Consider the following 56,016-nt stretch of genomic DNA (forward strand, 5'->3'; position numbering starts at 1 on the left):
GTGCGCGGCTTCGGCTTCCAGCGGCTGGGGCCGTTCGAGCCGCTGAGCTCGCTCGTTCCGGACGAGGAGGGCAGGGTCAACCTGTCCGACCTGCGCCCGGTCGGCGGACGCAGCATCAACGAATTCTCGCTGGAGGCGCGCTATCGCTTCGGCGATTTCGGCATCGTGCCGTTCATCGATGCGGGCAATGCGTATGAAAGCGTAATGCCGACGGGCAAGGACCTGCGCTTCGGCGCGGGCATCGGCGGGCGCCTCTACACCAATTTCGGGCCGATGCGCGTCGACATCGCCACCCCGCTCAACCGGCGCGCGGGCGATCCGCGCGTCGCGCTCTACCTCTCGATCGGGCAGGCATTCTGATGGTCGGGGCGGATACGGGTGCAGATACGGGTGCGGGCACCGGGGTCGTGGTCGTGAAGCGGCCGCTGTGGCAGCGCGTGCTGAAGTGGATCGGCATCGCGATCGGCGCGGTGGCGCTGCTGCTCGTCGTGATCGTCGTGGGGATCAACACCGATCCCGGCCGTCGTTTCGTCGCGGATCAGATCGGCGGCTACACCACCGCCTCCGGCCTGAACATCAAGGTCGGGCGGATCGACGGCTCGCTCTATGGGAAGATGCGGCTGTCCGACGTGCGGGTCAGCGACCCCAGGGGCGTCTTCCTCACCTCGCCGCGGCTCGACGTCGACTGGCGCCCGTTCGCCTTCGCGCGCAACCATGTCGACGTGCGGAGCGCCGCCGCCGATCTCATCACCTTGCGTCGCAACCCCGAACTGAAGCCGTCGACCGAGCCGACCGATCCCAACGCGCCGATCCTGCCCGATCTGGACATCGACATCGGACGGCTGACCGTCGCGCGCTTCGTGATGGAGCCGCCGGTCGCGGGCGCGCGCTATATCGCGCGGCTGAACGGGGCGGCGCATATCGCGGACCGCCGCGCGCAGCTGACCGTCGATGCCGCGACCTTGCGCGGGCAGGGTGCCGCGGGCGGCGGCGATGTCGCGCGGGTCCGGCTCGACGCGGTGCCGGACGAGGACAAGCTCGACCTCGACGTCCGGCTGCGGGCGCCGGCCGGGGGCGTGGTCGCGCGGCTGGCGGGGCTGAAGGCGCCGCTGCTCGCGACCGTGGCCGGGCGCGGCAGCTGGAGCGCGTGGCAGGGGCGTGCGGTCGCCACGCTGGGCGGCGGACAGCTCGCCGACCTGGCGCTCACCGCGCGCGACGGCCATTTCGAGGTGCGCGGGCCGACGCGCCCCGGCCTGTATCTGGAGGGGCCGGTCGAGCGGCTGACCGCGCCGCAGATGGACGTGGCGCTCGACGCGACGCTGGCGCAGCGGCGGGCGGACACCCGGATCAAGCTGACCTCCGCTGCCTTGGCGGTGGATGCCGGGGGTATCATCGACCTCGCCAACAGCCGGTTCGGCAATTTCGCGATCGATGCGATGCTCAGGACGCCGGGCGCGATCGCCCCCAATCTGCGCGGACGCGACGTGCTGGCGCGCGTGGTGCTGAACGGCGCGATCGCGACGCCGACGGTGGATTACAAGGTGCGCGCCACCTCGCTGGGCTTTGCCGAAACGACGGTCGAGGGGCTGTATGCCGAGGGGCTGGCGCGGGTGAACGCGGACCGCATCCTGGTGCCGGTCCACGCCCGGGCGAAGCGGATCAGCGGGCTGAACCCGGCGCTCGGCGGGCTGACGACAAATGCGCGGGTCGATGGCGATCTGGCGATCCAGATGCCCAATATCCTGTCGGACAATCTGCGCATCCGCTCCGACACGATCGATGCCACCGCGATCACCGCCGCGAACATGCAGACCGGGCGCTATACCGGCGCGCTGCAGGGGCGCGTCAACAACTTCCGCGTCGACAGCGTCGGTATCCTGAACATCCAGACCAATGCCGACCTCGTCACCGCACCGGGCGGCGGCTTCGGGATCACCGGACGGGTCGCGGTGCAGACGAGGCAGCTCTTCAACGAGGGCGTTCGCAACTTCCTGGGCGGCAATGCGGTGCTCAGCACCCGCTTCGGCTATTCGCCGCAGGGCGTGGTGACGTTCCAGCGCCTGACGATGAACGCGCCGCAGTTCCGCATCACCCGCGGGCAGGGGCGTTACGACGTCGCGACGGGCGCGCTGCTGGTCGATGCCGACGCCTATTCGACGCAATACGGCCCGCTGTTCGCCCGGATCGGCGGCAGCGCGGCGGCGCCGGTCGTGCGCCTGCGCGCGCCCCGGCCCGGGGTGGGGATCGGGCTGGCCGACCTCGACGCGCGCATCGTCGGGCGCGGCGGCGCCTATCAGGTCAATGCGACCGGCGGCACCAATTACGGCCCGTTCACCGCGGACGTGCTGGTCACGCCCGGACGGCAGCTCGCGGTCGACATCCGCCGCGTCCTCTTCGCCGGGATCCAGTTCGCGGGTCGCGTGGTGCAGACCGCCGCCGGGCCGTTCGCCGGGCAGGTGCGCTTCGCCGGTTCCGGGTTGACCGGACAGGCGGTGCTGGGCGCGCAGGGCCGCTACCAGCGCGCCAGCATCGACGCGCGCGCCAGCGCCGCGACGATCCCCGGGATGGTCGACTTCACGATCGGCCGCGCGCTGATCGCGGCGGATGTCGTCCTTTACGACACCCCGCAGATCCGCGCCGACGCACAGGTCGCCGACATGCGCTACGGCGCGACGGTGATCCAGTCGGGCCGGGCGAAGGTCAATTACGCCGGGGGATCGGGCACGGCTCAGGCGCTGTTCACCGGCTCCAACGGCGTGCCCTTCCGCGTCGCGGTCAACTCGCAGCTGTCGCCCAGCCTGTATCTCGTCGCACTCAAGGGCGAGGCGAACGGCGTCGGCTTCCGCACGCCGAGCGCGGCACGGATCGTCCCCGCCGCCGGCGGCGGTTATCGCCTGGAGCCGGCGCGGCTGGACTTCGACAAGGGTACCGCGCGGCTCGCCGGTCGTTTCGGTGGCGGAACGACTGAGGCGCAGCTGCGGCTCGACCGGATGGACCTGTCGCTGGTCAGCGCGCTCGTCCCCAATCTGGGCATCGGCGGGCAGGCGACCGGCAGCGTCGACTACATCCAGCGCCGCGGCGAGCCGGCGCCTCAGGCCGACGTGCGTGTCAACATCGCCAACTTCACCCGCTCCAGCCTGTCCGCGGTGTCGGAGCCGGTGGACATCGCGTTCCTCGGCCGGCTGACGGCGGCCGCGGGCGAGGCACGCGCGCTGGTCCGGCGCGGGGGTACGCCGGTCGGGCGGATGGTGGCGACGCTGACCCCCGCGGGCAGCGGCAGCTGGACGACGCGGCTGATGCAGGGGCCGCTGTCCGGCGGCATCCGCTACAACGGGCCGTCGGGTGTGCTGTTCAGCTTCGCGGGCCTGGCGGAGCAGCAGCTGTCCGGTCCGATCGCGGTCGCCGCCGACTTCGGCGGAACGGTCGCGGCGCCGCGGATCAACGGACTGATCCGCGCCGACAATCTGACCTATGACAACGAAACCTACGGCACCCGCCTGTCGCAGATGAGGATCGCGGCGCGCTTCAACAACGACCGGCTGGAGTTGAACCAGCTGCAGGCGCGTGCCGGGCAGGGCAGCGTCCAGGCCCAGGGCAGCGTCAGCCTCGCCGCGGCGCAGGGCTTCCCGATGGATATCCGGGTGGCGTTGCGCAACGCGCAGCTCGCCAGGTCCGACGCGCTCGGCGCGACCGCCAACGGCGACATCCGGATTCAGAGGAACGCGGACGGCGGCGTCATCAGCGGCGACATCCTGATCCCCAATGCGCGCTACCAGATCATCCGCCAGGGCTCGGCCGAGGTGCCCGAGCTGACCGGCGTGCGCCGCAAGAGCGACCTGCGCACCCCGCGGCCGACGGATCGACCCGCGCCCGAGCCGGTGGGGCTCTTCCGCCTCGACCTGCGCCTCCATGCCGACAACCAGCTGTTCGTGTCCGGCATGGGGCTGGAGAGCGAGTGGCAGATGGATCTGCGCGTCGGGGGCACCTCGGCCGCCCCGACGATCAGCGGCGGGCTGGACCTGGTGCGCGGGACCTATTCGTTCGCGGGCAAGAGGTTCGACGTCACGCGCGGGCAGGTGCGCTTCCGCGGCGGCGCGCTGACCGATCCGGACATCAACATCCTGGCGACGACGACCAGCGACGGCGTGACGTTCAATATCGCGATCACCGGCACGGGGCAGCGACCGCAGATCGCGTTCACCTCCACGCCCTCGCTGCCGCAGGACGAGGTGGTCAGCCGGCTGCTGTTCGGCACCAATCCGGAGAATCTGTCCGCGACCGAGGCGATCCAGCTGGCGGCAGCACTCAACTCGCTGCGCGGGTCGGGCGGCGGCGGGCTGAATCCGCTGGGCAAGCTGCGCTCCGCCACCGGGTTCGACCGGCTGCGCGTGCTGGGGGCGGACGATGCGACCGGGCGCGGCACCGCGCTGGCGGCGGGCAAGTATCTGACCAACGACGTCTATATCGAGATCGTCACCGATGCCCGCGGCTTCACCGCAACGCAGCTGACGATCGCGCTGACGAGGGCGATCAGCCTGCTCTCGCAGGCCGGTTCCTTCGGCGGGTCGAACGTGCAGCTGCGCTATTCGAAGGATTTCTGATCCGGCGCCGGCCCACACCCGCACCCGCGTCATCCTCGCCTGCGCGAGGATGACGGCCGCGGGCTCGATGACCGGCAAATCCGTCCTTTTCCGCTACTGACATCTGCGTTAGCATGCCGGCGGGAAGAGGAGATCGCATGACCGATCACGTCGATGTCGTCATCGTGGGCGCCGGGCTGTCCGGCATCGGCGCGGCCTGGCATTTGCAACAGCGCTGCCCGGACCGCCGCTACGTGATCCTGGAGGCGCGACAGGCGATGGGGGGAACGTGGGACCTGTTCCGCTATCCCGGCATCCGTTCCGACTCCGACATGCACACGCTGGGCTACAGCTTTCGTCCGTGGACCGCGGCCAAGTCGATCGCGGACGGCCCCTCCATCCGCGACTATATCGAGGAGACGGCGCGCGACGGCGGGATCGACCGGCATATCCGCTATGGCCACAAGGTGGTCGCCGCGGCCTGGTCCACCGCCGAGGCGTGCTGGCGGGTCGAGGTGGCGCGCGACGACGGCACGCACAAGTCGATGACCTGCACGTGGCTGCACATGTGCTCGGGCTATTACGATTACGAACAGGGACATGCGCCCGACTTCGCGGGGCAGGAGACGTTCGCGGGGCGGGTCGTCCACCCGCAATTCTGGCCGGAGGACATGGATTATGCCGGCAAGAAGGTGGTGGTGATCGGCAGCGGGGCGACCGCGGTCACGCTGGTGCCGTCGATGGCCAGGCAGGCGGAGCACGTCACGATGCTCCAGCGCTCGCCGACCTATGTCGTATCGCGTCCGGCGCAGGACCGGCTGGCGAATTGGCTGCGCAGCAAGCTGCCCGCGAAGACCGCCTACGGCCTGACGCGGTGGAAGAACGTGACGATGGGCATGTTGTTCTACCGCATGACGCGCCGGAGGCCGGAAGCCACGAAGGAGCGGCTGATCGGGATGGTGCGCGAGCATCTGGGCCCCGACTACGACGTCGCGACGCATTTCACCCCGCGCTACAATCCGTGGGACCAGCGCCTGTGCCTGGTGCCGGACGCGGACCTGTTCGACACGATCAAGGCGGGCAAGGCCGATGTCATCACCGACACGATCGAGCGCTTCACCCCGCGCGGCATCCTGCTGACGTCGGGGCGCGAGCTGGAGGCGGACATCATCGTCACCGCCACGGGGCTGAAGATGTCGCTGTTCGACCGTGTCCGGCTGACGCGCGACGGGGACGAGGTGCGGCTGGCCGACTCGCTGCAATACAAGGGGATGATGTTCTCCGACGTGCCGAACCTCAGCTTCACCTTCGGCTACACCAATGCCTCGTGGACGCTGAAGGCGGATCTGGTGGCGATGTATATGTGCCGCGTGCTCAACACGCTGGCCAGGCGCGGCCTGCGACAGGCGACGCCGCGGATCGGGGCGGTCGGCGTGGCCGCGGAGCCGTTCGTCGACTTCACCTCCGGCTATATCCAGCGTGCGCTCGATCAACTGCCCAAGCAGGGCGATCGCAAGCCGTGGCGGCTCAATCAGAATTATGCGCTGGACGTGATGGCGCTGCGGTTCGGATCGGTCGACGACAGCATGGAATTCTCGAACCCCGCAGGGTCGCAGCGCCGCGCCGCCTGATGGCGACCGCCGGGCCGCGTCGCGAAGCGGCCTGACCTATCGAGCATTTACGGCCCGGTTGGGGGTGCGTCGCGGCGTTGGCCGCACGCGCCCTTGGCCGGGCCGTTGATGCTACCCGGTTACCAGGGCTTGATGTTCACGCCGGTCACGAGCGCGATGATGAACGCGAGCATGGCTTTCTCCCTGTTTTTTTAGCCTCGATCGAGGCAGGGGAAAGTTAACGTTGCATCCACCATCACTCAATGTCGTTAACCATCTATTAACCGTGAAGCGTGTCCGATTTAAGCCAATCTTCAGGAATCCACCCTTATTCCGGGAACCCTATGGCCTGCATGACCCATGTCGCCGATGCCGGGCGCCTTCCGCGCCAGGCGATCGCGCATGTCGCGTTGCCGGGCGTGGCAAACCGGATCCGACTGCTGATCGCGATCACGAACTATGCCGCGCTGCGTCGAGCGCTGGGTTGCGCGGCGTCGGCGACGCTGTCGGAGCGGCTGGCGCAGCGGATCGCGCTCGTGCTGCCCGAAGCCCACATAAGCCCGGCCGGTCGCGATCTGGTCGAGGTGACGTTCGACAGCCGCGACGGGGAGGCGCTGGCGACGGCGACCGCTGCCGTCACGGCCGCCTGCGAGGTCGCGTTTCCGGTGGCCGGTCTTGACGTCGCGGTTCGCGTGGTGATCGGCGGCGCGGCGGGCGCGGTGGATGGCGACGAAGTGAGCCTGAGCGAGGCCGCCGAGGCGGCGCTGGTGCGATCGGGGCGTGCGGAGAGCTTCTGCACCGGCGTGACCCCGCTCGACGAGGCGCAGCAGCTGGCCATCGAACTGGACCGGGCGATCGCGTGCGACGAGCTGTTGCTGGTCTATCAGCCCAAGGTCCACGTTCGCCGGCAGGAGGTCACCAGCGTGGAGGCGCTGATCCGCTGGCAGCATCCCGATCGCGGCATGGTGCTGCCGGGCGACTTCATCACGGCGGCGGAGCAGGCGCAGCGGATCGATCGCCTGACGCTCTGGACGATCGCGCGCGCGATCCGCGATCAGCGGACCCTGCGCGAGCGCGGCCACGACCTGCGCGTGTTCATCAACATATCCGGCCAGTTGCTGGCGGACACGGGGTTCGCCAACGAGGTCTGCGCGCTGGTGCAGGCGGCGCCGGACACCAGCATCGGCTTCGAAGTGACCGAGACGTCGGTCATCCGCGACCCGGCCGGCGCGATCGCGAACCTGAACCGTTTCGACGCGATCGGCATCCGCATCTCGATCGACGATTATGGTGCCGGTCTGTCGAGCCTGGCCTATCTGAAGCAGATGCCGGCGCGCGAGCTGAAGATCGACAAATTGTTCGTGACCCAGCTGACCAGCTCGAACCGCGATCCGCTGATCGTGCGCTCGACCATCGACCTGGCGCACGCACTGGACATGGAAGTCGTGGCCGAGGGCGTGGAGACCGCGGCCGCGCTGGCACTGCTGAGCGTGATGGGCTGCGATCAGGTGCAGGGCTATTTCATCAGTCGGCCCATACCGCTCGATGGCCTGATCGACTTTCTGGGCGACGAATCGCGGCGGCATGCCGCCCAGCACACGCGCACCTCCTTCCTGCGGCTGGCGAGCGCGTGGAAGCGCGCATGAGGGCAGCCCTCGCGCTGCTGGCGGTTGTATCGGCGGTGCCCGCGGCGGCGGCGCCCGACACTTTCCAGGCGCGGATCGAGCAAGCCAAGACCGCGATGCTGGCGGCGCCGGAGCGCGCCATCGCGCTTGCCGAATCGGCGCGCCCGCAGGTGGCAAAGGCACCATCCGCGCCGGAGCGACTGGCCCGCCAGGCGACGATCGACTGGTTGATGGGGGAGGGCGCGATCCGTCTGGGGGATCCCCAGCGCGGGCTCGACCTGCTGCATCGCGCGCGGCGCGAGGTGGACGCGAGCCTGCCCGGCACCCAGCTGGAGGCGGATCTGTTGCTGTCGCTGGGCGGTGCGCTGACCGACACGGGCGACATCACCGAGGCGCTGGCCACCCTGCAGCGCGCCCACGTGCTGTTCCAGTCGCTGAACCAGCCCCGCAATCAGGCAAAGGCGCTGATCCTGATCGCGCTCCTGTACGACCGCGCGCGCGATCATGCCGGGGCATTGCGCTATTTCGACCGCGCGTCCGGGGCGACGGGGACGGATCCGGGATTGTCGATGGCGATCCACAGCGGCCGCGGCGTCGCGCTGTGCGCGATGGGGCAGCATGCAGCGGCGGTCGACGAGTTCGCCAGGGCACTGACGATCGCGCGTGCGATGAAGAGCAATGTCGCCAGCGCGCAATTGCTTGCCAACATGGCCGACGCGCAGTTGCGGCTGGGTCAACCGGCAGCGGCGGAGCAGTCGGTGGAACGCGGGCTCGCCCTGGCGACCGATCCGGCGATGACGGTGATCCGCCAGGTCCTGATCGCGACGCGCGCCAACATCGCGTTGCGCCGCGGTGATGTCGGACAGGCGCGGTCGTTGATCGCGGCACGGTTCGACGGCGTCGACCTCCGGCGGACGCTCCTTGCCGATCGCGATGCGCACGAGATCGCCTATCGCGTCTACATGGCGGCGCACGATGACGCGGCGGCCTTGCCGCACCTGATCGCGCTGAAGCGTCTGGACGACCAGGCGACGGAAATCGCGCGGTCCAACAGCGCGGCACTGGCATCGGCGCGGTTCGATTACGCCAATCAGGAACTTCGGATCGCCCAGCTCAAGGCGGACGATCTGTCGCGCACGGTCGCGTTCGAACGGTCCACCGCGCAGACGGAGCGTACGTTCTTCGTCCTGGCGGCGCTCGCGGCGCTGCTGGTGGTGTCGTTGCTGGCGGCAGGGCTGTTGCTGCTCCGCCGCAGCCGCGATGCGGTCCGCGCGGCCAATGACGGGCTGGAGGCGACGAACAGCGAGCTGGCCAAGGCGCTGCGGATCAAGACCGAGTTCCTCGCCACGACCAGCCATGAAATCCGGACGCCGCTGAACGGTATCCTGGGCATGACGCAGGTGATGATCGCCGATGCGACGCTGAACGAGGTGACGCGTGACCGCCTTTCGGTGGTGCACGGGGCCGGGGTGACGATGCGGGCGCTGGTCGACGACATTCTGGACGTCGCCAAGATCGAGACGGGCCGCATGACCATAGAGATGGCGCCGATCGACCTGCGCACCGTCCTGCAGGAGGCGGCGCAGCTGTGGCGCGATCCCGCCGCGGCGAAGGGCCTGTCGTTCCGCGTCGTGATGGACGAGGTGCCCGGCTGGGTGCTGGGCGACGAGGCACGGTTGCGCCAGATCGTGTTCAACCTTTTGTCCAATGCGGTCAAATTCACCGGCGCTGGCCATGTCGCGCTGAGCGTCGCGACGTCCGCCGGGCGGCTGCGGCTGACCGTGGCGGACAGCGGCATCGGCATCGCGCCTGCCGCGCACGAGATGATCTTCGAATCGTTCCGACAGGCCGATGCCGGGACGACGCGCCGGTTCGGCGGCACCGGATTGGGGCTGGCGATCTGTCGAAGCCTGGCGCGGGCCATGGGGGGCGACGTGACGGTGCGCAGCGAAGAGGGCGGGGGTGCGACCTTCATGCTCGACCTGCCGCTGGTGCTCGCGGACGCTCCCGAAGCGATCGTCGCCGCGGCGCCGGTGGCGGTGCTGGTGGTGGAGGACAATCCGATCCGCCGCGCGATGTTCGCGTCGCTGCTCTCGCCGCTCGGCCGCGTCGCCTTCGCCGATCCGGCCGACGCAGCCGCCGATGCGGCACGCATCGCACCGGCGCGGGTGCTGCTCGACCACGGCGCGCATCCGTCGGTCGACGTGGCTGCACTGGTCGCCGCAGCCGGCCCGGCCCCGGTAATGGCGCTGCATGCGCGCGGCGATCACGGCGCCCACGCGCAACTAATTCGCGAAGGTGCCACGCAGGTGGTTGAAAAGCCCGTTGAAAAGAGTGAATTGGTACGCCTGGTCGGCGCCTTGTCTTCGCGACTTGCGCTGGCCGCGGCATAGGCCGATACGGGGGGCATCGTTTCGGCGCCGTTCTGAAGGGGGGGCAAGACCCGAATGACGGCTATGAGCGTTCTGTTCATCGAGGATGACCGGATGAACCGGCGCGTCGTTCGCGACATGCTGGATGTCGCGGGCGCGTCGATGGTGGAGGCGGAAAGCGCGGAGATCGGGCTGGGGCTGATCGACGCCAACGACTTCGACGTGATCCTGGTCGACCTGCGGATGCCGGGCATGGATGGGATCACCGCGATCCGCCATATCCGCGCCCGCCCCGACGCGAAGGCGCGATTGCCGATCATCGTCGTCACCGCGGATACGGCGGTCGATCTGCGCGAGCGATGCCTGCGGGCGGGCGCCGACGACATCATCTTCAAGCCGGTGGCGATGGATGCGCTGTTCGAGGCGATCGGCCGCGTGCTGGCCCATGACGGCGACGACCTGCTTTAGGCAGGATCGGTACGCGTGCTGACGGCACGCGATCGCATCTACGTTTTCGGGCGCAGCGCCGCGGCGAGGGAGGTCGTGCCGCTGCCGCGCCGCGCTGGTTTCGGCTGGTCCGGCGCCGGCGACCAGCCGGTCAGGAAGATCAGGTCGAAGCGTTCGGGCGTCCGGGCGTCCGCGTCGCCGCGCTCGGCAAAGGCAGCGGCGGCGCGGGCCAGCACGTCGCGGCGCAGCGGGTGGCGCTCCGTCAGCACGTTCGCCGCGCCCATGCCGCGCAGGTCGTCGAGCAGTCGACCGAAGCCGGAGTAGCGGACGGTCAGCGTCTCCACATCGGCGACCGGCATCGCAAATCCCGCGCGCAGCATCAGGTCCCCCGCCGAGCGGACGTCGACCTGCGGGTGGAGGCGCGCGACCGGATGATCGCCCTCCGCCGCTCGCAGCACCGCGCGCAGCGTCGCCAGCGTGTTCGCCCCGGCGAACGCACCCAGGAAAAGGCCGTCCGGGCGCAGGACGCGCCGGACCAGCGTCAGCGCGCCGGGCAGATCGTTGACGGTGTCGAGCGTTCCCGCCGCGACGACGAGGTCGAACGACTGATCCGCGAACGGCAGGTGATCCTCGTCCCCCTGAACCCCGCCGGCGGCTTGCGCGAAGGCGTATCCGGGGTCGAGCCGGGCTACCTTTGCGCCTGGCGGCGGGGTGAACGCGGCGTCGAAACACCCCAGATCGAGCACGTCGGTGAAGGTGCGGGTCACCACGGACAGGCGGTCGGCGATCCCGTCGAGCATCTGCGCGCGCAGAAAATCGTGCGTGGCGAAGGCGCGCGCGGCGCGATCACGGGCGCGGCGACGGGCGCTGGCGGAGAAGATGGCGGGGGCGGACATGACAGGCGCCGGCTTGTGCCCGCTTGAGGGCAGCGCCACAAGGTCGCGGTGCGCCTTTCCGCCCTCTTCGGCCCCGTGCTCGACCTCGCCCTGCCGCCGCGATGCCCGTCATGCGGGGCGATCGTGGTGGGGACCGACCGCTTCTGCATGCCGTGCTGGCAGTCGCTGCGCTTCATCGGGCCGCCGTGGTGCACCACGTGCCAGCGTCCGTTCGCGGTCGATCGGGGGCAGGGCGCGCAATGCGGCGCCTGTCACGCCGATCCGCCGCGCCACGACGGCATTCGTGCCGCGGTCGCTTATGGTGCGGTGTCGCGCGCGGTGGCGTTGCGGCTCAAATATCATCGACGCACCGCCTTTGCAGCGACGATGGCGCGCCTGATGGTGCGGCATCTGCCGGCGGACGCGAGCCTGCTGGTGCCGGTGCCGCTGCATCGGTGGCGGATCTGGACACGCGGGTACAATCAGGCGGCGTTGATCGGGGGGCATCTGGCGCGGTCGAGCGGGGTGCCGCAGCGGACCGACGTGCTGATCCGCACCCGCCGGACGCCGATCCTGCGCGGTCGCAGCGGCACGGAGCGGCGTCGTGCGGTAAAGGGCGCGTTCGCGGTGACGGATGCGGCGGCGATCGCGGGGCAGCGGGTCGTGCTGGTGGACGATATCTACGCCAGCGGCGCGACCACCGACGCCTGTATCGCGGTCTTGCGTCGTGCCGGGGCGGCGCGCGTGACGGTGCTGGCATGGGCGCGCGTGTTGGACGACACGGATTGACAGTGCCGGGGTGCGATCACACCTAGGCGGGATGGCACAGGTAGAGATCTATACGAAGGCGTTCTGTCCCTATTGCGCGCGGGCGATGAACCTGCTCGCGTCAAAGGGCGTGGACCCGGCCGAAACCGACATCACGATGGACAGCGGAAAGCGGCAGGAGATGATCCAGCGTGCGAACGGCCGCACCACCGTGCCGCAGATCTTCATCGACGGGACGCATGTCGGCGGCTCCGACGATCTCGCCGCGCTGGAGCGTGACGGCAAGCTGGACGCGATGCTGGCGGCGTGATCGTCTTCGACCTGCGCTGTTCGGGCGGGCACGTGTTCGAGGCGTGGTTCGCCTCGTCCGGCGCGTTCGAGGACCAGCGCGAACGGCGGCTGGTCGCCTGCCCGGTGTGCGGCGACGACGATGTCGCGAAGGCGGTCATGGCACCCAATGTCGCCGTGAAGGGAAATCGGACGTCCGCTGCCTCATCGCTGCCCGAGGAGGCCAGGGCGCTGCTGGCGAAGGTCGCTGCGGCGCAGGCATCGGCCCTGGCGGATTCGCGTTGGGTGGGACGCGACTTCGCGAAGGAGGCGCGCGCGATGCACGACGGCGACGCGCCCCGGGCGTCGATCCATGGACAGGCGACGATCGACGAGGCGCGCGCGCTGGTCGACGATGGCGTGGCGATCGCACCGCTACTGGTGCCGGTAACGCCGCCGGACCGCCTGAATTGAGACGAAAACCGCCAGACGCTGGTCCGCGGCGGTACGTCACCCGCGATCAGGACAGGGACCGGCCTACGCCGGCCGGCGCGATGCGTGCGCGGGCGACCGCGCCGTCGCGCGGCGAGGTGCGGGCCGTGCCGCTGTGGCCGATGGTCGTGGCGGCGACGCTGGGATTTGCCGTCGGGCAACGCTGGCGCCGCGGACGCGGGGAAGCCGCGGTGGTTCGCGATGCGGCTTTTGCGGGCGGCTCTGCGGACAAGTAGCCGGGACCGTACGGCGCAGGGTTGGACGCGTCCTGCGCCGCCGCCGTCGATGTCCCTAGGCGGCGAGCACGCTCAGTTCCAGCCAGCCGTCATCGGCGACGGTGACGGTCAGTTCGCCATAGTCGCGCACCGCGCGCTGTCGGGTGGTGAGCGGCGATGCGTGGTTGGCGTGCGTGGCGGTGACGACCATGACGTCCGCCCCCGCGGCCTGCGCCGCCGCCACCCCGGCGGGGGCGTCTTCCCAGATCAGGCAATCGGCCGGGGCGACGCCCAGCCGCTGCGCCGCGGCGAGGAAACAGTCGGGGGCGGGCTTGCCGGTCGCGACATCCTCCGCGGTGATGAACACGGCCGGCGCGTCGAGCCCGGCCGCCGCCAGCCGCGCCCGCGCCAGTTCGCGCGGCGCGGACGTGACGATCGCCCAGCGATCGGCGGGGAGCGACGCCAGGAACGCCGCCGCGCCGTCGATCGCCACCACGTCATCGACATCGGCGATCTCGGCGCGGGTCAGCGCGGCATATTCCGCCGCCACGTCCATGCCCGGCGTCGCGAAGCGCGTGATCGTCTCCACCGCGCGGACGCCGTGCATCACGCGCAGCAACGCGTCGGCGTCGATGCCGTGCCGGGACGACCATTCGGTCCAGGCGCGGATCGCGGACGGGATGCTGTCGAGCAGCGTCCCGTCCATATCGAACAGGAACGCGGCGTAGCGGCGGCGTCCCCTCACGTGCGGTTGGCGGCGGACAGGACGGCGCGGACGCTGGCGGTGGCGATGTCGGTGTCGATCCCGACGCCCCAGACGATGCGCCCCTCCGCCGTGCGGCATTCGAGATAGGCGACCGCCTGCGCACCTGCGCCGTGGCCGATGGCGTGTTCGGAATAGTCGACCACGTCCATGGTCGGCCCGGTGCTGTCCGCCAGCGCCGCGATCACACCCGAGATCAGGCCGTTGCCGCGACCGGAGATCGAGCGATCCTCCCCGTCGATCGCCAGGCGACCGACGAAGATGCGGTCGCCCGCCGCTCCCGTCTCCTCGTAATCGCGCAACACGAAGCGGTCGCCGGTGCCGGGCAGATACGCGCGTTCGAACGCGCCCCAGATGTCGGCGGCGTTCAACTCGCGGCTGCTTTCGTCCGCCAGCGCCTGCACGTGGCGGCTGAAATCGGCCTGCAGCCGCTTGGGCAGCTTCAGCCCCTTGTCCTGCTCCAGCACCCAGGCGACGCCGCCCTTGCCCGACTGCGAATTGACGCGAATGACCGCTTCGTAGCTGCGGCCCAGATCGGCGGGGTCGATCGGCAGATACGGGACCTCCCACAGGTCGTCGTTGCGCGCGGCCTGCGACGCGAAGCCCTTCTTGATCGCATCCTGATGGCTGCCGGAGAAGGCGGTGAAGACCAGCTCGCCGGCATAGGGCGTGCGCGGATGGACGGTGATGTTGGTGGCATATTCCACCGTCTTCACGACCTCGTCGATGTCGCCGAGGTCCAGCTGCGGGTCGACGCCCTGCGTGTACATGTTGAGCGCGACCGTCACGAGGTCGCAATTGCCGGTCCGCTCGCCATTGCCCAGCAGGCAACCCTCGACCCGGTCCGCGCCCGCCATCATCCCCAGCTCCGCCGCCGCGACGCCGGTGCCGCGGTCGTTGTGGGTGTGGAGCGAGATGACCACCGCATCGCGATTGCGGATATGCCGCGCGAACCATTCGATCTGGTCGGCATAGACGTTGGGCGTCGCGCATTCGACGGTGGCGGGCAGATTGAAGATGATCGGCGCGTCGGGCGTCGGCCGGAGCACGTCCATCACCGCCTCGCAGACCTCGACCGAGAAATCGAGCTCGGCGGTGGAGAAGGTTTCGGGCGAATATTCGAACTGCCAGCGCGTGTCCGGGCGCTTCGCCGCTTCGTCGCGCAGCACCTTCGCGCCTTCGATCGCGATCGTCTTCACCTCGTCGCGCGACATGCCGAAGACGATCTTGCGCCACGCCGGCGACACCGCGTTGTAGAGGTGGACGATCGCGGTCTTCGCGCCGTCGAGGCTCTCGAAGCTCTTCTCGATCAGGTCGCGGCGCGACTGGGTCAGCACCTGGATCGCGACGTCGTCGGGGACGCGGCCGGTGCGCACGAGCCCGCTGATGAAGTCGAATTCGGTCGCGCCCGCGCTGGGGAAGCCGACCTCGATCTCCTTCAGCCCCACCTTCACCAGCAGGTCGAAGAAGCGCGTCTTCTTCTCCGCATCCATCGGATCGATGAGCGCCTGATTGCCGTCGCGCAGGTCGGTCGACAGCCAGCGCGGCGCGCGCGTGATCGTCTTCGACGGCCAGGTGCGGTCGGGGATGTCGATCGTGGGAAAGGGGCGGTATTTGACGGAAGGATCGCGCAGCATGACGGTCGGCTCGCTTGGTCGAGGGGGGCGGTGGTCGGATCGTCCCTTAGGCGCGGGGTGCGCAGGGGGTATCCCCACGCGACGGCGAGTGCGCGCCTAAGGGCGCGTAAGTCGAAGGAGGAGGCCGATCGCCCGTGTCATCACAGTTCTGGGCGTAGCGCGGTGCGGGGCGGCTTGTCCAGCGGATTGCCGCCCGTGTGCCTGATGTGCGTCAATGCGCCGTTTATGAAGCGGCAACATCTTGCGCGCCACAACGGAAGAACGGATTGCCGTCGTCGCAGGGATCGATCATGTTTCAGCTTGTCTACATCAGCAGCACGGTCGGGGTGCCCAACACGCGCGAGGTGATGGACGTGTCGTGCCGCAACAATGCGCGCGATGGCCTGACCGGATTGCTCTATTTCGACGGCAAGCGCTTCCTCCAGGCGCTGGAGGGCGAGCGTGCGATGGTGGAGCGCACTTATGCGCGGATCGTCGCCGACCCGCGACATCGGGCGCCGGTGGTGCTGTCGAGCGGTGAGGTGCCGGTGCGCGAATTCGGCGCCTGGACCATGGCGGAGCGGCGGCCGGGGGCGGATGGCGACGCCTTCGTGGCGCAGGTGGGGGCGCTGGTGGCGAACGCCTCGCCCGCGGTACGCGCGACGTTCGACGGATTCGTGCAGGTGCGGCGGGCGGCGTGACCGATAGTCGGGCCCCTCCCGCACAGGGGAGGGGCCTGAATTGCGTCACGCCGTGAAGGCGGCGTTCACCATGAGCTTGACCTCGTCCGAGACGACCGGCGCGGCATAGCCGAGACCGAAGTCGCTGCGCTTGATCGTGCCGGTGCCGGTGAAGCCGAAGTTGGTCTTCTTGCTCATCGGGTTGGTGCCCGCGCCGACGAAGGTCACGTCGAGCGCGACGGGCTTCGTCATGCCCTTGATCGTCAGGTTGCCGGTCATCTTCGCCCGCGTCGCGCCCTGCGGCGTGACCGAGGTGGAGACGAAGCGTGCGGTCGGATTCGCGGCGACGTCGAAGAAGTCCTTCGATTTCAGGTGCCCGGCGAACTGCGCGCTGGTCACCGACAGTTGATCGATCGGGAAGGTCACGTCGACCTTCGTCTGCGCCAGCGTGGCGGGATCGATCGTGATCGAACCCTCCGATGCGCCGAACTGCCCCTGCAGCATGGAGAAGCCCATGTGGTTGACGGTCCAGGTCACCTGCGTGTGGGCGGGGTCGACCTGATAGGTGCCGGCCGCGATCTTTGCGGTCGGCTTGCCCGGCATCTGCGGGGTGCTGGCGATCTGCGCGACCGCGGGGACGGCGACCGCAATGGCGAGCGCGGCGGCGATGGCATGACGCATGATAGTGATCCTCCTGTTGTTCAGCCCTTGCTGCCCAACGTCGCGCGCGGGCGAAAGTGGCAGGTGCGAAACGATCTATTTCGCGGAACGGGCGGATCAGCGCTCGATCAGCGTGAAGTCGTAGGTGATCTGGACCCAGGCGCCGATGATCGGCTTGCCCCCGACGGTCGGCGGGCGGATCAGGAACTGGAACGCGGCCTGCCGTGCGGTGCCGGCCAGCCCGGTACCGGGCGGCGTTTCGCCTACCTCCCGGCAATCGTCGACACGGTTGCGCGGCGCGGTGCGGCACAGGATGACGCCGATGCCGGTGCGCGCGCGCCTCGAGAGATACGGATTCATCTCCGCCGCGGTCGGGCGGCGCACCCAGTCGCCGGCATAGACCGCGGCGTTGCCGGGGCCGCGCCCGATCGGGGCGGCATCGGCGGTCTGCGTCGTCTCGTCCGAATCGGTGCTGCGGGTGGGGGCGGTGCCCTTGATCTTTCCGACGTCGCTGGCGGCGAACTCGGCCTGGCTCAGGATCATGACGCCGGGCAGCACCAACGGCGGGGTCGGGGCGGGCGGCTGCGGCACGTCGGGGCGCGGGGCGGGGGTCCGCTCCGGGGCGGCGGCCTTGCGGGTCTGCTGCTGCTGCGTCTTCTCGCGCGTCGGCTGCTGCGCACTGGTCCCCTGCGAGCGGACGTCGAAGGTCGCGAGGGGGCGGCCGTTGCCGTAATCGGACGGCGGCAGGATCCCCGTGACCCGCAGCAGCGCGAGCAGGATCAGCGCGGCGATCCCGATCGACAATGTGGCGGAGACGATGCGGTTCACCGGACCGGGCCGCGCGCCATACGCGGAGGTTCGATACGACGAAGTGTGGAACGCCGCCGTCCGCATGGCGCGGGCGATTAGCGGAAGGTGGGGGTGGGGGCAATCGGGGTGCTGGCCCCTCCCTTTCGAGGCAGGGGAGATTGAGTTGCGTCACCCCGGCCTTGAGCGAGACCTTTGCAAAAGTCTCCCCCCGTGCTCCTGCGTAGGCAGGAGCCCAGGGTTGCAGGTCCGATAAGGCGTTGTTCTGCTGGGCTCAAGGCTCCTGCCTGCGCAGGAGCACGGTGTGGCCTTTTGCAAAGGCCCCGCCTTGAGCCGGAGTCCCGCTCCTTTCCACCCTCGCGGGAGGAGCGGGACCCCGGGTCGAGCCCGGGGTGACGGAGGGGCTCCCAACCCGCCGGCCCGTCGGACCCGGCGAAGCCGTGCCCTGTGGGCCGGCTGGCCGGGCCGGCCGATCTCGCGCGAGTCAGGCGATCGGCATCGCCGACGCCTGCCGCGCTTCGATCAGTTCCTTTCCTTGTCCACCAGCTTGTTCGCGCCGATCCACGGCATCATCGCGCGCAGTTCGCTGCCCGTCTTCTCGATCGGATGCGCCTCTGCCGCCTTGCGTGCGGCCTTCAGCTCGGGCTGGCCGGCGCGGTTGTCGAGGACGAAATTCTTCACGAAGCGGCCCGACTGGATGTCGGCCAGCACGCGCTTCATCTCCTTCTTGGTTTCCTCGGTGATGATCCGCGGGCCGGTGGTGATGTCGCCATATTCGGCGGTGTTGCTGATCGAGTAGCGCATGTTGGCGATGCCGCCCTCGTACAGCAGGTCGACGATCAGCTTCGTCTCGTGCAGGCACTCGAAATAGGCCATTTCGGGGGCGTAGCCGGCCTCGACCAGCGTCTCGAACCCGGCCTGGATCAGATGGGTGATGCCGCCGCACAGCACGGCCTGCTCCCCGAACAGGTCGGTTTCGCACTCTTCCTTGAAGTTCGTCTCGATGATGCCCGAGCGGCCGCCGCCGACGCCCGAGGCATAGGCGAGCGCGATGTCGTGCGCGTTGCCGCTGGCGTCCTGCTGCACCGCGATCAGGCACGGCACGCCGCCGCCCTTGACGTATTCGGAGCGGACGGTGTGGCCCGGCCCCTTGGGCGCGATCATGATGACGTCGATGTCGGCGGGCGCCTCGATCAGCCCGAAGTGGACGTTGAGGCCGTGCGCGAACGCCAGCGCGGCGCCGGGGCGCACATTGCCCTTCAGATCGTTCTCCCAGATCGCGGCCTGATGCTCGTCCGGCGCCAGGATCATGATGATGTCGGCCCAGGCGGCGGCTTCCTTGTTGCCCATCACCTTGAAGCCGGCGCCCTCGGCCTTCTTCGCGGTGGCCGAGCCCTCGCGCAGCGCGATCGCGACCTCCTTCACGCCCGAATCGCGCAGGTTCTGCGCGTGCGCATGGCCCTGCGAGCCGTAGCCGACGATGGCGATCTTCTTGCCCGTGAGCAGGTTCAGATCGGCGTCGCGATCGTAATAGACCTTCATTTCGATACTCCCTCTTTCGTCACCCCGGCCTTGAGCCGGGGTCCCGCTTTCCTCGTCGTCGCAGAAGAAGCGGGACCCCGGATCAAGTCCGGGGTGACGTGGTGTTGTTGAAAACTTACGCCGCGTCCTTGCCGCGGGCGATGGCGACGATGCCGGTGCGGGCGACCTCGATCAGGCCGACTTCGCCCATCAGCTCGACGAACTTGTCGATCTTCTCGATCCCGCCGGTCACCTCGAAGACGAAGCTGCTGGTGGTCGCGTCGACCACGCGCGCGCGGTAGACGTCGGCCAGGCGCAGCGCCTCGATGCGGTGGTCGCCGGTGCCGCGCACCTTCACCAGCGCCAGCTCGCGCTCGACATGGGGGCCCTCGGCCGTCAGGTCGTGGACGCGGTGGACCGGGATCAGCCGGTCGAGCTGCGCTACGATCTGCTCCAGCGTCGCGGGCGATGCGGAGGTGACGATCGTGATCCGGCTGACCGCCTTGTCCGCGGTCACCTCCGACACGGTCAGGCTCTCGATATTGTAGCCGCGCGCGGTGAACAGACCGGCGATCCGCGCCAGGATGCCGGGTTCGTTGTCGACGATGACCGCCAGCGTATGGCGCTCGGCTTTCTCTTCGCTGATGTGCATCTTCTTCTCGCTCCCCTCCCTTTTAAGGGAGGGGCTGGGGGTGGGTCGCGTCCGGGTGATACGGGGCGGGCGGGAGGCGCAGGTGCCGTTGCGCGAGCACGCCACCCACCCCCCGGCCCCCTCCCTTGAAAGGGAGGGGGGAGGGTTGCTCAAACCAGTGCCTTGGCCTCGTCGTCCATGGTGCCGCTGACCTCGTTCGCCTGCAGGATCATGTCGGTGTGCGCCGCGCCGGAGGGGATCATCGGGAAGCAGTTGGCGAGTTTCGCCACCATGCAATCGACCATCACCGGGCCGTCGTGCGCCAGCATTTCCGCGATGCCCGCCTCCAGCTGGTCGGGCCGCTCGATGCGGATGCCCTTCCAGCCATAGGCCTCGGCCAGCTTCACGAAATCGGGGAGCGAATCCGAATAGCTCTCCGCATAGCGGCTCTCATAGGTCAGCTCCTGCCACTGGCGGACCATCCCCATATATTCGTTGTTCAGGATGAAGACCTTCACCGGCAGGCGATATTGCGTCGCCGTGGCCAGCTCCTGAATGTTCATCTGGATCGATGCCTCTCCCGCGATGTCGATCACCAGCGCCTTGGGATTGCCCAGCTGCGCACCGATCGCGGCGGGCAGGCCGTAGCCCATCGTGCCGAGCCCGCCCGACGTCAGCCACTTGTTGGGCAGGTCGAAGCCGAAATGCTGGGCGGCCCACATCTGGTGCTGGCCGACCTCGGTGGTGATGATCGGCTGGCGGGCACGCGTGGCTTCCCACAGCGCGCGCACGGCGCGCTGGGGCATGATCTCGCCGTTGTAGCCGTTGGGCTCGTTCTCCGGGAAGTCGAGACACCGGACCGCGCGCCAGCCGTCGATCCGCCGCCACCATTCCGACGTATCGGGCTTCGGATGCTGGCGCGACTTCCAGACGCGGATCATGTCCTCCATCGCGTGCCCGGCGTCGGCCACGATGGCGAGGTCGATGCGTACCGTCTTGTTGATGCTCGACCGATCGATGTCGATGTGGACCTTGCGGCTGTTGGGGCTGAACGCGTCGAGCCGCCCGGTGACGCGGTCGTCGAAGCGGCTGCCGATGGCGACGACCAGATCGGCCTGGTTCATCGCCATGTTCGCTTCGTAGGTGCCGTGCATCCCCAGCATCCCCAGCCATTGCGGGCCGCTGGCGGGATACGCGCCCAGACCCATCAGCGTCGAGGTGACGGGCGCGCCGGTGATGCGCGCCAGCTCCTGCAACAGCTGCGACGCCGCGGGCCCGGCATTGATGACGCCGCCGCCGGTGTAGAGCACCGGACGCTCGGCCGCGGCGAGCATGTCGACGACCTGCTCGATCGCGGCGCGATCCGCCTTGAGGGCAGGGCGATAGGTCTTGTGCTGGATCGGGCCGGGCTTCTGATACTTCGCCGTCGCGACCTGCACGTTCTTGGGGATGTCCACCACCACCGGGCCGGGGCGGCCGGACGTCGCGATATGGAACGCCTCGTGGATGACGGGGCCGAGACGCGCCGGGTCCTTCACGAGATAATTGTGCTTCGTGCAGTGGCGCGTGATGCCGACGGTATCGGCCTCCTGGAACGCGTCCGACCCGATCAGCGTCGTCGGCACCTGTCCGGTGATGACGACCATCGGGATCGAATCCATCAGCGCATCGGTGATGCCGGTGACCGCGTTGGTCGCGCCGGGGCCGGAGGTGACGAGCACGACGCCCGGCTTCCCCGTGGCGCGGGCATAGCCTTCCGCGGCATGGGTCGCGGCCTGTTCGTGGCGCACCAGCACGTGGCGGATCCGCGGCGTGCCGCCGGCGGTGTGCCGGAACAGCGCGTCGTAGATCGGCAGCACGGCGCCGCCCGGATAGCCGAACACGACCTCCACGCCGAGATCGCACAGCGCCTCGACCAGGATGTCTGCTCCGCTCTTCTCGGTCACGTCACTTCTCCTCCAACGGGAACGCGCGGCCTCCTTAGCCGCGATGGTCGCGGCGCGCTACGGCATCGAAAGTTACGCGTCAAACGGTTTATGCGAAATAAAATTGCGAATTAACGGTGGGCGTCCGGAGCCAGCCGGGCGGCGGCTGATGGCGGAACCACGTATATTGGCGCTTCGCATAGCGGCGCGTGGCGAGTTGCGCGCGGGCCAGCGCCTGCTCGCGGTCGATCGCGCCGTCCAGCATCGCGGCGATCTCGGGGACGCCGATCGCGCGGCGGACGGGCGCGTCGGGAGGGACGTCGTCCCGCGCCAGGAGGCGCGCCACCTCGTCGACGGCGCCGCCGTCGAACATCGCGATCAGGCGGCGGTCGCAGCGCTGCATCAGCGCGTCGCGATCGGGCAGCAGCACCATGGCGCGCAGGTCGATGTCGCCGCCGATGCCGCCGTGGCGCTCCGCCTGCCATGCGGCGAGGGGGCGGCCGGTGCTGCGGATCACCTCCAGCGCACGCGCCATGCGGGCGGTGTCGCCGGGGGCCAGGCGCGCGGCGGCGGCGGGATCCTCCCGTGCCAGTGCGGCATGGGTTTCGCTGACGGGCAGCGCGCGGATCGCGGTCCGGATGGCGGGGTCGATGTCGGGCACCGGGGCGATGCCGTCCAGCAGGGTGCGCAGGTACAGGCCGGTGCCGCCGACCAGGATCGGCACCTGTCCCGCTTCATGGGTCTGCGCGATGATCGCGCGCGCATCGGCGGCCCAGCGCGCCGCGGAGCAGGACTCCGCGCCGTCGATATGGCCGAACAGCCGGTGCGGCACGCGCGCCTCGTCGGTGGCATCGGGGCGCGCGGAGAGGATGCGCAGGTCGCGGTACACCTGGCTGGCGTCGGCGTTGACGACAACGCCGTCGATCCGCTCCGCCAGGTCGATCGCGGCCGCGCTCTTGCCGCTGGCGGTCGGCCCTGCGATGAGCGCCACCCTTGGTTTAGCGGGGATAGGCATGTTCACGGCGACGCTGATAGCAGCAGGGCGGCTGACGCCAAGCATCGTGGCGGACGCGCGGGCGCGGCTGGCGGCGGCCGGCTGCGCGCCCGCCGACGCGGCGTGGATCGACGACGGCGATGCGGCCGACGTGCCGTTCGGGACCGATCCCGCCGCGGCGCGCGCGGCGGTCGAGGGGGCGTTCGAGCGCGTCGACGTGGTGGTCCAGCCGGCGGCGGGACGACGCAAGATGCTGCTGGTCGCGGACATGGATTCGACGATGATTACGATCGAATGCATCGACGAACTCGCCGATTACGCCGGGCTGAAACCGCGAATCGCGGCGATCACCGAGGCGGCGATGCGCGGCGAGCTGGACTTCGAGGGCGCGCTGGATGCGCGCGTGGGACTGCTCAAGGGGCTGTCCGCGGGGGTGATCGACGATTGCCTGCGCGAACGGGTGACGATCATGCCCGGCGCGCGCGCGCTGGTGCGCACGATGCGCGGCTGGGGCGCGCGGGCGGTGCTGGTATCGGGCGGGTTCACGCGCTTCGCGGAGCCGGTCGCGGCGGAGATCGGCTTCGATCGCGCCATCGCCAACGTGCTGGAGATCGAGGGCGACGCGCTGTCCGGGGCGGTCGCGCGGCCGATCGTTGGCGCTGAGACGAAGCGGGCGACGCTGCTGGAGACGCGCGCGACGCTGGGGCTGGGCGAGGCGGAGACGCTGGCGGTCGGCGATGGCGCCAACGATCTGGCGATGATCGGCGTGGCGGGGCTGGGGGTCGCGTATCATGCGAAGCCGGTCGTGGCGGCGGCGGCGGCGGCGCGGATCGAGCATGGCGACCTGACGGCGCTGCTGTGGACGCAGGGCGTGCCGAAGCGGGAGTGGTTGGCGGCGTGACGACGTCACCCCGGCCTTGAGCCGGGCCTTTGCAAAACGGGTGCAACGGCATCGAGCCCATGCCGTGCTCCTGCGCAGGCAGGAGCCCAGGGCCAAGCAGAACAACGCTTTATGGAACTGCAACCCTGGGCTCCTGCCTGCGCAGGAGCACGGTGTAGCCTTTTGCAAAGGTCCCGCCTTGAGCCGGGGTCCCGCTTCTGCGCTGGCGTCGGATGGGAGCGGGACCCCGGGTCAGGCCCGGGGTGACGAAAGATCAGCGCCCCAGGAACGTCAGCAGGTCGCGGGTCAGGCGATCGCTTTCGGTCGCGAACAGCCCGTGGGGGGCGCCGTCATATTCCACCAGCTGCGCATCGGCGATGCCACGGGCGGCCTGGCGGGCGCTGGTGTCGATCGGCACGGTCTTGTCGCCGGTACCGTGCAGCACCAGCGTGGGCACGCGGAACGCGGGCAGGTCGCCGCGGAAGTCGGTGTGGCCGAAGCTCTCCGCGCATTTCAGCGTCCCCTGCAACCCGGCCTGCATCGCCAGTCGCCACGCCCAGTCGAGCTGCGCCTCGCTGACCGGGCTGGTGACATAACCGACACCGAAGAAGTCCTTGAAGAAGGTGCGGAAGAAATTGGGGCGGTCCTTCAGGATGCCGTCCGCGATCCCCTGCAGCGTCTCCTCCGGCACGCCGTCGGGATTGTCGTCGGTCTTGAGCATATAGGGCACGACCGAGCCGATCAGCGCGGCCGACACCACGCCCCTGCCGCCATGGCGCGACATGTAGCGGGCAACCTCGCCCCCGCCCATCGAGAAGCCGACCAGCGTCACATCCTCGGTCGCGCCGGCGGCCTCCATGACGTCGCGCAGGTCGTCGGTCAGCGTGTCGTAATCGTAGCCCGACCATGGCTGTCCCGAGCGGCCGAAGCCGCGGCGGTCGTAGGCGATGGCGCGGAAACCCGCGTCCGCCAGCGCCTTCATCTGCGGGTCCCAGCTGTCCGACGACAGCGGCCAGCCGTGGATCAGAATCACGGGGCGACCCTGGCCCCAGTCCTTCACGTAGATGTCGGTGCCGTCGCGGGTCTTGATATAGGGCATGGGGTGCTCCTGATGGCGATCAGGTGCGGTAACGGGTTGCGGGAGGGCGCGTTCCGCGCGGTGGCGTACGCTGACTGCCAGCCGTTCGGCCTGAGCGAAGTCGACGGCGACGGGAAGGCAGTGGTGGCTGTGCTTCGACGTCGCTCGGCACGAACGGAGGTAGTTACCGAGATTCGGCCAAAAACGCCTCGACCTTGCCCAGGTCCACCGTGCGATCGAGGTACGTCTGGCCGATCCCGCGGGCGAGCAGGAAGGGCAGCGTGCCCGCCGCCATTTTCTTGTCGTGGCGCATATGCTCGACCAGCTTCGCGGCGGGGGCGTCGATCCCCGCCGCCGCCAGACCGTCCGGCAGCCCGCTCGCGCGCCAGTGCGCCGCGACGCGCTCGCTATCCTCGCGGGGGCACAGCCCGGTGGCGGCGGAAAAGCCGAACGCCAGCGCGCAGCCCGCCGCCACCGCCTCGCCGTGGAGCAGGCGGTCGGAAAAGCCGGCCTCCGCCTCCAGCGCATGGCCGAAGGTGTGGCCGAGGTTCAGCAGCGCGCGCCGCCCCGTCGTCTCGAACTCGTCCTCGCCGACGATCCGTGCTTTCGCGGCGACCGAATGCGCGATGGCATGGGTGCGCGCGTCGCGGTCGCCCGCCAGCAACGCCGCGCCGTTCGCCTCGCACCAGGCGAAGAAATCGGCGTCGTCGATCAGCCCGTATTTCACCACCTCGGCATAGCCGGCGCGGACCTGCCGCGCGGGCAGGGTGTCGAGCACGTCGGGATCGATCAGCACCAGCCTGGGCTGGTGGAAGGCGCCGATCAGGTTCTTTCCCGCGCGCGCGTTGATCCCGGTCTTGCCGCCGACCGACGAATCGACCTGCGACAACAGCGTGGTGGGGATCTGCACGAAGCCGCAGCCGCGCTTCAGGATCGCGGTGGCGAATCCGACGAGATCGCCGATCACGCCGCCGCCCAGCGCGACGACATGGTCGCCGCGTTCGGTCCCCAGTTCCAGCAGCCGGTCGGTCAGCCGCTCCAGCGTGGCCCAGCTCTTCGACCCCTCTCCCGCCGGGAGGACCACGTCGTGGTGCGCGATGCCCGCCGCCTCCAGCGAGCGGCCCAACGTGGCGAGATGGGGCGCGACATTCGCATCCGCGACGATCGTCATCGCCCGCTTGCCCGCGATCGGTGCCAGCAACTCGCCCGCACGTGCCAGAAGGCCGCCCTCGATCCGCACGTCGTAGCTGCGCTCGCCCAGCGCCACGGGGATGATCGTCACTTGCCTATCGCCTCCATGATCGCGCGCACCGTCGTTTCGTGCGGGCCGTGGCCGCTTTCGATCCGGATCGGCGCCAGCGCGTAGAGCGGGTTGCGCACCGCCGCCAGCTCGCCCAGCACCTTGGCCGGATCCTTACCGCGCAGCAGCGGGCGGGTGTCGCGGCGACCGACTCGTTCCGCGAGCACCGCGATCGGCGCGTCGAGCCAGATCGCGAGCGTCTCCGCCAGGATCAGCGCGCGCGTGTCGTCGTTGATGAAGGCGCCGCCGCCGGTCGCGATCACCTTCGGCCGGCCGTCGATCAGCCGCTGGATCACGCGGCGCTCGCCGTCGCGGAAATGCGGCTCGCCGAAGCGCGCGAAGATGTCGCTGATCGACATGCCCGCCGCCGCCTCGATCTCGCTATCGGCATCGACGAAGGGCAGCCCGAGCCGGGTCGCCAGGCGACGCCCGATCGTCGACTTGCCGGTCGCCATCAGCCCGACGAGCACGATCGGCTGCCCGTGCCATGCGGGGGATGGCGTCTGATCGGTCACGGGTGGGCTTTGCAACATCGTCCGCCCGGCTATACAGCGCACATCGGCGTCGGCAACCGACGGTGCGCGGATCGCCCGCGGCGACGCGGTGCGGATCGTGGCGGACGCATGATTAAAGTGACGCCTGAGTAAAGTGACACCTGAGAAAAGTGACGGGGAAGTATTGATGTCTCGGTTGATCGTCTCCGTCGTGGTGCTGCTGGCCATCGTGTTCGGCGCGCTGTTCTTCTTCGCCGGCCGCGCCACCGAGCAGCCGACGACGCGGATCGAGAAGGCGGTCGAGCTTGGCAACCTCGCGAGCTAGGCGCGCGCTGCTGGCGGGGGCCACGGCGCTCGCCGCCGCGGCGGCCGCGGTCGCGCAGGAACGCCCCGAATCGCTGCTGCCGCCGGGCTTCTCGGACCCGGCGCCGGCGCCCAGCGCCGCGCCGCGCACGCCTGCGCCCGTCGCCACCGCCACCGCCACGGGCGGGGTGCCGATGGTCCAGCCGCTGCCGACCCCCGGCGGATCGCCGTCGCCGCTGCCGTCCCCCAGCGCCAGCCCCTCTCCGATGCCGACGCCGCGCTATGAGATGCCCGCGTCCGCGCGCCGGTCGCTGGCGCGGGTGGGGGCGAGCGATGCGTTCGCGAGCGACGCCTTTGGCGCGGCGGACGGCGCGTATCTGGAAACGTTGATGCGGCGGCTGTCGGCACCGCTGCCGTCGCGCTGGCTGTCGATCGCGCTGCGGCGGATGCTGGTGGCGCGGGTGGACACGCCCGCGGGCGTGGGCGGCGCCGATTTCGCCGCGGAGCGCGCCTGGCTGCTGCTGCGCATGGGCGAGGCGGCGGATGCGCGCGCAGTCGTCCAGGCGGTCGACACCGACCGTATCACGCCCAAGCTGCGGCAGGTGTGGATGCAGGCGGCGCTGGCCACCGCGGACCCGGCCGGGCTGTGCCCGCTGGCGGACGCGGCGGGCAACAGCGAGCGCGGCTGGATCGTCGCGCGCGCGATGTGCGCCGGGCTGACCGGCAATGCGCGGTCGCAGCCGCTGATCGCCGATGTGCGGCGGCGGCGGGTGGCGAGCGGGGTCGACCTGCAACTGGCGCAGAAGGTGATGGGCGCGGGCCTGAACAGCCGACAGGCGATCACGATCGAATGGGCGCCGGTGACGGAGCTGACCGCGTGGCGCTTCGGTCTGGCGACGGCGACGGGCGTCTCCATTCCCGACGAATTGTACGCCACGGTCGGCGCGCAGGTCGCGGGATGGCGCGCGCTGGCGCCGGGGATCCCGCTGGCCGAGCGGGCGGTGCCGGCGGAGGCCGCGGCGGCGATGGGGGTGATCTCCAGCGCGGCGCTGGTCGATCTCTATTCGGCGCTGGGCGATGCGGACGACATGCCCGCGCCGCTGACGCGGACCGCCAATGCGCTGCGCGATGCCTATGCCGCGAACGACGCGCGCGCGCGGCTGGACGCGATGCAGCGCCTGTGGGACGAGGCGGAGACGCCGGCCGCACGATATGCCCGGCTGGTGCTGACCGCGCATGCCGCGGGACGGCTGCCGGTGGTCGACGGCGACGCGCGCGCCGATCGGGTGATCGCATCGATGCTGACCGCCGGGCTGGACCGTACCGCGATGCGGTGGAGCGGGCATGTGAAGGAGGGCGGCGACGCCTGGGCGATGCTGTTGCTCGCCGATCCGGATGCGATCGGGCAGCGGCCGGGCGGGGTCGTCGGCACCTACGCGCCCGAAGGGCCCCTGGCGGAGCGGAAGCGGCAGCTGTTCTTCGCCGGGCTGGCCGGGCTGGGGCGGCTGTCGCAGGGCGACATGGAGGAGCGCGCGTCGTCGCTGGACGTGCGGATCGGCGCGGAGAACAGCTGGACGCGCGCGATCGACCGCGCCGCGCGCGAGCGTCAGCCCGGAACGGTGCTGCTGCTGGCGGCGGTGGGTATGCAGAGCGGGCGGTGGAGCGGCATTCCGCCCGCCGCGCTGTACCGCGTGGTGTCCGGCCTGCGCGCGGTCGGGCTGGACGGCGAGGCGCGGATGATCGCCGCGGAGGCGATCGCGCGGGTCGGGTGATGGGGATGGCGCCTGCGCCTCGTCATTCCTGCGAAGGCGGGAATCCCGACACGCTACCGTCGTGGCTCTCTTTACAGGCCTTAGCGCATCTGGATCCCCGCCTGCGCGGGGATGACGATCCGGCGGCATGACCGACCGCGACGCCATCGAGCGCTTCCTGGAGATGATGGCGGCGCAGGCGGGGGCGGCGGCGAATACGCTGGCGGCGTATCGCCGCGACCTGACGCTGGCGTCGGACGTGCTGGCCGGCGCGCTGGCCCGCGCCGACGCGGACGCGCTGGCGCGGCTGGCGGACGAATGGCGCGACCTGTCGCGGGCGACCGTCGCGCGCAAGGCGGCGGCGCTGCGGCGGTTCTTCGGCTTCCTGCTCGACGAGGGCGACCGTGCGGACGATCCGTCGCGCGCCCTGCCGCGCCCCGGTACGCGCCGTGCCCTGCCGCGCACGCTGGGTCATGCCGATGTCGACCGGCTGTTCGCGGCGGTCGCGGCGCGGCTGGCGCGCGATCCGCCGATCGCGACCGACCTGCGGCTCGCGGCGCTGATCGAACTCCTCTATGGCAGCGGGCTGCGTGCGAGCGAGCTGGTGTCGCTGCCGCGCAACGCGGTGCATCCGGACCGCCCGTTCCTGATCCTGAAGGGGAAGGGCGGGCGCGAGCGGCTGGTGCCGCTGTCCGACCGCGCGCGCGCCGCGGTGGCGGCGTGGCGGGCGCATGTGCCCGCGGCGGCGGGATACCTGTTCCCCTCGGGCGGTACGCATATCTCGCGCGTGCGGCTGTTCCAGCTGGTGCGCGGCATCGCGGCGGAGGCGGGTATCCCGCCCGACCGGATCAGCCCGCACGTGCTGCGCCATGCCTTCGCCACGCACCTGCTGGAGGGGGGCGCGGACCTGCGCGCGCTGCAGACGATGCTGGGGCATGCCGACATCGCGACGACCGAGATCTACACCCATGTCGACCGCCGCCGGCTGGTCGATCTGGTCAACGAGCGGCACCCGCTCGAACGGACGCTGGCGGAGGCGCGCGTTGACGCATCGGTGTCCGGCACGTAACGGCGCGCGATGCCCAGTTTCCTCGACTTCGAGAAGCCCATCGCGGAGCTTCAGGCGCGCATCGACGAATTGCGCGACACCGGCGCCGATGGCGGCGTCGATATCTCGGCCGAAATCGCCAAGTTGCAGACGAAGTCGGACCGGCTGCTGAAGGACACGTTCGCCAGGCTGACGCCGTGGCAGAAGACGCAGGTGGCGCGCCACCCCGAGCGCCCGCATTTCAAACATTATGTCGCCGGGCTGTTCGAGGAATTCGTCCCGCTGGCGGGCGATCGCGCGTTCGGCGACGATCAGGCGATCCTGGGCGGTTTCGCGACCTTCCGCGGGCAGCGCGTGATGGTGCTGGGGCATGAGAAGGGCGACGATACCGCCAGCCGGCTGCGCCACAATTTCGGGATGGGCAAGCCCGAGGGCTATCGCAAGGCGATCCGGCTGATGGAGCTGGCCGATCGCGCGCGGCTGCCGGTGCTGACGCTGGTCGATACCTCTGGCGCGTTCCCCGGCATCCAGGCGGAGGAGCGCGGCCAGGCGGAGGCGATCGCACGCTCGACCGAGGCGTGCCTGGCGCTGGGTGTGCCGATGGTCGCCGCGGTGGTGGGCGAGGGCGGTTCGGGCGGCGCGATCGCGCTGGCCAGCGGCAATCGCGTGCTGATGTTCGAACATGCGGTCTATTCGGTGATCTCGCCCGAGGGCTGCGCGTCGATCCTGTGGCGCACCGCGGACAAGGCGGCAGATGCGGCCGAGGCGATGAAGGTGACGGCGCAGGACCTCAAGAGCCTGGGCGTGATCGACGGCATCGTCGCCGAGCCGGTCGGCGGCGCGCACCGCGATCCCGCGGCGGCGATCGCGGTGCTGGGCGATGCGCTGGAGGCGCAGCTGCGCGACCTGACGGGGATGGGCGGCGACGCGCTGCGCCGCGACCGGCGGGAGAAATTCCTGAAGATGGGGCGCGTGGCGTAACACCCGCACTCCGACGACGAAAAGGGCGGCGGAACCGAAGTTCCGCCGCCCCTCCTGATCCCTTCGGGATCGTCGTCGTCTTAGTTCGACGTCGCCATCTTCGTGCTGACACCGTTGAAGGTGGTGGTCAGCTGGTTGCCCAGGCCGCGCATGGCGGCGATGGCGGCCACGGCGATCAGCGCGGCGATCAGGCCGTACTCGATCGCGGTCGCGGCCTTGTTGTTCTTGATGAACTTGCGAATGGTCTGCATGTCGATCTCCGTGGACACGTGAAGCTTCAGTTACCCGGCCAGCCACCCTTCGAAAGCGGCTTCAGCGATGACGGGTGTAGGAAGGCGCGGTTGATAAAGATTTAAGGCGCGGATGAATTTTGGGCCGAAAGAGCGTTAACTGGCGATAACCAGATTGCGCCTGACGAATTCCCACAGGCCGTTGTTCGCCGCCGACCAATTGTTCATCGCGCCGACCAGTCCCAGCGACAGGATGGCGAGGATCAGGCCGTATTCGATCGCGGTCGCGCCACGCGAATCGGCGACGAGGCGGATCAGGCGGGCGACGCGGATCAGGTAGCGGACGGGGCGGATCGGGCGCAGCATGGACGCGTCGTATCGGGTAACGGGTTAAGGAACGGTCGATGACGGTCCTGGTGGTGGCGGCGGCGCTGATCGACGCGCGGGGGCGCTGCCTGATGCAGCAGCGCCCGGCGTACAAGCAGCATGGCGGACTGTGGGAGTTTCCCGGCGGCAAGGTGGAGGCGGACGAGGCGCCCACGGAGGCGCTCGTGCGCGAGCTGGCGGAGGAACTGGACATCATGGTCGAGGCGGGCGCGCTCGCGCCGCTGTCCTTTGCGAGCGATGGGATGGTGACGATGCTGCTCTACCGCTGCACGCGCTGGGGCGGCACGCCGCGGCCACTGGCAGCGGATGCGCTGCGCTGGGATGTGCCGGAGCGGCTGGCGACGCTGCCGATGCCCCCGGTCGATGTGCCGCTGGTGGCGGCGCTGCGCGCATAATCCTTGCATCCCGGGCGGTGAAAGCGGGCGCAAAGGCAAGGACATGGCGCGCGCGCCCGCGCTAGGCTGTCCGCCATGACGAGAGGGAGCGGGCGAATGCGGCAGCGGACATGGCGGATGGCGGCGGTCGCGGCGTTCGTCTCGGTGGCGTCGCCCGTCGTCGCGCAGCAGGCGCTGTCCCCCGTCACCATCGCCGCGCCGATCGTCACCGCGCATCGCGGCACCTTCGGCGGGACCGCCATCGCCTATGATGCGGTGGTCGAGCCGGTGGTGGTCGACGGGCTCGACGGCAAGCCCGCGGCGCGGCTGGTCGCGACCTCCTACATCGCGCGCGGCAGGGAGAGGGACCGGCCGGTCGCGTTCGTCTTCAACGGCGGGCCGATCGGGCCGACCGCGTTGCTGCACATGGGGATGTTCGGGCCGAAGCGGGTGGCGGTGCCGGACGATCTGAGCGCCGATCCGGCGACGTTCCGCGTCGTCGACAACCCGTATATGCCGCTGGATGCGACCGACATCGTCATCTTCGACCCCGCGAACACGGGGTACAGCCGCACGTTGCCGGGGGTCGCGCCCGAGTCGCAATTCTCCAATGCGGCGGATGCGCGGCAATTGGCGCAGCTGGTGCAGCGCTGGCGGGTGCTCCACGACCGGCCGGGGGCGCCGGTGTATCTGATCGGCGAGAGTTACGGCACGATGCGCGCGGTGGAGGCGGCGGACCAGCTGCGCACGGCGGGCGATCCGGTGGCGGGGATCATGCTGCTGGGACAGGCGGTCAACATCCTGGAATATGCGCAGCGACCCAACAACATCGTGAGCTATGCCGTATCGTTGCCGACGCTGGCGGCGATCGGCTGGGCGCAGGGCAAGGTGCGCGCGCAGGGGCGCACCTTCGAGCAGTTCATCCGTGCGGCGGAGGATTATGGCGCGGGCGAGTATCTGACCACGCTGTTCCAGGGCGACCGCGCCTCGCCGGAGCGGCAGGCGGCGGTGGCGGCACGGCTGGAGGCGTTCACCGGGCTGCCCGCGGCGGAGTTCGTGAAGGCGCGGCTAAAGGTGAGCAAGGCGGCCTATCAGAAGCTGCTGCTGCCGGGGCGCAGGCTGGACACCAACGACGCGCGCTACGTCGTGCCCGCCGGGGCCGAGGGCGCGGCATATAACAGCCGACACACGCCGGAGGCGGTGCTGCTGTTCCATGACGAACTGGGCGTGCCGGCGGCGGCGGGCGTCTATGCCACGGGCAATCCGGCGGAGGCGTATTTCACGCGCTGGGGCTGGGCGCCGGTCGTCTCTCCGTTCCTCGACATGCCCTATGTCGGGCAGCTGAAGACGGTACTGGACACGCAGCCGGCGACGCGGCTGTTCGTGGGCAACGGCTATTTCGATACGCAGACGACGATCGGCGCGATGGATTATCTGGTCGCGCAGTCGGGGTTGCCGCGCGACCGGGTGACGACGCGTTATTACTGGGGCGGGCACATGTTCTATACGGTCGAGGCGAGCGCGAAGGCGCTGGGCGACGACGTGCGCCGCTTCGTCGCGCCGAACGCGGTTGCAGGACCCGCCGCGGTACGCCCATAACCGGGCGCATGAAGCGACTGTTCCTCGCCGCGATCGCGGTGGCCGCCCCTGCCTGGGCGCAGCTCGATCCGCCCGCCTGGACGCGCCCGATCCCGCCGGTGCGGCTGATCGGCGCGATCGACTATGTCGGGACCGAGGGGCTGGCGGCGTATCTGATCCGCACCCGCGACGGCGCGATCCTGATCGATGCGACCATGGCGGAGAACGTGCCCGCGATCGAGCGCAACATCCGCGCGCTGGGAGTGAAACTGCGCGACGTGAAGCTGATCCTCGTCAGCCACGCGCATTTCGACCACGCCGCCGGGTTGACGGCGATGCGCCGCGATACCGGCGCGCAGGTCGTGGCGGGGGCGGGCGATGCGGAGGCGCTGGAGACGGGCATTCCGCCGGGCGAGACGACGTACGGCGTGATCCGCTTCCCCGCGGTGCCGGTCGCGCGCCGCGTGCGCGACGGCGACCGCGTGACGCTGGGCGGTACGACGCTGCGCGCGGTGGCAACGCCGGGGCATACGCCGGGCTGCACGACCTGGACGATGAAGATCGCTCGAGGGGGGCGCCCGCTCGACGTCGTCTTCCCGTGCAGCGTGACGGTGGCGGGCAACAGGCTGTTCGGCAACACGCGCTACCCCGGCATCGCGCAGGACTACCGCGCCAGCATCGCGCGGCTGGCGGCGCTCCCCGCCGACGTGGTGCTGCCCGCGCATCCGGAAATGGCCGACGTGCTGGAGCGCGCGAAGACCGGCCGGCTGGTCGCGCCGGGGCTGCTGCGCCAGATCGTGCTGAAGGCGCGCGACGACTTCGACCGGGAGTTCCTGCGGCAGGGGAGGGTGGCGAAGTGAGCGTGACGATGTACGGCATCCCCAATTGCGACACGATCAAGAAGGCGCGGACGTGGCTTGGCGCGGCGGGGGTGGCGTTTGCGTTTCATGACTACAAGAAGGCGGGCATCGATGCCGCGACGCTCGATCGGTGGATCGATGCGGTGGGGTGGGAGGTGCTGCTCAACCGCGCGGGGACGACCTTTCGCAAGCTGCCCGAGGCCGAGCGGCAGGGGGTGGATCGGGAGCGGGCCAAGGCGCTGATGCTGGCGCAGCCGTCGATGATAAAGCGCCCGGTGCTGGTGCATGACGACGGCGTCGAGGTGGGGTTCAAGCCGGAGCGGTATGCGGCGTTGTTCGGGTAGCCGCGCCTCATACACGCCGTCACCCCGGGCTCTTCCGAGACCTCTGCAAAAGTGGGACCTTTGCAAAACGGATGCAACAGCGCCGCGTACCGGCCGTGCTCCTGCCTGCGCAGGAGCACGGTGGAGACTTTTGCAAAGGTCTCGCGAAAGTCGGGATCGCTCGGTGGTTCCGCCGTCCCCCAGCTCGGCCCCGGCCTTCGCCGGGGAACAAGGAACCGGGTTTCGCAGAGGTCTCGGCTTTCCCGGGGCCCGGGTTTGGTGTGCCACGACATCGGTTCGGCGCGCGGAACCCCGTCATGCCGGAACACGTCCGGCATGACGGGGTGGTTGTGGAACGGTTGCGCCTTCGCCATGGTCGCCGCCGTACACGGGGGAGGATACGAACATGCGCGGGCCGTGGTGGTTCAGACTGGCGGTCATCGCCTTCCTGCTGTGGGCGCTGATGGGCGTGTTCGCGTGCTTCCAGCAATTCCGGCTGGGCGCCGATGCGATGGGCGCGGCGAGCGACTATGACCGCACGCTCTTCGCGCGGCTGCCGATCTGGTACATGGCGGATTATGCGGTGGCGACCGGCACCGCGCTGCTCGGCGCGCTGGCCCTGATCGCGGGGTCGGTGCTCGCAATTCCGCTGCTGACGATCTCGCTGGTGGCGGTGATGATCCAGTTCGGCTGGCTGTTCGCGACCACCGACATCATCGCGGTGAAGGGGGTGTGGGTGATCTATTTTCCGCTGGTCATCGCCGCGGTCGCCGCCATCGCGCTGAAACTGGCGCATCTGGCGCGCCGTCGCGGGTGGATCGGGTAAGAACAAGGGGTTAAGAAGCCTTTATGTCAACGACCTTCACGATCGACAGCGCGACCAGCCGCGCCAACCCCGTCGCCGCCCCGATGAAGCGGCTGACGGTCCCCGCGATCCGCAACCGCAAGGCCGCGATCGCGGACGGCAAGGGCGAGCCGCTGGTGATGCTGACCGCGTACACCGTGCGCATGGCGCAACTGATGGACCCGCATTGCGACATGCTGCTGGTGGGCGACAGCCTGGGGCAGGTGATCTACGGCCTGCCCAGCACGGTGCCGGTCACGCTGGAGATGATGGCGGCGCATGGCGCGGCGGTGGTGCGCGGCAGCTATCACGCGGTGGTCGTCATCGACATGCCGTTCGGCAGCTACGAGGCGTCGCCGCAGCAGGCGTTCGAGAGCGCCGCGTTCCTGCTCAAGCAGACCGGCGCGGCGGCGGTGAAGCTGGAGGGCGGGGCGGCGATGGCGTCGACCGTCGCGTTCCTGTCGGAGCGCGGCATCCCCGTGGTCGGGCATGTCGGGCTGACCCCGCAGGCGGTCAACGCGCTGGGCGGGTACGGCGCGCGCGGGCGCAGCGCGGCGGAAGCCGAGAAGATCGTCGGCGACGCGCTTGCGGTGGCGGAGGCGGGCGCCTTCGCGGTGGTGATCGAGGGCGTGGTCGAACCGATCGCGATCGAGATCACCCGCGCGATTCCCGTGCCGACGATCGGCATCGGCGCGTCGGCGGAATGCGACGGGCAGGTGCTGGTCGCGGAGGACATGCTGGGCCTGTTCGAGCGGACGCCGCGGTTCGTGAAGCGTTACGGGGACATGGCGGCGTTCGTTGCCGAGCGGGTCGAGGAATATGCGGGCGAGGTGCGGACCCGCGCCTTTCCCTCTGCGGAACAGACCTACGCCGCGAAGTCGTGAGGCAGCGGACGCGCACCCTTTCGCTCCGCCACCGGGGCGGCTAAGGCACGTCGGTTTTCCCCTGTCTGTACCGGAGTGATCGGTGGCCCTGACGCCCCAGAACAACGAAGCGTTCCTGCGTGAGGTCGACGAGGAGCTGCGCCGCGACCAGGCGCTGCATGTCTGGCGCCGCTACGGCAAGCTGCTGATCGGCGCGATCGTGCTGGGGCTGGCCGCGTTTGCCGCGTTCCTGTTCTGGCAGCACCGCCAGAACGAGGCGGCGGGGCGCGAGGGCGAGCAGCTGCAAAAGGCGTATGACGACCTGGGTGCGGGCGATGTGAAGGGTGCCTCCGGGCAGCTCGCCACGCTCGCGCAGTCGAAGCGCGACGGCTATCGCGCGCTGGCGCAGTTCACGCAGGCCGACATCCTGCTCCAGAAGAACGACCTGAAGGGGGCGGCGGCGAAGTTCGCCGCGGTGGCGAACGACGCGTCGCTGGCGCAGCCGTTCCGCGACCTGGCGCTGATCCGCCAGACGACCGCCGAGTTCGACGCGCTGAAGCCCGATGTGGTGGTCGAGCGGATGCGTCCGCTGGCGGTATCGGGCAATCCGTGGCTGGGTAGCGCGGGCGAGCTGATGGCGGCGGCCTATATCCGGCAGGGGCGCCGCGACCTGGCGGGGCAGACGTTCGCGCGCATCGCCGAGGACGACGGCGTGCCCGCCACCTTGCGTCAACGCGCGGTTCAGATGGCGGGCGCCATGGGTGCGGCCACCGATACGGGTGCCTCCGCCGCTAACAAGGATACGACAGCACGATGAAAACGCGTTTCGCGACCGGGCTGGCGCTCGCCGCGCTGGTGGGGCTGAGCGGGTGCGGCGTCTTCAAGGGATCGCCCAAGAAGACCCCGACCGTGGGGCAGCGCGTGCCGATCCTGATGTCGGAGAACCGCGCCGAGACCGACACGTCGCTGGCCGACGTCCAGGTGCTGCTGCCGACTCCGGTCGCCAACGACGCGTGGAGCCAGCCCGGCGGCAACGCCTCCAAGTCGATGGGGCAGCTGTTGCTCGCGGCGACGCCGCAGCGGTTGTGGAGCGCGCAGATCAACGGCGGCGGCAACCGCGCGCGCCTCGCCGCGGCGCCGGTGGTGGCGGAGAACAAGCTGTTCGTGGTCGATGTCGACGCGGTGCTGCATGCGTTCGCTGCGGATACCGGCGCGAAACTGTGGACGCGCGAACTGTCCGACAGCAGCGAGAATCGCAGCGCGCGCTTCGGCGGCGGCGCGAGCTACGACAACAGCGTCGACGGCGGGAAGGTCTATGCGACCGACGGCCTGGGCGACGTGCTGGCGGTCAATGCCGCCGATGGTGCGGTCGTCTGGCGGTCGAAGCCTGGCGGGCCGCTGCGCGGGGCACCGACGGTCGCCAACGGGCAGGTCTATGTCCTGAGCCAGGACAATCAGATCTATGCATTGGACCAGGGCAACGGGAAGGTCGTGTGGACCTCCACCGCCAGCCTGGAGACGCAGGGCGTGTTCGGCGTCGCGGCACCGGCGGCGAGCGCGGGGACGATCGTCGCGGGCTTCTCCAGCGGCGAGCTGAACGCCTATCGCTACGAGAACGGGCGGACGCTGTGGCAGGATGCGCTGTCGCGCACGTCGATCACCACGTCGGTGTCGAGCCTGGCCGACATCGACGCCGATCCCGTGATCGAGGACGGTCGCGTCTATTCGATCGGGCAGGGCGGGCGGATGGTCGCGCTCGACATCGCGACCGGGCAGCGGCTGTGGGAGCAGAACCTGGCCGGGATCGCCACGCCGTGGATCGCGGGCGAGTGGATCTTCGTCGTCACCGACGACTCGCGGCTCGTCTGCCTGTCGCGCGCCAACGGCAAGGTGCGCTGGATCAGCCAGCTTGAGCATTACAGGAACGAGAAGAAGAAGTCCGATCCCTATAACTGGTTCGGCCCGGTGCTGGCGGGTGAGCGGCTGTGGCTGACCAACTCGCGCGGCGCGGTGGTGGCGGTGTCGGCGGCGGACGGCAGCGTGCAGACGACGATCAAGGGCAAGGAGCCGTTCTCGCTCGGCCCGGTGGTCGCGAACCAGACGCTGTATACGCTGGACCTGAAGGGGCGGATCACGGCGTATCGTTGAGCGGGCAGGGGTATTGCGTCTCCCCAGGCTTGACCCGGGGTCCCGCTTCTTCTGCCGTGTTTCGCGAAAGCGGGACCCCGGCTCAGGGCCGGGGTGACGGGGTGGGCGCGGCAGGCGTTGCCGTTTCGCACGCTACCCCCTAGGTGCGGCCCCATGTCCCGTCTTCCCATCGTCGCGATCGTCGGCCGCCCCAATGTCGGCAAGTCGACGCTGTTCAACCGTCTGGTCGGCAAGAAGCTCGCGCTGGTCGACGACCGTCCCGGCGTGACGCGGGATCGTCGCGAGGGCGATGCCCATCTGCTCGGCCTCGATTTCCGGATCATCGATACCGCGGGCTATGAGGACGAGGACCCGGATACGCTGCCGGGGCGGATGCGGCGGCAGACGCAGGCGGCGGTCGACGCGGCCGATGTCGCGCTGTTCATGTTCGACGCGCGCGCCGGCATCGTGCCGCTGGACGAGGAAATCGCGCGCTGGCTGCGCAGTTCCGACACGCCGATCGTGCTGGTCGGTAACAAGGCGGAGGGGCGCGCGGGCGAAACCGGGATGCTGGAGGCGCTGGCGCTGGGCTTCGGCGATCCGGTGGCGCTGTCGGCGGAGCATGGCGAGGGCGTGGTCGAGCTCTTCGAGGGGCTGTTGCCGCATCTGGAGCCGCTCCAGCCGCCCGAGGAAGAGGAGCAGGGCGAGTTCGATAGCGAGACCGCGCCGCTGAAGCTGGCGATCGTCGGGCGTCCGAATGCGGGCAAATCGACGCTGGTGAACCGCATATTGGGCGAGGATCGCATGATTACCGGCCCGGAGGCCGGGATCACGCGCGATTCGATCGCGATCGACTGGGTGTGGAACGGCCCCGATGGCCCGCGCGACGTGCGGCTGATCGATACCGCGGGCATGCGCAAGCGCGCCAAGGTGCAGGACAAGCTGGAGAAACTGTCGGTCGCGGACGCGCTGCACGCGGTCGATTTCGCCGAGGTCGTGGTCCTGCTGCTGGATGCGACGCTGGGGCTGGAGGCGCAGGATCTGCGGATCGCGGACAAGGTGCTGGAAGAGGGCCGCGCGCTCGTCATCGCGCTGAACAAATGGGACGTGGCGGAGCAGGCCTCCAGCCTGTTCAATGGCGTGAAGAAGGCGCTGGACGAGGGGCTGGCGCAGGTGAAGGGGGTGCCGCTGCTGACGGTGTCCGCCGCCACCGGACGCGGGATCGACCAGTTGTTGCAGGCGGCGTTCGAGACGCGCGCCGCCTGGTCGCGCCGCGTCGGCACGGGCGAGCTCAACCGCTGGTTCGAGCGCGCGATCGAGGCCAATCCGCCCCCCGCGCCGGGCGGCAAGCGGATCAAGTTGCGCTATCTGACGCAGGCGAAGACGCGCCCGCCCGGCTTCGTGCTGTTCGGCACGCGGGTGGACGAACTGCCGATGAGCTATCAGCGCTATCTGGTGAACGGCATCCGCCGCGAACTGGGGTTCGGCGCGGTGCCGGTCCGGCTGATGCTGCGCGCGCCGAAAAACCCGTTCGGCAAGTGACATTAACGGTGCGGTGACGCTCTTTCGCTAGAATCGCGCGGGAAGGGAGACGCGCGGTGTCGTTCGAAGGCGGAATCTTGGTCGATCGCGATGCGCTGGCGCGTGCGCGTCACGAGCTGGGCGCCGGATTCGTGCGCATCCTGGGCTATTTCCGCGAGGATGGCACGAAGTCCGTCACCGCGATCGAGGAAGCGATGCGCAAGGGCAATGCCGCCGCGCTCGTCATTCCGGCGCACACGCTGAAGGGGGAAGCGCGACAGTTCGGCGCCGACCCGCTCGCGGCGCTGGCGGAGAAGATCGAGGATCATGCGCGCGGCTGCGTCGAGCGGCACGATTCGCCCGAGGATGCGATCGAGGACGTGGTCGCGCTGCGCCCGCTATTCTTCCAGACGCTGGCGGTGCTGGAGCGCGATACGACCCCGCTGGTGGCGCGACGGCCGGGCGGCTTCGGGCGCCGAGCGGGGTAGGGGTGAGTGCTGGGTGGTGATCCGGTAACGACGGCTATCGCCCAGAACTGGACGTTCCGCTTACGCCGAGTAGCGACCAAGGACAGCGTTGGCAAAAGTCTCCACCGTACTCCTGCGCAGGCAGGAGCCCAGGGTTGCCGGTCGCTACGGGCGTTGTTCTGCCTGACTCTGGGCTCCTGCCTGCGCAGGAGCACGGCCGGTACGCGGCGCTGTTGAAGCCATTTGCAAGGGTCCCGCGGAGGCCGGGGACCAGCATCGGTGCGCTCGTGAGATGCCGAAACCGGAACGCAATTGGGCCCGGCCTTCGCCGGGGCACAGAAAGCGGCGTTCTGCCGAGGCTTCGGTCACCCTCGTGAGGTCATGGCGAGCGAAGCGTAGCACTTCAGGGCGTCGCGCGATCGGCCGTGGATCGCTTCGCTCGCGATGACGGACAGGGATCAATCCTTGGCGGGCTTGTCGTGCTCGCTGATCGAGTTGAGCTGGATGTAATTGTGGATGCCCATGCGCTCGATCATCTCGAACTGGCGCTCCAGCGTGTCGACATGTTCTTCCTCGCTGACGAGGATGCGCTTGAAGAGGTCGCGGCTGACGTAATCCTGGACCTCCTCGCAATAGGCGATCGCGCCCTTCAGCTGCGCCACCGCCTCGATCTCGAGCGCGAGGTCGCCCTTGAGGACTTCCTCCACCGTCTCGCCGATGCGTAGCCGGCCAAGCAGCTGGAAGTTGGGCAGGCCGTCGAGGAACAGGATGCGCTCCGCCAGCCAGTCGGCGTGCTTCATCTCGTCGATCGATTCGTGTCGCTCGAACTCGGAGAGCTTGTAGACGCCCCAATGCTCCAGCAACCGATGATGGAGCCAATATTGATTGATCGCGGTCAGCTCGTTCTTGAGCGTCTCGTTCAGGAATTCGATGACCTTGGGGTCGCCCTTCATACGTGCCTCCGATCGGGATCTGACGAGCGCCTTAGCGCCGATCGGTCAACAGGGACAGGGCGAAACAGACGCGTTTCCGCGGCTTTCGGGGTCAGGCGGCGGCGCGCTCCTGCGCGATAATGTCTCGCGCGAACGGTACGCACTGCCCGCATTTGGCCTGGCAGCCGACCGCACGATATGCCTGGCAGGCGGTCGTGGCACCTGAGCGTGCGGCCTCGCGCACCTGGCATTCCCGTATCGCATTGCAAACGCAGACAACCATGGATGTCCCTCTCGCTCGCCCATCTTCTAGCGCTATTGAGAGTGGATTGCAAGGAAATTTGCGTCGCGTTCGCAACTGATCGCGTTCAACCGGGCGCAGGCGGCACACGCATCGGCTCCCACCGCCCGCGCGCCAGCGAGCGCCACAGCCATTCCATCGGCCCATAGGCGAATCGGTCGACCCACCACGGCGACCATGCCAGCATGATCCCCCACATCACGGGGGCGAGCAGATAGAGGCTCGCGCGCGGCCAGCGGCCGAACTGGTGGAGGCCGGTGAACAGCAGCAGCATCACGATCGACGTGCCGAGATAGTTGCTGAACGCGACGCGCCCCGCCGCGGCGATCCGCGCGCTCGCCCCGCGATCGGCGCGGAAGGTCAGCAGCGCGAGCGCGGCATAGCCCAGGGTGGTGACGGGGCGGATCGCGGGCCCCAGGATGACCGACGCGGTGAAAATCCAGCGATAGTCGAACCCGCTCGCGATCGAATGCGCCCCGATCAGCGCGTACAGCGGCAGCGTCACGCCGAGCGCGATCGCCGCGACCCGGGCGTAGGCGCGCCGCGACCATTGGCCGGTCAGGAAACCGGCGCGATAGGCCGCCATGCCCAGCAGCATCGCGCTCAGCGTCTGCAGGCCGAAGATCCACAGCTCGTCGAGCGGCGAGCCGGCGTGGGACCAGCGATAGGCGGCGGCCTGTGCCAGCGTGCCGCGATAGGCGGTGAGCTCCGCGATCAGGGCGGGGCGCGGCGGGATGCCGAACGCGTTCCTGATCTCCTCCAGCATGTCCGCCGACGGCGGGGTCGCCCCGTACAGCATCGCGGCGACCCCGCCCGACATCAGGAGGTCGAGCAGCAGGAACAGGACCGAGAACAGCAGCAGAAGCCGCGTCGGCAAGCGGATGAAGAGACAGGCGATGGCGCCGACCAGCGCGTAATGGGCCAGAATGTCGCCCCACCAGATCAGATAGAGGTGGACGAGGCCGATCGCGAACAGCACCGCCATCCGCGTGAGATGCACCCGCAGCCCCGACCGGCCGGCGGCTTCCGCCCGGTCGATGACCAGCAGCATCGACGCACCGAAGAGCATCGAGAAGAGCCCGCGCATCTTGCCCTCCACCGCCACGAAATTGACGAACCAGGCGATCCGGTCGGCGCCCTGGTGCCCGCCCCATGCCAGCGGCGAGAAATAGGCGGCGGCGGGCAGCGCGAAGGCGGGGAGGTTCGCCAGCAGGATCCCCATCACCGCGATGCCGCGGATGTAATCGAGCTGTCCGATACGGGGGGTGGCGGATGACGACATGCGGACTCCGGTGCGGCGGAGCGCCAGCGTGCGCCACGAGGACGGCGGAAGTATGGTGGACGGCAGCGCGGCGACCGGCGCACGCCGCCTCGGGCCGTTCGCCATCAGGCGCCGGCGGCCTCGCGGTAGAGCGCGAAGGTGCGCAGCGCGCCGTCGATCATGCGCGCGTGCCAGCCGGCGTCCCGGCCCGCGGCGGCGGCATCGATCGCGGCGCGGATCGCGCGCCATTGGCCGGGGGGATGGACCGCGGCGAGATAGGCGCGCGGCCTGTCGGCGGGGACGTGGCCGGCGAGCATCGCACCGCCCAGCCGCGATCCCTCCACGACGTAGAGGACGCCCCAGCGCGCGGCGTCGTCCTCGACGGCGAAGGAAAGCGGGGGCGGCAGCGGTTCGCCGAGCGCGGCGATGTCCGCGTGCAGCAACGGAGTGCGCGCGGCGAGAGTGCGCGCGAAGGGGAGCGGGCGCATCGCCGCCTCCACCGCGGGCAGCGCGCGCGCGTGCGCGACCAGGAAGCGGCGGTAGGCGTCGCGGTCCGCGAGGTCGTGTGCGCCGAACGCCGCATCGACGGCATCGTGCGATGCCGCGGTCGCGCGGCGCAGGTCCGCGATCGCGGACGAGGGGGCCGACAAGGAAGCCGCCATCCGCGTCAGTCCAGCCCGTGCTCCAGGAAATGCTCGGCCAGCGCGCAGTGCATCGCGACGCCGGTGGCCATGACGTCCTCGTCGATCGTCATCCTCGTATTATGAAGCGGCGGATTGGTGCGCGGATCGGTGCCCGGCGCGGCGACGCCGAGGAAGGCCATGGCGCCAGGCACGTCGCGCAGGACGTAGCTGAAATCCTCGCCCCCCATCATCGGCGCGGGCATCGTCGACCAGCCGCGCTGCGATCCCACCTGCGTCGACAGGTCGCGCATCAGCCGCGTCGCGCGCGGATCGTTCATGGTGACGGGATAGCCCTCGTCGATGCCGGTGTCGGCGACGCAGCCGTGCGCGGCGGCGATCCCCTGCGCGATCTGGTGGAAGGCGGCGCGCATCGCGGTGCGGGTATCCTCCGACAGCGTGCGCAGCGTGCCCATCAGCTTCACCTCGCCGGGGATGATGTTGTGCGAGGAGCCGGCATGGAATTGCGTGATCGTCAGCACCGCGGGGTCCGCGACGGGGACGCGGCGTGCGACGTGCTGTTGCAGCGCGGCGACGATGGCGCAGGCGACGGGGATCGGATCGATCGCCTCGTGCGGCATCGCGGCGTGCCCGCCCTTGCCGCGGATCGTGGCGAGGACGGTGTCGGTCGAGGCGAGCAGCGCGCCCTCGCGTCCGACGAAGATGCCGGCGGGGGCGTTCGGGGAGATGTGGAGCGCGAACGCCGCCTCCGGCCGGGCAATGTCGAGCAGCCCGTCCTCGATCATGTGGCGCGCGCCGTGATGCCCCTCCTCGCCCGGCTGGAACATGAAGACGACGGTGCCGGACAGTTCCTCGCGCCGCGCGCACAGCGCCCTGGCCGCGCCCGCGAGCATCGCGGTATGCGCATCATGGCCGCAGGCGTGCATCGCGCCGGGGATGGTCGAGGCGAAGGGAAGGCCGGTTTCCTCCGTCATCGGCAGCGCATCCATGTCGCCGCGCAACAGGACGGTGCGGCCGTTCGAGCCGGCCCCGCCGGTGCGCCCGCCGCGCAGGATCGCGATGAAGCCGGTGGTGCTCCGGCTGTCGTGGATCTCCAGCGGCAGCCCTGCGAGCGCGGCCTTCGCCTTTTGCGTGGTCAGCGGGCAATGGAGGCCGACCTCCGGCTCGGCATGGATCGCGCGACGCAGCGCGATAACGTCGGCCAGCTGCTCGGCGCCGATCGCGCTCCAGTCGGTGCGGGTGGCAAGCGTGGTGCTCATGGGGGACTCCTTTGCGGGCGATTGTAACGCCGGAGTCACAGGGGCGGCAAGGCGGGGCTGGTCCAGAAGGAAGAAGCGGGACCCCGGATCAAGCCCGGGGTGACGAGGGGGGAGTGGTCCCGTCGCCCCGGCCTTGAGTGGGACCTTTGCAAAAGGCTCCCCCGTGCTCCTGCGCAGGCAGGAGCACGATGTCGCCCTTTGCAAAGGTCCCGCCTTGAGCCGCGGTTCCGCTTTTCCTCTACAGCCGCCGTGCGCTCGTGATCTTGATCGTCGGCTCCAGCATCTGGCCCTTCATCACGCCCTCGCCCGCGGTGGGGCTGGTGGGGGCGACGAGGATGCGGCGGATGACGTCCATCCCCTCCAGCACGCGGCCGAAGACGGCGAAGCCGGGATCGGCGTCCTTGGCATCCATCGAGGTGATGTCGCCGACCACGACGAAGAAATCGCCCGCCGCGGTCCCCGGCGTCGCCATCGCCATCGAGATGGCGCCGTCGGTGTGGTGGAGCCCGGTCTGCGTCGTCGGTTCGTGCCGGATGCCCGGGAGCGTCCGCCCGGGTTCGTTGCGAGTGCCGAACTGGACCAGGCCATAGCCGTCGCCGACCTTCACCGCGCGGTAGAAGGCGATGCCGTCGAGCTTCTTCTGGTCGACGTATTTCAGGAAATTGGCGGCGGTGACGGGCGCGGCCTTCGTATCGACGCCGATGACGATCGCGCCGGCGTCGGTGGTCAGCCGGACGCGGGTGAGCTGCACCTGCGGTGCGGGGGTCGCGACGGGCGCGGGGGCGGCGGTGGGGGCGGCGGCGGCGGGCGCTACCTGCGTCACGGCGGCGAGCAGGAGCGCGATCATGCCGCCGCGCCCCGCGCGATCATCACCGGCACGGAGGCCGCCGGGGTGCCCGCGATCTGGAGCACGTAGCGGCCCGGCGTCAGGCGGAAGTCGACGATCTTGCGGATGCCGCTGCACATCGGGCCATGGCCGTGCGCGGTGGAGGGCAGAGCGCGACCGGCGCGGATGACGTCGATCCACGCCGCCTCGCCCAGGGCGACACGATAGGTGCCCGCACGCGCGACCTGGAACAGCGCCAGCCCCGCGGTGCTGCCCGCCTCCGCGTCGCGACCCGGCGCCGCGGCGACGGTGACGCGATCGGCGGTGGTGAGGCGCAGGTCGGTCGCCCGGCCGATCACCAGGACCGGCGCGCTGCGCGTGGAGGTGCCGGCGGCGAGCGCGGTGCGCTGACTCCAGCGCGACAGTTCGGGCGGAATCGCGACGCGCACGGCGGCGCAGCGCGGGTCGGTCGCGGCATCCTGCGCCATGGCGGGCGCGGCGATCGCGGTGAAAGCAAGGATCGGGGCGGCAAGGGTCAGGGTGAAACGCATGCCTCATCCTACCCCCGGTGCGGGCGCGCGGCTACCCGTCGATCCGCAACCAACCGCACGGTGGCCGGTTCTCCCCGTGACGAGGATGCCGCGGAGGGAATGATGGCCGAGGGTGACGACGCGACGACCACGGATGCGCGTGGCGCGTTCCAGGATCATGTGATGGACCCCGCGCGCAAGGCGGGCGAGACGATGCAGGCGTCGGGACGCCGGATGGTGGAGAATTCCTCCACCATCGGCGTGGCGATCATCGACCAGGCGCAGGCCAACGCGCAGGAGGCCTTTGCCGCGATGCGCGCCGCGGCGCAGGCCAAGGACCTGTCGGAGGTGATGCAGATCCAGGGCGATTTCCTGCGCCAGCAGGGCAAGAGGTCGATGGATCAGGCGCGCGAGATCGGCGAACTCATCATGCGGTTCGGGCGCGACGCGGTGAACCCGGCGAAGGGGGAATAGCCCGCCTCAGGTGACGACCGTCAGCCCGTCGATCCGGAAGCGGGTGACGTCGCCGACACGCTCGCACGTGGCGATCTTCAGGTCGGCGATGACGTGGCCGGGCACCGCCAGGTCCAGCGTCTCGATCCGCGCCAGCCAGCGGTCGAGGCGCTCGCTGGAGGTGGCGCTGGCGACCAGTCGGTGCCGGTCGCCGGCGAAGGTCGCGCTGCGCCATTCGACGATGTCGTGACGCTCCACCGCGAAGGGCGCGCCGGCCGCCGCGGCGGATCGGGTGAGTGCGCGTTCCAGTCGCGTGGTCATCGGCGTGCCTCCGCCCGGCGGGAGGGATGCAGGATCGCGCTGACGCGTTCGATCGTGTGCGGCTTCGGTCGCCGGCCGCGGCGCATGTCCAGCACCAGCCGGGGGTCGTTGACGGCACGCCGGCCGAAGGCGGTCGCGGCGACGCCGGTGCGATCAAGATAGGTTTCGATTTCCATGAGCAGGTCCATCCACGCCTCCGATTCGAGGTGTTCTCTATATGTTCTCATCCGTTCGGCTTGTCTAGGATATTTCCTGCGTCTAGGGTGCGGGCATGGCTGACGATCCCCGACAGGCGCTGGCGGCGCTCGCCCAGGCACGCGGGGTCAGCCTGTCCGCCTTGTCCAGAATGCTAGGGCGCAACGTCGCCTACCTCCAGCAGTTCGTCGGGCGTGGGTCGCCGCGCGTGCTGCCCGAGCGCGACCGGCGCATGCTGGCGGATTTCCTGGGGGTGGAGGACGCGGCGCTGGGCGGTCCGGCCGCTGCGCCGCCCGCGGAGGTCACGGTGCCATGGCTCGACGTGAGCGCGGCGGCGGGAAGCGGGCGGAGCGCCGAGGGGGAGCGGGTGATCCGCAGCGTCGCGCTGCCGGCGGCGATGCTGCGTCAGCTGGGGGTGACGGCGGCGCAGGCGTCGATGATCCGCGTCGCGGGGGAATCGATGATGCCGACACTGATGGACGGGGACCGTTTGCTGGTCGACGTCGGCGAGCGCCGCGTGCCCGCGGGGGGCGGGCTGTTCGTGATCCGGCGCGAGGACGGCGTCGCGGTCAAGCGGCTGGTGCCGCGGGGCGGGACGATTGAGATCGTCAGCGACAATCCGGCATTCGATGCCGTGACGGTAAAGTTGGCGGAGATCGAGGTGATCGGGCGGGCGCGGTTGTTGTTGCGCGACGTGTAGCGCGCGGCCCCCTCACCCTTCCGCGGCTTTGCCGCTCCCTCCCTCTCCCACGAGGGGAGAGGGAAATCCGATCAGCGTTCCTTCAGCCAGATGGCGACGGCGATGAGCGTGCCGAGCGCGAGGCCGGCGAGGAAGCCGATCGAGGGCTGGCGCACGATCAGTCCGACGATGGTACCGCCCAGCGCGCCGATCGCGATCGGGAAGCCGCCGGCGGTGGTGTGCTTGGAAGAGGCCATGCGCGCGGCCTTGCCACTTGGCGGCGCGATGCGCCAGTGGGCGCGGCCAGCCGTGCGCGGCTTGCGCCCCGTGGCGCGTTTTGCCCCCTTCTTCTGCGCTTCGCCACCGGCTAGACGCGGAGGCATGACGCCGGAAGTGGGGCGGCGCGGCATGCTGTTCGGCATCGCGGCCGGCATGATGATGGTGAGCGCGCCCACCGCGGGGCAGGGCGTCGCGACGCCCGCGGTACCCGATGCCGAGCTGGACCCGGATTCGCCGCTGGCGCCGTTGCCCGATATCGGGGTGGCGTGGCCCGATCTGTCGGCCGCGCCGGTCGCGCAGCCGGCGGCGCAGGCCGACACCCAGGCGACGGCGGTGACGCGCTATGCGTGGCGGATCGACGGGCTGGAGGGGATCGGATCGCCGCTCCTGCGGCAGCGGTTCGAGGAATTGTCGGTACTGGCGGGCAACGACGGGAAGGACGCCAATGCCGCGCAGCTGGACCGCCGTGCGCGGCAGGATGCGGACCTGCTCCTCACGCTGTTGAAGGCGGAGGGATATTATGACGCGGCGGTGACGACGGGCGTGGAGCGGGCCGCGGGCAAGCGCCCGGTCGTGGTGCTGACCGCGACGCCCGGCGCGCTGTATCGCTTTGCGGGCGTGACGGTGGCGGGGGTCGAGCAGGCCGCGGGGTTGCGCGATGCGTTCGCGGTGAAGCCCGGCGATGCGGTCGATTCAGACGCGATCGCCGCGGCGGATGCGCAGCTGCGGACGCGAACGGGGGAGCTGGGCTACCCGTTTGCGACGATCGGCGAGCCCGAGATCGTGGTGGATCGCGCCGCGCGCACCGCGACGTTGCAGATGGAGGTGGCGCCCGGCACCGCGCGGCGCTTCGGCAGGATCACGACGAACGCGGACAATCGCGTGTTCGACGCGGCGCACGTGCAGGAGATCGCCCGCTTCAAGCCCGGCGAACCCTATGCCGCGTCGCAGGTGGACGACCTGCGCCGGGCGCTGATCCAGACCGGACTGGTTAGCACCGCGGAGGTGAAGCCGGTGCCGGGGGCCACGCCGGACACGGTCGACATCGCGGTGCGGCTGGCCCCCGCGCCGCCGCGCACGGTCGCGGGCGAGCTGGGCTATGGCACGGGCGAGGGCGCGCGTGCTGAAGTGAGCTGGACGCACCGCAATCTGTTCCCGCCGGAGGGGGCGCTGACGCTGCGCGGCGTGCTGGGAACGCGCGAACAACTGGGTCAGGTGACGGTCCGGCGCAACAATTTCCGCGGACGCGACCGGGTGCTGACGGGGCAATTCGCGGTCGCGCACCTGCTGCGCGACGCGTTCGAGGCCAATACGCTGACGCTGTCGACCACGCTGGAGCGGCAGACCAACATCTTTTTCCAGAAGAAGTGGATCTGGTCGCTGGGCGCGGAGCTGGTCGCGACCGACGAGCGCGACGTGATCGCCAGCACCGGCCAGCCGCGGCGGCGTACCTTCCTGATCGGCGCGCTGCCGGCGAGCCTGGGCTATGACGGGTCGGACGACCTGCTGAACCCGACGCGGGGGTTCCGGCTGGCGGGGCGCGCCAGCCCGGAGCTGTCGTTGCAGGGGACCGCGTTCGGCTACACCCGGATCCAGCTGGACGCGAGCGCGTACCAGCCGGTCAGCGACCGCGCCGTGGTGGCGGGGCGCATCCGGCTGGGCACGATCCTGGGTGCGCCGCGCGATCAGGTGGCGCCGTCGCGGCGCTTCTATGCCGGGGGCGGGGCGTCGGTGCGCGGCTATGGCTTCCAGTCGATCGGGCCGCGCGATCCGAACAACGATCCAATCGGCGGACGCAGCCTGGCCGAGTTCGGCGTGGAGGCGCGCGTCAGGGCGTTCGGCAATTTCGGCGTGGTGCCGTTCCTGGACGGAGGCAATATCTACACCGACGGCGTGCCCAGCTTCCGCGGGTTCCGCTACGGTGCGGGGCTGGGGGTGCGCTATTATTCCAGCTTCGGCCCGATCCGCGTCGATGTCGGGACCCCGCTGAACCCGCAGCCGGGGGATTCGCGCATCGCGGTCTATGTCTCGCTGGGGCAGGCGTTCTGATGCGGGTGCTGCGCCGGCTGGCCGTCGCCGTTGCGGCGCTGATCGCGCTGGTGATTGTCGCCGGTGTGCTGGTGGATACCGATGTCGGACACCGCGTCGTGGCCGATCGCATCGGCGCGCTGCGCCCGGCCAACGGATTGCGGTTCCGCATCGGGCGGATCGACGGGTCGCTCTATGGCCGCGCGGTGCTGACCGACGTTCGGGTGTACGATCCGCAGGGGCTGGTGCTGGCGGTGCCGCGCGCCGCGCTCGACTGGCGGCCGCTGGCGTGGTGGAACAACCGGCTGGAGATCGCCTCGCTCGACATCGCCACTGCGACGCTGGCGAAGCTGCCGCGCTTGCGCGACACCGGGCGGACGGGGCCGATCCTGCCGTCGTTCGACATCGTCGTCGGGCGGCTGGCGATCGATCGGCTGGTCCTGGGGCCGAAGGTGACGGGCGTGGTCCGCGACGGGCGGGTGCGCGCGCGGGCGGATATCCGCGACGGCCATGCGATGGTCGACCTGATCGCGGTGGTGCGGGGCAGCGACCGGGTCGCGATACGGCTGGATTCGCGCCCCGATGCGGGGCGGTTCGACCTGGACGCGCGGGTGCGCGGCACGGCCGGGGGCGTGCTGGCGCGGCTGACGGGGCTCGATCGGGCGCTGTCGCTCGACGTCGGGGGCGACGGCGACTGGCGCGCGTGGCAGGGGCGCGTGGTGGCGGAGGCGGGCAACGCGCCGCTCGCCGATCTGGCGCTGTCGCAGCGCAGCGGCGCCTATACGCTGATCGGCACCATCGAGCCGCACCGGGTGACGCGCGGCAAGCTGCAAAGCCTGACGACGAACCGCGTGACGGTGAACGGTTCGGCGACCCTCGCCGATCGACGGCTGGACGGGCAGCTGGCGCTACGCTCGCCGTCGATCGCGGCGGAGGCGCGCGGCATGGTCGATCTGGCGCGCAGCCGCTTCGGCAATGTCCGCGTCACCGCGCGGCTGCTGCGACCGGAGGGGCTGTTTCGCAACATGCGCGCGCGCGATCTGCGGCTGCGCGCGATCCTGGACGGCGAGTTTCGCCGCTTCCGCTTCGACTATCGGCTGAGCGCGCCGCGCTTCTCCTTCGACGATACCGGGTTCGAGGGCGCGCGCGCGGCGGGGCGGGGGCGGTGGTCGCGCGCGCCGGTGAGCGTGCCGATCGCCTTTTCCGCGCAGCGCGTGACGGGGGTGGGCGACGTCGCCGGCGGCATCCTGCGCAACCTGTCGGTGACGGGGGTGCTGCGCGTGACCGCGCGGACGGTGACGGGCGACGACCTGCGGCTGCGCTCCGACAGGCTGACCGGGCGGATCGGGCTGACGGTGGACCTGCGCACGGGGCGGTTCGACGTGGCGCTGAACGGCGGGCTGGGGCGCTATCTGATCCCCGGGCTGGGCGTGGTCGACGTGCAGTCGCGGCTGAACGTCGTGCCGGGGCCGGGGGGGAAGGGCACGCGCGTCGTCGGGCGCGGGACGGCGCAGATGCTGCGGCTGGACAACGCCTTCTTCCGCTCGCTGGCGGGCGGCCTGCCGCGGGTCGAGACGCTGCTGGAGCGGACGCCCGACGGAATATTGCATTTCACCGACCTGCGGCTGACCGCGCCCGACATCCGGCTCGCGGGGACGGGGTATCGGCGGCGCGACGGCACGTTCCATTTCGAGGGGGCGGGGCGGCAGGCGAGCTATGGCAATCTGCGGCTGACGCTGGACGGGCGGATCGAGCGGCCGACGATCGACCTCGTCTTCGACCGGCCCAACCAGGCGATGGGGCTGCGCGACGTGCGCGCGCATCTCGACCCCGATGCGCAGGGATTTGCCTTCACCGCGGGGGGCGGATCGCGACTGGGGCCGTTCGCGGCGGCGGGCAACATCCTGCTGCCGCCGGGGGGCGGGCAGGCGCGGGTCGTGGTGGCGCGGCTGGACGTCAGCGGCACGCGCGCGTCGGGCGCGCTCGACATCGTCGACGGGGGCTTTCGCGGCCGGCTGACCATCGCGGGCGGGGGGCTGTCCGGGGCGCTCGACCTGTCGCCCGAGCGCGGCCTGCAACGGATCGCGGGGCGGATCGAGGCGCGCGATGCGCGGGTGGGCACGCTGGCGACCGTGCGGCAGGCGCGCGTCGACCTGTCGGTGCTGCTCGATCCCGCGGGCGCGCGGACCGAGGCGACGGTGACGGGCAGCGGCCTGCGCCGCGGCGCGCTGTCGCTGGCGCGGTTCGCGGGCAACGTGCGGCTGACGGGGGAGGATGGCGAGATCCGCGCCTCGGTCGCCGGTTCGCGCGGCGCCGGGTTCGCGATCCAGACCGTCGCGACGCTGGCGGGCGGCACCTATACCGTGCGCGGGCAGGGGCAGGTCGGGCAGCGCCCGATCCGGCTGGAGACGCCGGCGGTGCTGCGGCGCGACGCGGACGCGTGGGTGCTGGCGCCGACGAAGCTCGTGTTCGCGGGCGGCGCGGCGGAGGTATCGGGGCGGTTCGGCGAGGAAGCCATGTCGCTGCGGGGGACGCTCGCGAACCTGCCGCTGGCGGTACTGGACATCGGTTATGCCGGGCTGGGGCTGGGCGGCACCGCCTCGGGCGAGATCGCGCTGGACGTGCGCGGGGATACGGCCCCGACCGGGCGGACGAACCTGACCATCCGCGGGCTGACCCGGTCGGGGCTGCTGACCTCATCCACCCCGGTCGACCTGGGCGTGGCGGGGGTGCTGACGCCGCAACAGGCGGGCGTGCGGCTGGTGATGGCGTCGGGCGGGCGCGTGGTGGGGCGCGCGCAGGCGCTGCTGAAGCCGCTGGGGCCGGGTGACGGGTTCGAACGGCTGACGCGCGCCGGACTGTTCGCGCAGCTGCGCTACAGCGGGCCGGCGGATACCCTGTGGCGGCTGACGCGGGTCGAGCTGTTCGACCTGTCGGGGCCGGTCGCGATCGCCGCGGACGTGAGCGGGACGGTCGCCAACCCGCAGCTGCGCGGTGTGGTGCGCGCGACCGGCGGGCGGATCGCCAGCGCGGTGACGGGCACGGTGCTGAGCAACGTGCGCGCCGAGGGGCGGTTCGCGGGGTCGCGCCTGCAGGTGCAGTCGTTCACCGCGGATGCCGGGCGCGGCAAGGTGACGGGCAGCGGCGCCTTCGACTTCGCGGGCGGGCGCGGCGTGGCGCTGGACCTGCGGCTGAACGCGGATCGCGCCGCGATGATCGAGCGCGACGATATCGCCGCGACGGTGAGCGGCCCGATCGCGTTCCGCTCGGACGGCGTGGGCGGGACGATCAGCGGCGACGTGACGCTGGACGCCAGCCGCTACCGGCTGGGGCAGGCGACGGTGGCGAGCGCGGTGCCGCAGCTGAACATCCGCGAGATCAACCTGCCCGATGGCGGCGGCGTCGAGGACGACGAGGCCGCCGCGCCGTGGAAGCTGGCGATCCGCGCCAAGGCGCGCAACGGATTGATGGTGACGGGTCTGGGCCTGTCGAGCGAGTGGACCACCGACGTGACGATCGGCGGCACGCCCACCAACCCGGCGATCACCGGGCGCGCCGATCTGGTCCGCGGCGATTACGAGTTCGCGGGCCGCGAGTTCGAGCTGTCGCGCGGCGTCATCCGCTTCGCGGGCGAGGTGCCGGCGAACCCGGCGCTGGATATCGAGGCGAATGCGAACGCCAACGGGGTCAATGCGACGATCCGCGTCACCGGCGTGGCCGCCAGGCCGGAGATCGCGTTCACCAGCGTGCCCGCGCTGCCGCAGGACGAATTGCTGTCGCGGCTGTTGTTCGGCACGTCGATCACCAACCTGTCCGCGCCGGAGGCATTGCAGCTCGCCTCCGCGGTGGCGGCGTTGCAGGACGGGGGCAATGGCCTAAGCCCGATCAACGCCGTGCGGCGCGCGGCGGGGCTGGACCGGCTGCGCATCCTGCCGGCCGATCCGCAGACGGGCCAAGGGACCTCGATCGCGGCGGGCAAGTATGTGACGCGGCGGGTCTATGCCGAGATCATCACCGACGGGCAGGGCTATTCGGCGACGCGGGTGGAGTTCCAGGTGACGCGGTGGCTGTCGCTGCTGTCGTCGATCTCGACGCTGGGGCGGCAGAGCGGGAACGTGCGGGTGTCGCGGGATTATTGAGACGCCTTCAGCCCCTCGCCCAAAGGGGGAGGGGCTGATCGACTATACCATCTCCTTCAGCGGCGTTGCCGCATCCGCCAGCTTCTCCGGCGACACTTCCGCGCGTCCCACCACCAGCGCGCGGCCCTGGACGTAGTCCTTCGTCGCGTTGACGCAGTCGAGCGCGATCACCTTGCCGCCCCTGAGATAGACCAGCGAGAAGCTGCGGGTGGCGGGATCGCCGCGCAGGATCGCGGCATCGTGGCCGGTCGACAGGCCGACGGTCTGAAGCTTCAGGTCGTACTGGTTCGACCAGAACCACGGCACCGCGTCATAGGCTTCCTGGGTGCCGGTCAGCGCCCTGGCGACGACATTGGCCTGGTCGTTGGCGTTCTGCACCGATTCCAGCCGGATCTCCGCCCCGTCCGCATAGCCGTTGGCGTGAAGCGCGCAGTCGCCGATCGCGAAGACGTCGGGCAGCGAGGTGCGGCACAGCGCATCCACCGCGACGCCGTTGCCGCCCGCCGCCCCGGCTGCCAGCAGCGGTTGGACCGCGGGGACGATGCCGATGCCGACGATCACCATCTGGCCATCGAGCACCTCGCCGTCCGCCAGCCGCACGCCGGTCGCGCGGCCGTCTTTCTCCAGGATGCAGTCGACCGCGACGCCCAGCCGCACGTCGACGCCGTGCGCGCGGTGCTCCGCCTCGTAGAAGCGCGACAGCGGCTCGCCCGCGACGCGCGCCAGCACGCGCGGCAGCGCCTCCAGCAGGGTGACGTGCTTGCCGAGCTTCGTCAGGACCGCGGCCGCCTCCAGCCCGATATAGCCGCCGCCGATCACCACGACGCGCTCGGTGGCGGGAAGCTCGTCCATCAGCCGGTCGACATCGGCGCGGGTACGCACGCCGTGGACGCCGATCAGGTCGTGCCCGGTGCAGGTCAGCCGCCGCGGGCTGCCCCCGGTGGCCCAGATCAGCGTGCCGTAGCCGATCGCCTCGCCGTCGGCGGTAGTGACGCGGTGCGCGGCGGGGTCGACCGCGTCGACGCGCGTGTTCGGCAACAGCGTCACCTGCTTGTCCGTCCAGAAGGCGGCGGGGCGCAGCAGGATGCGCTCGAACGGCTTGTCGCGCGCCAGATATTCCTTCGACAGCGGCGGGCGTTCGTAGGGGAGCTCGGGCTCGTCGCCGATCAGCGCGATCGTGCCCGCGAACTTTCGCTGGCGAAGCGCGATGGCGGCCTGTGCGCCGGCATGACCCGCCCCCACGATCACCACGTCGAACTGCTGCATCCGCTCGTCTCCCCTCTGGCGGACGCGATGCACCAGCGGCGCGGCGGCTTCAATAGGGTGGTGCGTTCGTCGAGCGCCGGGTCGCGGCGGCCTGCGCCCACCACAGGAGATCGCGGGCGAAGCGGGCGAAGGCGCGCTCCAGCGAGGCGCCGGCGTCGCCGGTCGGCTGCGCGTCGGCATCCAGCGTCGCGGCGATCGGGCCGACCGTCAACGTGCTGGGGATCACGGGCATCCCCATTTCGGGAAGGATCGCGTGCCAGATGGAATTGGCGCGTGCCCCCGCCAGCCGCCCGGCCGAATAGCTGGCGATCGCAGCGGGGCGCCAGAACCAATCCTCCAGGAAGTGGTCGGTCAGGTTCTTGAGTCCCGGCTGCGGCCCCCAATTATATTCGCCGGTGACGAAGACGAACGCGTCGGCGGTGCGGATCCGCTCCGCCAGCGCCTCCATCGCGGGCGGCGCGCTCCCCTTGTCATGTTCCTTGTACATGCGGTCGAGCATCGGCAGGCCGACCGCTTTGGCATCGACCAGCGTCGCGTCGTGACCCAGCGCGGCGAAGCGATCGGTGAGGAAGCGGGCGAGCCGGATGCCGAGGCGATCGGCCCGGTACGAACCATAGAGGATGAGGATGCGCATCGCCGCATCTTGCCG

The 56,016-nt window shown here is 70.3% G+C and carries 55 protein-coding genes (1 of these 55 running past the window's edge); 29 read left to right on the forward strand and 26 right to left on the reverse strand.

The genetic code is table 11. From position 1 onward, the window contains the following. From PGN23_RS09965 to PGN23_RS09990, 6 genes are all read left to right on the forward strand, one after another. Positions 1–360, forward strand: partial view of an autotransporter assembly complex protein TamA gene (locus PGN23_RS09965; RefSeq protein ID WP_335302720.1) — the end only. It extends 1,857 nt beyond the left edge of the window; 360 of the gene's 2,217 nt are visible here — the last part of the coding sequence; its start codon lies off the left edge, out of view; it ends in the stop codon at positions 358–360. Further along, a complete protein-coding gene (locus tag PGN23_RS09970; protein WP_335302721.1) occupies positions 360–4,601 on the forward strand; it encodes a translocation/assembly module TamB domain-containing protein in 4,242 nt (1,413 codons plus the stop codon). The genes PGN23_RS09965 and PGN23_RS09970 overlap by 1 nt, the downstream gene beginning before the upstream one ends. A gap of 137 nt (positions 4,602–4,738) precedes the next feature. Further along, on the forward strand, positions 4,739–6,211 hold the full coding sequence (locus PGN23_RS09975; RefSeq protein WP_335302722.1) for a flavin-containing monooxygenase: 1,473 nt from the start codon (positions 4,739–4,741) through the stop codon (positions 6,209–6,211). Between the two features lie 332 nt (positions 6,212–6,543). After that, positions 6,544–7,836: an EAL domain-containing protein gene (locus PGN23_RS09980; protein ID WP_335302723.1), complete on the forward strand. Its 1,293-nt coding sequence runs from the start codon at positions 6,544–6,546 to the stop codon at positions 7,834–7,836. Continuing rightward, positions 7,833–10,208, forward strand: a complete 2,376-nt coding sequence (locus PGN23_RS09985) for an ATP-binding protein (protein ID WP_335302724.1) — start codon at positions 7,833–7,835, stop codon at positions 10,206–10,208. The genes PGN23_RS09980 and PGN23_RS09985 overlap by 4 nt, the downstream gene beginning before the upstream one ends. Positions 10,209–10,271: 63 nt before the next feature. Then, positions 10,272–10,655, forward strand: coding sequence for a response regulator (locus PGN23_RS09990; protein ID WP_335302725.1), 384 nt, complete (start codon positions 10,272–10,274; stop codon positions 10,653–10,655). Between the two features lie 38 nt (positions 10,656–10,693). Here PGN23_RS09990 and PGN23_RS09995 read toward each other — a convergent pair whose 3' ends face one another. Then, a complete protein-coding gene (locus tag PGN23_RS09995; protein WP_335302726.1) occupies positions 10,694–11,530 on the reverse strand; it encodes a class I SAM-dependent methyltransferase in 837 nt (278 codons plus the stop codon). A gap of 48 nt (positions 11,531–11,578) precedes the next feature. On the opposite strand from PGN23_RS09995, the gene PGN23_RS10000 reads away from it, so the two are divergent. Genes PGN23_RS10000 through PGN23_RS10010 form a run of 3 tightly spaced genes read left to right on the forward strand, consistent with a single transcriptional unit; the run spans position 11,579 to position 13,018 of the window. Next, the gene (locus tag PGN23_RS10000; RefSeq protein WP_335302727.1) at positions 11,579–12,298 is read left to right on the forward strand and encodes a ComF family protein; all 720 of its coding nucleotides are present in this window, start codon (positions 11,579–11,581) and stop codon (positions 12,296–12,298) included. 31 nt (positions 12,299–12,329) lie between these two features. Then, a complete protein-coding gene (gene grxC, locus PGN23_RS10005) occupies positions 12,330–12,587 on the forward strand; it encodes a glutaredoxin 3 (RefSeq protein WP_335302728.1) in 258 nt (85 codons plus the stop codon). Further along, entirely contained in the window at positions 12,584–13,018 is a 435-nt protein-coding gene (locus PGN23_RS10010) for a DUF1178 family protein (RefSeq protein WP_335302729.1), read from the forward strand. The genes grxC and PGN23_RS10010 overlap by 4 nt, the downstream gene beginning before the upstream one ends. A gap of 309 nt (positions 13,019–13,327) precedes the next feature. Here the strand turns inward: PGN23_RS10010 and PGN23_RS10015 are convergent, their stop codons facing one another. Together PGN23_RS10015 and leuA are read right to left on the reverse strand one after the other, a co-directional pair. Next, positions 13,328–13,996 (reverse strand): HAD-IA family hydrolase, encoded by a 669-nt coding sequence (locus PGN23_RS10015; RefSeq protein WP_335302730.1) that lies wholly within the window; start codon positions 13,994–13,996, stop codon positions 13,328–13,330. After that, on the reverse strand, positions 13,993–15,651 hold the full coding sequence (gene leuA, locus PGN23_RS10020) for a 2-isopropylmalate synthase (protein WP_335302731.1): 1,659 nt from the start codon (positions 15,649–15,651) through the stop codon (positions 13,993–13,995). The genes PGN23_RS10015 and leuA overlap by 4 nt, the downstream gene beginning before the upstream one ends. 290 nt (positions 15,652–15,941) lie before the next feature. On the opposite strand from leuA, the gene PGN23_RS10025 reads away from it, so the two are divergent. Further along, positions 15,942–16,331: a BLUF domain-containing protein gene (locus PGN23_RS10025; protein ID WP_335302732.1), complete on the forward strand. Its 390-nt coding sequence runs from the start codon at positions 15,942–15,944 to the stop codon at positions 16,329–16,331. Between the two features lie 45 nt (positions 16,332–16,376). On the opposite strand, the gene PGN23_RS10030 is transcribed toward PGN23_RS10025, so the two are convergent. From PGN23_RS10030 to miaA, 6 genes are all read right to left on the reverse strand, one after another. Continuing rightward, a complete protein-coding gene (locus PGN23_RS10030) occupies positions 16,377–16,991 on the reverse strand; it encodes a YceI family protein (protein WP_335302733.1) in 615 nt (204 codons plus the stop codon). A 96-nt stretch (positions 16,992–17,087) separates the two neighbouring features. Further along, positions 17,088–17,798, reverse strand: coding sequence for a hypothetical protein (locus PGN23_RS10035; RefSeq protein ID WP_335302734.1), 711 nt, complete (start codon positions 17,796–17,798; stop codon positions 17,088–17,090). 501 nt (positions 17,799–18,299) lie between these two features. After that, the gene (gene ilvC, locus PGN23_RS10040) at positions 18,300–19,319 is read right to left on the reverse strand and encodes a ketol-acid reductoisomerase (RefSeq protein ID WP_335302735.1); all 1,020 of its coding nucleotides are present in this window, start codon (positions 19,317–19,319) and stop codon (positions 18,300–18,302) included. Positions 19,320–19,434: 115 nt separating this feature from the next. Beyond that, positions 19,435–19,950: an acetolactate synthase small subunit gene (gene ilvN / locus PGN23_RS10045; protein ID WP_335302736.1), complete on the reverse strand. Its 516-nt coding sequence runs from the start codon at positions 19,948–19,950 to the stop codon at positions 19,435–19,437. 149 nt (positions 19,951–20,099) lie between these two features. Next, entirely contained in the window at positions 20,100–21,875 is a 1,776-nt protein-coding gene (gene ilvB / locus PGN23_RS10050; protein ID WP_335302737.1) for a biosynthetic-type acetolactate synthase large subunit, read from the reverse strand. 88 nt (positions 21,876–21,963) lie between these two features. Then, complete coding sequence (gene miaA / locus PGN23_RS10055; protein WP_335304572.1) at positions 21,964–22,869, reverse strand: tRNA (adenosine(37)-N6)-dimethylallyltransferase MiaA; 906 nt, start codon at positions 22,867–22,869, stop codon at positions 21,964–21,966. On the opposite strand from miaA, the gene serB reads away from it, so the two are divergent. Next, positions 22,868–23,749 (forward strand): phosphoserine phosphatase SerB, encoded by an 882-nt coding sequence (gene serB, locus PGN23_RS10060; RefSeq protein ID WP_335302738.1) that lies wholly within the window; start codon positions 22,868–22,870, stop codon positions 23,747–23,749. The genes miaA and serB overlap by 2 nt on opposite strands. Before the next feature lie 253 nt (positions 23,750–24,002). Here serB and PGN23_RS10065 read toward each other — a convergent pair whose 3' ends face one another. The 3 genes from PGN23_RS10065 to PGN23_RS10075 all read right to left on the reverse strand — a co-directional run bounded on the left by PGN23_RS10065 (position 24,003) and on the right by PGN23_RS10075 (position 26,639). Beyond that, entirely contained in the window at positions 24,003–24,827 is an 825-nt protein-coding gene (locus tag PGN23_RS10065; protein ID WP_335302739.1) for an alpha/beta fold hydrolase, read from the reverse strand. A 163-nt stretch (positions 24,828–24,990) separates the two neighbouring features. Then, positions 24,991–26,088, reverse strand: a complete 1,098-nt coding sequence (gene aroB, locus PGN23_RS10070; RefSeq protein WP_335302740.1) for a 3-dehydroquinate synthase — start codon at positions 26,086–26,088, stop codon at positions 24,991–24,993. Further along, entirely contained in the window at positions 26,085–26,639 is a 555-nt protein-coding gene (locus PGN23_RS10075; protein ID WP_335302741.1) for a shikimate kinase, read from the reverse strand. Before PGN23_RS10075 ends, aroB begins: the two co-directional genes overlap by 4 nt. Positions 26,640–26,787: 148 nt before the next feature. Here PGN23_RS10075 and PGN23_RS10080 point away from each other — a divergent pair, with 148 nt between their 5' ends. From PGN23_RS10080 to PGN23_RS10095, 4 genes are all read left to right on the forward strand, one after another. Further along, positions 26,788–26,925 carry a hypothetical protein gene (locus PGN23_RS10080; RefSeq protein ID WP_335302742.1) on the forward strand — a complete coding sequence of 46 codons (138 nt, stop codon included), beginning with the start codon at positions 26,788–26,790 and terminating at the stop codon, positions 26,923–26,925. Further along, on the forward strand, positions 26,906–28,675 hold the full coding sequence (locus tag PGN23_RS10085) for a hypothetical protein (protein ID WP_335302743.1): 1,770 nt from the start codon (positions 26,906–26,908) through the stop codon (positions 28,673–28,675). The genes PGN23_RS10080 and PGN23_RS10085 overlap by 20 nt, the downstream gene beginning before the upstream one ends. Positions 28,676–28,802: 127 nt before the next feature. Further along, a complete protein-coding gene (locus tag PGN23_RS10090; protein WP_335302744.1) occupies positions 28,803–29,723 on the forward strand; it encodes a tyrosine recombinase in 921 nt (306 codons plus the stop codon). Between the two features lie 9 nt (positions 29,724–29,732). After that, positions 29,733–30,683, forward strand: coding sequence for an acetyl-CoA carboxylase carboxyltransferase subunit alpha (locus PGN23_RS10095; protein ID WP_335302745.1), 951 nt, complete (start codon positions 29,733–29,735; stop codon positions 30,681–30,683). A gap of 80 nt (positions 30,684–30,763) precedes the next feature. On the opposite strand, the gene PGN23_RS10100 is transcribed toward PGN23_RS10095, so the two are convergent. Together PGN23_RS10100 and PGN23_RS10105 are read right to left on the reverse strand one after the other, a co-directional pair. Continuing rightward, a complete protein-coding gene (locus tag PGN23_RS10100) occupies positions 30,764–30,934 on the reverse strand; it encodes a Flp family type IVb pilin (protein ID WP_335302746.1) in 171 nt (56 codons plus the stop codon). Between the two features lie 135 nt (positions 30,935–31,069). After that, complete coding sequence (locus PGN23_RS10105) at positions 31,070–31,279, reverse strand: Flp family type IVb pilin (RefSeq protein ID WP_335302747.1); 210 nt, start codon at positions 31,277–31,279, stop codon at positions 31,070–31,072. Between the two features lie 38 nt (positions 31,280–31,317). Between PGN23_RS10105 and PGN23_RS10110 the strand changes: the two genes are divergently transcribed. The 10 genes from PGN23_RS10110 (at position 31,318) to PGN23_RS10155 (ending at position 40,278) form a co-directional block, all read left to right on the forward strand. After that, a complete protein-coding gene (locus PGN23_RS10110) occupies positions 31,318–31,695 on the forward strand; it encodes a (deoxy)nucleoside triphosphate pyrophosphohydrolase (protein WP_335302748.1) in 378 nt (125 codons plus the stop codon). A 96-nt stretch (positions 31,696–31,791) separates the two neighbouring features. Continuing rightward, a complete protein-coding gene (locus PGN23_RS10115; protein WP_335302749.1) occupies positions 31,792–33,273 on the forward strand; it encodes a peptidase S10 in 1,482 nt (493 codons plus the stop codon). A gap of 8 nt (positions 33,274–33,281) precedes the next feature. Next, entirely contained in the window at positions 33,282–34,112 is an 831-nt protein-coding gene (gene bla, locus PGN23_RS10120) for a subclass B3 metallo-beta-lactamase (protein WP_335302750.1), read from the forward strand. Next, entirely contained in the window at positions 34,109–34,456 is a 348-nt protein-coding gene (locus PGN23_RS10125) for an ArsC family reductase (protein ID WP_335302751.1), read from the forward strand. The genes bla and PGN23_RS10125 overlap by 4 nt, the downstream gene beginning before the upstream one ends. 385 nt (positions 34,457–34,841) lie before the next feature. After that, complete coding sequence (locus PGN23_RS10130; protein ID WP_335302752.1) at positions 34,842–35,261, forward strand: hypothetical protein; 420 nt, start codon at positions 34,842–34,844, stop codon at positions 35,259–35,261. A 23-nt stretch (positions 35,262–35,284) separates the two neighbouring features. Beyond that, the gene (gene panB / locus PGN23_RS10135; RefSeq protein WP_335302753.1) at positions 35,285–36,163 is read left to right on the forward strand and encodes a 3-methyl-2-oxobutanoate hydroxymethyltransferase; all 879 of its coding nucleotides are present in this window, start codon (positions 35,285–35,287) and stop codon (positions 36,161–36,163) included. Positions 36,164–36,245: 82 nt separating this feature from the next. After that, positions 36,246–36,959 (forward strand): tetratricopeptide repeat protein, encoded by a 714-nt coding sequence (locus tag PGN23_RS10140; protein WP_335302754.1) that lies wholly within the window; start codon positions 36,246–36,248, stop codon positions 36,957–36,959. Beyond that, positions 36,956–38,290, forward strand: coding sequence for a PQQ-binding-like beta-propeller repeat protein (locus tag PGN23_RS10145; protein ID WP_335302755.1), 1,335 nt, complete (start codon positions 36,956–36,958; stop codon positions 38,288–38,290). The genes PGN23_RS10140 and PGN23_RS10145 overlap by 4 nt, the downstream gene beginning before the upstream one ends. Before the next feature lie 153 nt (positions 38,291–38,443). Further along, a complete protein-coding gene (der, locus tag PGN23_RS10150; RefSeq protein ID WP_335302756.1) occupies positions 38,444–39,811 on the forward strand; it encodes a ribosome biogenesis GTPase Der in 1,368 nt (455 codons plus the stop codon). Between the two features lie 56 nt (positions 39,812–39,867). Continuing rightward, entirely contained in the window at positions 39,868–40,278 is a 411-nt protein-coding gene (locus tag PGN23_RS10155; RefSeq protein ID WP_335302757.1) for an Hpt domain-containing protein, read from the forward strand. Between the two features lie 437 nt (positions 40,279–40,715). Here the strand turns inward: PGN23_RS10155 and bfr are convergent, their stop codons facing one another. The 7 genes from bfr to PGN23_RS10190 all read right to left on the reverse strand — a co-directional run bounded on the left by bfr (position 40,716) and on the right by PGN23_RS10190 (position 46,028). After that, a complete protein-coding gene (gene bfr / locus PGN23_RS10160) occupies positions 40,716–41,210 on the reverse strand; it encodes a bacterioferritin (RefSeq protein ID WP_335302758.1) in 495 nt (164 codons plus the stop codon). Positions 41,211–41,301: 91 nt separating this feature from the next. Then, positions 41,302–41,472, reverse strand: a complete 171-nt coding sequence (locus PGN23_RS10165; protein WP_335302759.1) for a (2Fe-2S)-binding protein — start codon at positions 41,470–41,472, stop codon at positions 41,302–41,304. Between the two features lie 85 nt (positions 41,473–41,557). Beyond that, on the reverse strand, positions 41,558–42,877 hold the full coding sequence (locus tag PGN23_RS10170; protein ID WP_335302760.1) for a DUF418 domain-containing protein: 1,320 nt from the start codon (positions 42,875–42,877) through the stop codon (positions 41,558–41,560). Then, a complete protein-coding gene (locus tag PGN23_RS10175; protein WP_335302761.1) occupies positions 42,877–43,401 on the reverse strand; it encodes a biliverdin-producing heme oxygenase in 525 nt (174 codons plus the stop codon). The genes PGN23_RS10170 and PGN23_RS10175 overlap by 1 nt, the downstream gene beginning before the upstream one ends. Before the next feature lie 17 nt (positions 43,402–43,418). Continuing rightward, the gene (locus tag PGN23_RS10180; RefSeq protein ID WP_335302762.1) at positions 43,419–44,651 is read right to left on the reverse strand and encodes a M20 metallopeptidase family protein; all 1,233 of its coding nucleotides are present in this window, start codon (positions 44,649–44,651) and stop codon (positions 43,419–43,421) included. Positions 44,652–44,889: 238 nt separating this feature from the next. Further along, positions 44,890–45,498: a peptidylprolyl isomerase gene (locus PGN23_RS10185; RefSeq protein ID WP_335302763.1), complete on the reverse strand. Its 609-nt coding sequence runs from the start codon at positions 45,496–45,498 to the stop codon at positions 44,890–44,892. Next, positions 45,495–46,028: a homogentisate 1,2-dioxygenase gene (locus PGN23_RS10190; RefSeq protein ID WP_335302764.1), complete on the reverse strand. Its 534-nt coding sequence runs from the start codon at positions 46,026–46,028 to the stop codon at positions 45,495–45,497. Before PGN23_RS10190 ends, PGN23_RS10185 begins: the two co-directional genes overlap by 4 nt. A 60-nt stretch (positions 46,029–46,088) precedes the next feature. Between PGN23_RS10190 and PGN23_RS10195 the strand changes: the two genes are divergently transcribed. After that, positions 46,089–46,481, forward strand: a complete 393-nt coding sequence (locus PGN23_RS10195) for a phasin family protein (protein ID WP_335302765.1) — start codon at positions 46,089–46,091, stop codon at positions 46,479–46,481. A gap of 6 nt (positions 46,482–46,487) precedes the next feature. On the opposite strand, the gene PGN23_RS10200 is transcribed toward PGN23_RS10195, so the two are convergent. Together PGN23_RS10200 and PGN23_RS10205 are read right to left on the reverse strand one after the other, a co-directional pair. Beyond that, positions 46,488–46,781 carry a hypothetical protein gene (locus tag PGN23_RS10200; RefSeq protein WP_335302766.1) on the reverse strand — a complete coding sequence of 98 codons (294 nt, stop codon included), beginning with the start codon at positions 46,779–46,781 and terminating at the stop codon, positions 46,488–46,490. Then, positions 46,778–46,969: a hypothetical protein gene (locus PGN23_RS10205; RefSeq protein ID WP_335302767.1), complete on the reverse strand. Its 192-nt coding sequence runs from the start codon at positions 46,967–46,969 to the stop codon at positions 46,778–46,780. The genes PGN23_RS10200 and PGN23_RS10205 overlap by 4 nt, the downstream gene beginning before the upstream one ends. An 83-nt stretch (positions 46,970–47,052) precedes the next feature. Here PGN23_RS10205 and PGN23_RS10210 point away from each other — a divergent pair, with 83 nt between their 5' ends. After that, positions 47,053–47,676 (forward strand): S24 family peptidase, encoded by a 624-nt coding sequence (locus PGN23_RS10210; RefSeq protein ID WP_335302768.1) that lies wholly within the window; start codon positions 47,053–47,055, stop codon positions 47,674–47,676. Positions 47,677–47,747: 71 nt separating this feature from the next. Here PGN23_RS10210 and PGN23_RS10215 read toward each other — a convergent pair whose 3' ends face one another. Continuing rightward, complete coding sequence (locus tag PGN23_RS10215; RefSeq protein ID WP_335302769.1) at positions 47,748–47,912, reverse strand: hypothetical protein; 165 nt, start codon at positions 47,910–47,912, stop codon at positions 47,748–47,750. A 124-nt stretch (positions 47,913–48,036) separates the two neighbouring features. Between PGN23_RS10215 and PGN23_RS10220 the strand changes: the two genes are divergently transcribed. Then, positions 48,037–49,983 carry an autotransporter assembly complex protein TamA gene (locus tag PGN23_RS10220; RefSeq protein WP_335302770.1) on the forward strand — a complete coding sequence of 649 codons (1,947 nt, stop codon included), beginning with the start codon at positions 48,037–48,039 and terminating at the stop codon, positions 49,981–49,983. Further along, a complete protein-coding gene (locus PGN23_RS10225; RefSeq protein WP_335302771.1) occupies positions 49,983–54,101 on the forward strand; it encodes a translocation/assembly module TamB domain-containing protein in 4,119 nt (1,372 codons plus the stop codon). The genes PGN23_RS10220 and PGN23_RS10225 overlap by 1 nt, the downstream gene beginning before the upstream one ends. Positions 54,102–54,143: 42 nt before the next feature. Here the strand turns inward: PGN23_RS10225 and PGN23_RS10230 are convergent, their stop codons facing one another. After that, positions 54,144–55,367 carry an NAD(P)/FAD-dependent oxidoreductase gene (locus PGN23_RS10230; RefSeq protein ID WP_335302772.1) on the reverse strand — a complete coding sequence of 408 codons (1,224 nt, stop codon included), beginning with the start codon at positions 55,365–55,367 and terminating at the stop codon, positions 54,144–54,146. Between the two features lie 49 nt (positions 55,368–55,416). Then, positions 55,417–56,001, reverse strand: coding sequence for an NADPH-dependent FMN reductase (locus tag PGN23_RS10235; protein ID WP_335302773.1), 585 nt, complete (start codon positions 55,999–56,001; stop codon positions 55,417–55,419). Between the last annotated feature and the right edge of the window lie 15 nt (positions 56,002–56,016).

Origin of the sequence: Sphingomonas adhaesiva, assembly GCF_036946125.1 — a bacterium.
GTDB lineage: Bacteria > Pseudomonadota > Alphaproteobacteria > Sphingomonadales > Sphingomonadaceae > Sphingomonas > Sphingomonas adhaesiva_A.

What these genes read in the sequence shown, in the direction of transcription:
- PGN23_RS10030 (WP_335302733.1), bottom strand. Translation starts at nt 16,991, where the DNA reads ATGCGTCATGCCATCGCCGCCGCGCTCGCCATTGCGGTCGCCGTCCCC.
- PGN23_RS10185 (WP_335302763.1), bottom strand. Translation starts at nt 45,498, where the DNA reads ATGATCGCGCTCCTGCTCGCCGCCGTGACGCAGGTAGCGCCCGCCGCC.
- bla (WP_335302750.1), top strand. Translation starts at nt 33,282, where the DNA reads ATGAAGCGACTGTTCCTCGCCGCGATCGCGGTGGCCGCCCCTGCCTGG.
- PGN23_RS10105 (WP_335302747.1), bottom strand. Translation starts at nt 31,279, where the DNA reads ATGCTGCGCCCGATCCGCCCCGTCCGCTACCTGATCCGCGTCGCCCGC.
- PGN23_RS10165 (WP_335302759.1), bottom strand. Translation starts at nt 41,472, where the DNA reads ATGGTTGTCTGCGTTTGCAATGCGATACGGGAATGCCAGGTGCGCGAG.
- PGN23_RS09980 (WP_335302723.1), top strand. Translation starts at nt 6,544, where the DNA reads ATGACCCATGTCGCCGATGCCGGGCGCCTTCCGCGCCAGGCGATCGCG.
- PGN23_RS09975 (WP_335302722.1), top strand. Translation starts at nt 4,739, where the DNA reads ATGACCGATCACGTCGATGTCGTCATCGTGGGCGCCGGGCTGTCCGGC.
- ilvC (WP_335302735.1), bottom strand. Translation starts at nt 19,319, where the DNA reads ATGAAGGTCTATTACGATCGCGACGCCGATCTGAACCTGCTCACGGGC.
- PGN23_RS10075 (WP_335302741.1), bottom strand. Translation starts at nt 26,639, where the DNA reads ATGTTGCAAAGCCCACCCGTGACCGATCAGACGCCATCCCCCGCATGG.
- PGN23_RS10095 (WP_335302745.1), top strand. Translation starts at nt 29,733, where the DNA reads ATGCCCAGTTTCCTCGACTTCGAGAAGCCCATCGCGGAGCTTCAGGCG.
- PGN23_RS10145 (WP_335302755.1), top strand. Translation starts at nt 36,956, where the DNA reads ATGAAAACGCGTTTCGCGACCGGGCTGGCGCTCGCCGCGCTGGTGGGG.
- PGN23_RS10225 (WP_335302771.1), top strand. Translation starts at nt 49,983, where the DNA reads ATGCGGGTGCTGCGCCGGCTGGCCGTCGCCGTTGCGGCGCTGATCGCG.
- PGN23_RS10210 (WP_335302768.1), top strand. Translation starts at nt 47,053, where the DNA reads ATGGCTGACGATCCCCGACAGGCGCTGGCGGCGCTCGCCCAGGCACGC.
- PGN23_RS09995 (WP_335302726.1), bottom strand. Translation starts at nt 11,530, where the DNA reads ATGTCCGCCCCCGCCATCTTCTCCGCCAGCGCCCGTCGCCGCGCCCGT.
- PGN23_RS10215 (WP_335302769.1), bottom strand. Translation starts at nt 47,912, where the DNA reads ATGGCCTCTTCCAAGCACACCACCGCCGGCGGCTTCCCGATCGCGATC.
- PGN23_RS10230 (WP_335302772.1), bottom strand. Translation starts at nt 55,367, where the DNA reads ATGCAGCAGTTCGACGTGGTGATCGTGGGGGCGGGTCATGCCGGCGCA.
- PGN23_RS09985 (WP_335302724.1), top strand. Translation starts at nt 7,833, where the DNA reads ATGAGGGCAGCCCTCGCGCTGCTGGCGGTTGTATCGGCGGTGCCCGCG.
- leuA (WP_335302731.1), bottom strand. Translation starts at nt 15,651, where the DNA reads ATGCTGCGCGATCCTTCCGTCAAATACCGCCCCTTTCCCACGATCGAC.
- PGN23_RS10080 (WP_335302742.1), top strand. Translation starts at nt 26,788, where the DNA reads ATGTCTCGGTTGATCGTCTCCGTCGTGGTGCTGCTGGCCATCGTGTTC.
- PGN23_RS10235 (WP_335302773.1), bottom strand. Translation starts at nt 56,001, where the DNA reads ATGCGCATCCTCATCCTCTATGGTTCGTACCGGGCCGATCGCCTCGGC.
- serB (WP_335302738.1), top strand. Translation starts at nt 22,868, where the DNA reads ATGTTCACGGCGACGCTGATAGCAGCAGGGCGGCTGACGCCAAGCATC.
- PGN23_RS10090 (WP_335302744.1), top strand. Translation starts at nt 28,803, where the DNA reads ATGACCGACCGCGACGCCATCGAGCGCTTCCTGGAGATGATGGCGGCG.
- PGN23_RS09990 (WP_335302725.1), top strand. Translation starts at nt 10,272, where the DNA reads ATGAGCGTTCTGTTCATCGAGGATGACCGGATGAACCGGCGCGTCGTT.
- PGN23_RS10065 (WP_335302739.1), bottom strand. Translation starts at nt 24,827, where the DNA reads ATGCCCTATATCAAGACCCGCGACGGCACCGACATCTACGTGAAGGAC.
- PGN23_RS10200 (WP_335302766.1), bottom strand. Translation starts at nt 46,781, where the DNA reads ATGACCACGCGACTGGAACGCGCACTCACCCGATCCGCCGCGGCGGCC.
- PGN23_RS10190 (WP_335302764.1), bottom strand. Translation starts at nt 46,028, where the DNA reads ATGCGTTTCACCCTGACCCTTGCCGCCCCGATCCTTGCTTTCACCGCG.
- PGN23_RS10170 (WP_335302760.1), bottom strand. Translation starts at nt 42,877, where the DNA reads ATGGCGAACGGCCCGAGGCGGCGTGCGCCGGTCGCCGCGCTGCCGTCC.
- grxC (WP_335302728.1), top strand. Translation starts at nt 12,330, where the DNA reads ATGGCACAGGTAGAGATCTATACGAAGGCGTTCTGTCCCTATTGCGCG.
- PGN23_RS10115 (WP_335302749.1), top strand. Translation starts at nt 31,792, where the DNA reads ATGCGGCAGCGGACATGGCGGATGGCGGCGGTCGCGGCGTTCGTCTCG.
- PGN23_RS10220 (WP_335302770.1), top strand. Translation starts at nt 48,037, where the DNA reads ATGACGCCGGAAGTGGGGCGGCGCGGCATGCTGTTCGGCATCGCGGCC.
- PGN23_RS10025 (WP_335302732.1), top strand. Translation starts at nt 15,942, where the DNA reads ATGTTTCAGCTTGTCTACATCAGCAGCACGGTCGGGGTGCCCAACACG.
- panB (WP_335302753.1), top strand. Translation starts at nt 35,285, where the DNA reads ATGTCAACGACCTTCACGATCGACAGCGCGACCAGCCGCGCCAACCCC.
- PGN23_RS10180 (WP_335302762.1), bottom strand. Translation starts at nt 44,651, where the DNA reads ATGAGCACCACGCTTGCCACCCGCACCGACTGGAGCGCGATCGGCGCC.
- PGN23_RS10130 (WP_335302752.1), top strand. Translation starts at nt 34,842, where the DNA reads ATGCGCGGGCCGTGGTGGTTCAGACTGGCGGTCATCGCCTTCCTGCTG.
- PGN23_RS10100 (WP_335302746.1), bottom strand. Translation starts at nt 30,934, where the DNA reads ATGCAGACCATTCGCAAGTTCATCAAGAACAACAAGGCCGCGACCGCG.
- miaA (WP_335304572.1), bottom strand. Translation starts at nt 22,869, where the DNA reads ATGCCTATCCCCGCTAAACCAAGGGTGGCGCTCATCGCAGGGCCGACC.
- PGN23_RS10110 (WP_335302748.1), top strand. Translation starts at nt 31,318, where the DNA reads ATGACGGTCCTGGTGGTGGCGGCGGCGCTGATCGACGCGCGGGGGCGC.
- bfr (WP_335302758.1), bottom strand. Translation starts at nt 41,210, where the DNA reads ATGAAGGGCGACCCCAAGGTCATCGAATTCCTGAACGAGACGCTCAAG.
- der (WP_335302756.1), top strand. Translation starts at nt 38,444, where the DNA reads ATGTCCCGTCTTCCCATCGTCGCGATCGTCGGCCGCCCCAATGTCGGC.
- PGN23_RS09970 (WP_335302721.1), top strand. Translation starts at nt 360, where the DNA reads ATGGTCGGGGCGGATACGGGTGCAGATACGGGTGCGGGCACCGGGGTC.
- PGN23_RS10205 (WP_335302767.1), bottom strand. Translation starts at nt 46,969, where the DNA reads ATGGACCTGCTCATGGAAATCGAAACCTATCTTGATCGCACCGGCGTC.
- ilvN (WP_335302736.1), bottom strand. Translation starts at nt 19,950, where the DNA reads ATGCACATCAGCGAAGAGAAAGCCGAGCGCCATACGCTGGCGGTCATC.